The sequence below is a fragment of the Atlanticothrix silvestris CENA357 genome, from assembly GCF_016056295.1.
In the GTDB taxonomy this organism is placed as follows: Bacteria; Cyanobacteriota; Cyanobacteriia; order Cyanobacteriales; family Nostocaceae; genus Atlanticothrix; species Atlanticothrix silvestris.
The window spans coordinates 154,196-199,371 of record NZ_JAECZB010000002.1 but is presented as its reverse complement, the minus strand read 5'-3'; the positions used below and the strand labels follow the sequence as shown (position 1 = coordinate 199,371).

Annotated in this window: 44 protein-coding genes, 1 tRNA gene and 1 pseudogene (1 of these 46 cut by a window edge); 26 read left to right on the top strand and 20 right to left on the bottom strand. The window is 40.1% G+C overall.

From position 1 onward, the window contains the following. Positions 1–266 precede the first annotated feature (266 nt). Positions 267–1,049, top strand: a complete 783-nt coding sequence (gene cobM, locus I8751_RS02180; protein WP_214437516.1) for a precorrin-4 C(11)-methyltransferase — start codon at positions 267–269, stop codon at positions 1,047–1,049. A gap of 169 nt (positions 1,050–1,218) precedes the next feature. Here cobM and I8751_RS02175 read toward each other — a convergent pair whose 3' ends face one another. After that, positions 1,219–1,923 carry a P-loop NTPase family protein gene (locus I8751_RS02175; RefSeq protein ID WP_214437515.1) on the bottom strand — a complete coding sequence of 235 codons (705 nt, stop codon included), beginning with the start codon at positions 1,921–1,923 and terminating at the stop codon, positions 1,219–1,221. A 219-nt stretch (positions 1,924–2,142) separates the two neighbouring features. On the opposite strand from I8751_RS02175, the gene I8751_RS02170 reads away from it, so the two are divergent. Next, positions 2,143–3,129, top strand: coding sequence for a zinc-dependent alcohol dehydrogenase family protein (locus tag I8751_RS02170; RefSeq protein ID WP_214437514.1), 987 nt, complete (start codon positions 2,143–2,145; stop codon positions 3,127–3,129). Positions 3,130–3,279: 150 nt separating this feature from the next. Here the strand turns inward: I8751_RS02170 and I8751_RS02165 are convergent, their stop codons facing one another. Next, positions 3,280–4,035, bottom strand: coding sequence for a DUF4386 domain-containing protein (locus tag I8751_RS02165; protein ID WP_214437513.1), 756 nt, complete (start codon positions 4,033–4,035; stop codon positions 3,280–3,282). Positions 4,036–4,237: 202 nt separating this feature from the next. Then, positions 4,238–4,825: a cupin domain-containing protein gene (locus I8751_RS02160; protein WP_214437512.1), complete on the bottom strand. Its 588-nt coding sequence runs from the start codon at positions 4,823–4,825 to the stop codon at positions 4,238–4,240. A 147-nt stretch (positions 4,826–4,972) separates the two neighbouring features. Here I8751_RS02160 and I8751_RS02155 point away from each other — a divergent pair, with 147 nt between their 5' ends. Next, positions 4,973–5,968 (top strand): AraC family transcriptional regulator, encoded by a 996-nt coding sequence (locus I8751_RS02155; RefSeq protein ID WP_318780279.1) that lies wholly within the window; start codon positions 4,973–4,975, stop codon positions 5,966–5,968. Positions 5,969–5,971: 3 nt separating this feature from the next. Here I8751_RS02155 and I8751_RS02150 read toward each other — a convergent pair whose 3' ends face one another. Beyond that, on the bottom strand, positions 5,972–6,274 hold the full coding sequence (locus tag I8751_RS02150) for an acylphosphatase (protein WP_214437510.1): 303 nt from the start codon (positions 6,272–6,274) through the stop codon (positions 5,972–5,974). 255 nt (positions 6,275–6,529) lie between these two features. On the opposite strand from I8751_RS02150, the gene I8751_RS02145 reads away from it, so the two are divergent. Together I8751_RS02145 and I8751_RS02140 are read left to right on the top strand one after the other, a co-directional pair. Continuing rightward, complete coding sequence (locus I8751_RS02145; protein ID WP_214437509.1) at positions 6,530–6,907, top strand: DUF1823 family protein; 378 nt, start codon at positions 6,530–6,532, stop codon at positions 6,905–6,907. Between the two features lie 302 nt (positions 6,908–7,209). Next, complete coding sequence (locus I8751_RS02140; RefSeq protein ID WP_214437508.1) at positions 7,210–8,868, top strand: alpha-amylase family glycosyl hydrolase; 1,659 nt, start codon at positions 7,210–7,212, stop codon at positions 8,866–8,868. A 574-nt stretch (positions 8,869–9,442) separates the two neighbouring features. On the opposite strand, the gene I8751_RS02135 is transcribed toward I8751_RS02140, so the two are convergent. Then, a complete protein-coding gene (locus I8751_RS02135; protein WP_214437507.1) occupies positions 9,443–10,375 on the bottom strand; it encodes a serine hydrolase in 933 nt (310 codons plus the stop codon). 22 nt (positions 10,376–10,397) lie between these two features. Between I8751_RS02135 and I8751_RS02130 the strand changes: the two genes are divergently transcribed. From I8751_RS02130 to I8751_RS02120, 3 genes are all read left to right on the top strand, one after another. Next, entirely contained in the window at positions 10,398–11,111 is a 714-nt protein-coding gene (locus I8751_RS02130) for a C40 family peptidase (protein ID WP_214437506.1), read from the top strand. A gap of 6 nt (positions 11,112–11,117) precedes the next feature. Further along, positions 11,118–12,131, top strand: a complete 1,014-nt coding sequence (locus I8751_RS02125; protein ID WP_214437505.1) for a glycosyltransferase family 2 protein — start codon at positions 11,118–11,120, stop codon at positions 12,129–12,131. A gap of 124 nt (positions 12,132–12,255) precedes the next feature. Further along, positions 12,256–13,485, top strand: a complete 1,230-nt coding sequence (locus tag I8751_RS02120; protein ID WP_214437504.1) for an MFS transporter — start codon at positions 12,256–12,258, stop codon at positions 13,483–13,485. Positions 13,486–13,534: 49 nt separating this feature from the next. Here the strand turns inward: I8751_RS02120 and I8751_RS02115 are convergent. Next, a tRNA-Arg gene (locus I8751_RS02115) sits at positions 13,535–13,608 on the bottom strand. A gap of 37 nt (positions 13,609–13,645) precedes the next feature. Here I8751_RS02115 and moaC point away from each other — a divergent pair. Next, positions 13,646–14,152, top strand: coding sequence for a cyclic pyranopterin monophosphate synthase MoaC (gene moaC, locus I8751_RS02110; protein WP_214437528.1), 507 nt, complete (start codon positions 13,646–13,648; stop codon positions 14,150–14,152). 1 nt (position 14,153) lies between these two features. On the opposite strand, the gene I8751_RS02105 is transcribed toward moaC, so the two are convergent. Continuing rightward, the gene (locus I8751_RS02105; RefSeq protein WP_214437527.1) at positions 14,154–14,351 is read right to left on the bottom strand and encodes a DUF2795 domain-containing protein; all 198 of its coding nucleotides are present in this window, start codon (positions 14,349–14,351) and stop codon (positions 14,154–14,156) included. 283 nt (positions 14,352–14,634) lie between these two features. Beyond that, on the bottom strand, positions 14,635–14,826 hold the full coding sequence (locus I8751_RS02100; RefSeq protein WP_214437503.1) for a hypothetical protein: 192 nt from the start codon (positions 14,824–14,826) through the stop codon (positions 14,635–14,637). A 173-nt stretch (positions 14,827–14,999) separates the two neighbouring features. Between I8751_RS02100 and I8751_RS02095 the strand changes: the two genes are divergently transcribed. The 3 genes from I8751_RS02095 to I8751_RS02085 all read left to right on the top strand — a co-directional run bounded on the left by I8751_RS02095 (position 15,000) and on the right by I8751_RS02085 (position 16,113). After that, complete coding sequence (locus tag I8751_RS02095; RefSeq protein ID WP_214437502.1) at positions 15,000–15,257, top strand: hypothetical protein; 258 nt, start codon at positions 15,000–15,002, stop codon at positions 15,255–15,257. Between the two features lie 121 nt (positions 15,258–15,378). Continuing rightward, complete coding sequence (locus I8751_RS02090) at positions 15,379–15,687, top strand: DUF3181 family protein (protein ID WP_214437501.1); 309 nt, start codon at positions 15,379–15,381, stop codon at positions 15,685–15,687. Between the two features lie 207 nt (positions 15,688–15,894). After that, positions 15,895–16,113 carry an acetyltransferase gene (locus I8751_RS02085; protein WP_214437500.1) on the top strand — a complete coding sequence of 73 codons (219 nt, stop codon included), beginning with the start codon at positions 15,895–15,897 and terminating at the stop codon, positions 16,111–16,113. Between the two features lie 10 nt (positions 16,114–16,123). Here the strand turns inward: I8751_RS02085 and I8751_RS02080 are convergent. The 3 genes and pseudogenes from I8751_RS02080 to I8751_RS02070 all read right to left on the bottom strand — a co-directional run. After that, positions 16,124–16,231 (bottom strand): annotated as a pseudogene (locus tag I8751_RS02080) (abscisic acid-deficient protein Aba4 family protein); the annotation flags it as partial. A 53-nt stretch (positions 16,232–16,284) separates the two neighbouring features. After that, positions 16,285–17,331 carry a cobalamin biosynthesis protein CobW gene (gene cobW / locus I8751_RS02075; protein ID WP_214437499.1) on the bottom strand — a complete coding sequence of 349 codons (1,047 nt, stop codon included), beginning with the start codon at positions 17,329–17,331 and terminating at the stop codon, positions 16,285–16,287. 180 nt (positions 17,332–17,511) lie between these two features. Further along, a complete protein-coding gene (locus I8751_RS02070; protein WP_214437498.1) occupies positions 17,512–18,228 on the bottom strand; it encodes a biliverdin-producing heme oxygenase in 717 nt (238 codons plus the stop codon). 534 nt (positions 18,229–18,762) lie between these two features. On the opposite strand from I8751_RS02070, the gene glmM reads away from it, so the two are divergent. From glmM to hpsP, 6 genes are all read left to right on the top strand, one after another. Beyond that, entirely contained in the window at positions 18,763–20,226 is a 1,464-nt protein-coding gene (glmM, locus tag I8751_RS02065) for a phosphoglucosamine mutase (protein WP_214437497.1), read from the top strand. 256 nt (positions 20,227–20,482) lie between these two features. Then, the gene (locus I8751_RS02060; RefSeq protein WP_214437496.1) at positions 20,483–21,247 is read left to right on the top strand and encodes a glycosyltransferase family 2 protein; all 765 of its coding nucleotides are present in this window, start codon (positions 20,483–20,485) and stop codon (positions 21,245–21,247) included. Between the two features lie 20 nt (positions 21,248–21,267). Next, the gene (gene hpsL, locus I8751_RS02055) at positions 21,268–22,920 is read left to right on the top strand and encodes a hormogonium polysaccharide biosynthesis protein HpsL (RefSeq protein ID WP_214437495.1); all 1,653 of its coding nucleotides are present in this window, start codon (positions 21,268–21,270) and stop codon (positions 22,918–22,920) included. Positions 22,921–23,126: 206 nt separating this feature from the next. Further along, positions 23,127–24,116: a hormogonium polysaccharide biosynthesis glycosyltransferase HpsN gene (gene hpsN / locus I8751_RS02050; protein ID WP_214437494.1), complete on the top strand. Its 990-nt coding sequence runs from the start codon at positions 23,127–23,129 to the stop codon at positions 24,114–24,116. Between the two features lie 69 nt (positions 24,117–24,185). Further along, entirely contained in the window at positions 24,186–25,355 is a 1,170-nt protein-coding gene (hpsO, locus tag I8751_RS02045) for a hormogonium polysaccharide biosynthesis glycosyltransferase HpsO (RefSeq protein ID WP_214437526.1), read from the top strand. Between the two features lie 241 nt (positions 25,356–25,596). After that, the gene (hpsP, locus tag I8751_RS02040) at positions 25,597–26,775 is read left to right on the top strand and encodes a hormogonium polysaccharide biosynthesis glycosyltransferase HpsP (RefSeq protein WP_214437493.1); all 1,179 of its coding nucleotides are present in this window, start codon (positions 25,597–25,599) and stop codon (positions 26,773–26,775) included. A 150-nt stretch (positions 26,776–26,925) separates the two neighbouring features. Here the strand turns inward: hpsP and I8751_RS02035 are convergent, their stop codons facing one another. Next, positions 26,926–27,486, bottom strand: coding sequence for a DUF4126 domain-containing protein (locus I8751_RS02035; RefSeq protein ID WP_214437492.1), 561 nt, complete (start codon positions 27,484–27,486; stop codon positions 26,926–26,928). A gap of 220 nt (positions 27,487–27,706) precedes the next feature. Continuing rightward, positions 27,707–29,002, bottom strand: a complete 1,296-nt coding sequence (gene purB, locus I8751_RS02030) for an adenylosuccinate lyase (RefSeq protein WP_214437491.1) — start codon at positions 29,000–29,002, stop codon at positions 27,707–27,709. 322 nt (positions 29,003–29,324) lie between these two features. Here purB and I8751_RS02025 point away from each other — a divergent pair, with 322 nt between their 5' ends. Beyond that, a complete protein-coding gene (locus I8751_RS02025) occupies positions 29,325–29,861 on the top strand; it encodes a hypothetical protein (protein ID WP_214437490.1) in 537 nt (178 codons plus the stop codon). A gap of 37 nt (positions 29,862–29,898) precedes the next feature. Here the strand turns inward: I8751_RS02025 and I8751_RS02020 are convergent, their stop codons facing one another. From I8751_RS02020 to fba, 3 genes are all read right to left on the bottom strand, one after another. Next, the gene (locus tag I8751_RS02020; protein ID WP_214437489.1) at positions 29,899–31,053 is read right to left on the bottom strand and encodes an extracellular solute-binding protein; all 1,155 of its coding nucleotides are present in this window, start codon (positions 31,051–31,053) and stop codon (positions 29,899–29,901) included. A gap of 197 nt (positions 31,054–31,250) precedes the next feature. Beyond that, positions 31,251–32,585 carry a TMEM143 family protein gene (locus I8751_RS02015; RefSeq protein ID WP_214437488.1) on the bottom strand — a complete coding sequence of 445 codons (1,335 nt, stop codon included), beginning with the start codon at positions 32,583–32,585 and terminating at the stop codon, positions 31,251–31,253. A 244-nt stretch (positions 32,586–32,829) separates the two neighbouring features. Beyond that, a complete protein-coding gene (fba, locus tag I8751_RS02010) occupies positions 32,830–33,909 on the bottom strand; it encodes a class II fructose-bisphosphate aldolase (protein WP_214437487.1) in 1,080 nt (359 codons plus the stop codon). A 487-nt stretch (positions 33,910–34,396) separates the two neighbouring features. Between fba and gap the strand changes: the two genes are divergently transcribed. From gap to I8751_RS01990, 4 genes are all read left to right on the top strand, one after another. Continuing rightward, positions 34,397–35,428: a type I glyceraldehyde-3-phosphate dehydrogenase gene (gene gap, locus I8751_RS02005; protein ID WP_214437486.1), complete on the top strand. Its 1,032-nt coding sequence runs from the start codon at positions 34,397–34,399 to the stop codon at positions 35,426–35,428. A gap of 272 nt (positions 35,429–35,700) precedes the next feature. Next, positions 35,701–37,131 (top strand): pyruvate kinase, encoded by a 1,431-nt coding sequence (gene pyk, locus I8751_RS02000; RefSeq protein WP_214437485.1) that lies wholly within the window; start codon positions 35,701–35,703, stop codon positions 37,129–37,131. A 153-nt stretch (positions 37,132–37,284) separates the two neighbouring features. Continuing rightward, positions 37,285–38,286 (top strand): transaldolase, encoded by a 1,002-nt coding sequence (locus I8751_RS01995; protein WP_214437484.1) that lies wholly within the window; start codon positions 37,285–37,287, stop codon positions 38,284–38,286. A gap of 326 nt (positions 38,287–38,612) precedes the next feature. Beyond that, positions 38,613–39,245, top strand: a complete 633-nt coding sequence (locus tag I8751_RS01990) for a Uma2 family endonuclease (protein WP_214437483.1) — start codon at positions 38,613–38,615, stop codon at positions 39,243–39,245. A gap of 285 nt (positions 39,246–39,530) precedes the next feature. Here I8751_RS01990 and I8751_RS01985 read toward each other — a convergent pair whose 3' ends face one another. Continuing rightward, positions 39,531–39,917: a hypothetical protein gene (locus I8751_RS01985; protein ID WP_214437482.1), complete on the bottom strand. Its 387-nt coding sequence runs from the start codon at positions 39,915–39,917 to the stop codon at positions 39,531–39,533. 98 nt (positions 39,918–40,015) lie between these two features. Between I8751_RS01985 and I8751_RS01980 the strand changes: the two genes are divergently transcribed. Beyond that, positions 40,016–41,233, top strand: coding sequence for an acetate kinase (locus tag I8751_RS01980; protein ID WP_214437481.1), 1,218 nt, complete (start codon positions 40,016–40,018; stop codon positions 41,231–41,233). Positions 41,234–41,248: 15 nt separating this feature from the next. On the opposite strand, the gene I8751_RS01975 is transcribed toward I8751_RS01980, so the two are convergent. From I8751_RS01975 to I8751_RS01965, 3 genes are all read right to left on the bottom strand, one after another. Continuing rightward, positions 41,249–42,166 carry a hypothetical protein gene (locus I8751_RS01975; RefSeq protein ID WP_214437480.1) on the bottom strand — a complete coding sequence of 306 codons (918 nt, stop codon included), beginning with the start codon at positions 42,164–42,166 and terminating at the stop codon, positions 41,249–41,251. Then, positions 42,156–42,989, bottom strand: a complete 834-nt coding sequence (locus I8751_RS01970) for a hypothetical protein (protein WP_214437479.1) — start codon at positions 42,987–42,989, stop codon at positions 42,156–42,158. The genes I8751_RS01975 and I8751_RS01970 overlap by 11 nt, the downstream gene beginning before the upstream one ends. A 139-nt stretch (positions 42,990–43,128) precedes the next feature. Next, positions 43,129–43,611 carry a hypothetical protein gene (locus I8751_RS01965; RefSeq protein WP_214437478.1) on the bottom strand — a complete coding sequence of 161 codons (483 nt, stop codon included), beginning with the start codon at positions 43,609–43,611 and terminating at the stop codon, positions 43,129–43,131. Between the two features lie 607 nt (positions 43,612–44,218). Between I8751_RS01965 and I8751_RS01960 the strand changes: the two genes are divergently transcribed. Both I8751_RS01960 and I8751_RS01955 read left to right on the top strand, forming a co-directional pair. Beyond that, entirely contained in the window at positions 44,219–45,007 is a 789-nt protein-coding gene (locus tag I8751_RS01960; RefSeq protein WP_214437477.1) for a hypothetical protein, read from the top strand. 113 nt (positions 45,008–45,120) lie between these two features. After that, on the top strand, positions 45,121–45,176 hold the 5' portion of the coding sequence (locus I8751_RS01955) for an aminotransferase class IV (RefSeq protein ID WP_214437476.1). The gene runs 775 nt beyond the window's last position; 56 of the gene's 831 nt are visible here — the first part of the coding sequence; it begins with the start codon at positions 45,121–45,123; its stop codon lies beyond the right edge, outside the window.

The following is a 45,176-nucleotide window of genomic DNA, read 5'->3' as shown; positions in this document are numbered from 1 at the left end:
GAGCAGGGGAGCAGGGGAGCAGAGGAGCAGGGGAGGCAGGGGGAGAGAATAATAAACAACTGACCACTGACCACTGACCACTGACAACGAACTAAAAATAAAAAATGCCCCAGAGTATTCTCTAGGGCTTAACCAGGGTGCATCTACCATTTCTTTCTACTAGGGATAGAAGGTCAATCCGGAAAGACACTGAGAAAATGCTAAAAAAAATTTCTGGAGAATTTTTTGCCTGCTGGTAATTACGTAACTACACTAAAAACTTTTGTATGCAAGATCATATAAATTACATAGAATCAATAGTGTATATTGTGGGAGCAGGCCCTGGAGATCCAGAACTGTTAACGGTTAAAGCGCAAAAATTGCTAGTTGTCGCAGATGTAATTTTATGTGCTGATTCCTTAGTACCCGAACAAATTTTGCATCTTTGCCGAAAAGATGCGGAAATTATTCGGACTGCGGATAAGACTTTAGAAGAAATTGTAGCGTTGATGATTGAACGGGTGCGATCGCATAAATCTGTAGTTCGTCTTCATTCGGGTGATCCCAGTCTCTACAGTGCTATCCATGAGCAAATGCACCTCTTGGCAGAGGCAAAAATCCCTTTTGAAGTCATACCAGGTATTAGCGCCTTTCAAGCCGCAGCTGCCAAACTCAAAATAGAATTGACAGTCCCAGGTTTAGTCCAAACCATCATTTTGACGCGTATCAGTGGGCGTACAGAAGTCCCTGCTAACGAAGAATTAGCCACCCTAGCCGCCCATAAAGCTAGTCTCTGCCTTTATCTCAGTGCGCGTCACGTCGAAAATGCCCAAGCCAAGTTACTCGAACATTACTCTGCCGAAACCCCGATCGCAATTTGTTTTCGTTTAGGATGGCCAGATGAAAAAATCAAGGTTGTTCCCCTAAAGCAAATGGCAGACTGTACTCATGCAGAAAAGTTGATTCGTACCACACTTTATGTCATTAGTCCAGCACTATTGCCAGCGACAGGGCGATCGCGTTTATATGATCCTGAACATAGTCATCTATTTCGCTCCTCTCATCATTAAAAGCAGGAAAATGGGGTATGAGGGAGTGAAGAGAATGCCTTGAATTTGTACCATAATCCTACTTACCTGCTTCCCCTGCCTTTTAATTCCAGATATAATATATCTTTTATTGGCAAAGGGAGGCAGTAAATGATTCTATCGCTACCAATTCTTATTACCCAGTATTTTCCTATTTAACCTCTTCATGCCAAATGCCTACTGTCTCAAAAGTCGCATAAGCAAGTTTAAGAAAATTCACAACTCGCTGTTTACCGAGAACCCCAAACTCTTTATATTCTCGTGCTTCAGCAAAGGTTAGACGATGTTGGTCAATAATATTTCTCTCTCTATATGCCAGCTTCGGAAAATCTACAACCTGAATCTTATATTTGTTAACTAAATTTTGAATGGTAGCGTCAGACTCAACATGCTCCCAATCGTCGCACAGCCCTAAATTCCTCACCAAAATATGAGGGATTCTGATGCCGTAACTATTTACTGATTGCACAAATAAGTTCAGGCTGTCATATCCTCCTGTAGACACAAACCACTTGCAAAAACTCACTCCCTCAGAACTTCCTAAATCAATTAAGTGATTTCTCTCAATCCAGCCTTTGACAGCTCTATGAGATTGAGCAGCTAAATTCACAATTACTGGCTTAGACATCGCCATTTCAAAGATTCTATCTGCTTTATCAGCTTGCCGTTCATCTTCAGTAAACACAGCATACTGACATATTCCCTTATAGACACCAGCCACATCAGGATTAGACCTATCAGTTTCCACTGGTACAAACGGTATTTTTTTATCCAGACAATACTGAATCATCGTCCTGGTTAGCAGAGATTTCCCTACGCCACCTTTTTCCCCATCCACCAAATGAATCGTCGGCATAAAAACTAACCCTAATACTGATTGATGTCATCTGATAATATCTGCATTTAGCTTAAGAGTTTTTGGATTTGAGGCCTAGCCGTTTTAATAACTTTCTTTGATGGTTTGATATTCTAAGTAGTATAGAGGTAGAGCATATAGGACTAGTATTTGGTTTTTGCGAAGCTAGGTACACATTGCCTATTGCCTATTGCCTATTGCCTAAATTTCTAACTGCTTATGCGTGCAATGATTTTGTCAGCACCGCGTCAACCCCTACGCTTGGTTGAGTTGCCGATGCCAAAACCCAACTTTGGGCAAGTATTGATTCGCGTTCATGCTTGCGCTATTTGCCGCACAGATTTGCATATAGTTGATGGAGAATTGACACACCCAAAACTACCTCTAGTACTGGGGCATCAAATTGTAGGTACGATAGAGGCGATCGCGGATGGTGTTGATAAATTTAGTGTAGGACAACGGGTGGGTGTACCTTGGCTAGGTCATACTTGCGATCGTTGCCGTTATTGTCTCTCTGGTCGGGAAAATCTTTGTGATTATGCCGAGTTTACAGGTTATAACCTGGATGGCGGCTATGCTGAGTACACCGTTGCTGACCATCGCTTTTGCTTTCCCTTAGATCCGAGTTATCCTGATTTACAAGCTGCACCTCTATTATGTGGTGGTTTAATTGGCTATCGCGCTTACAGTATGACTGGTGATGCCCAAACATTGGGCTTTTATGGTTTTGGTTCATCGGCTCATATATTGATTCAACTAGCTTGCCATCAAAAGCGTCAAGTTTTTGCTTTTACCCGTTCTGGTGATGTCCAGGGACAAGAGTTTGCCCGTCAATTGGGTGCAGTTTGGGCAGGTGATTCAGATGTGTTACCCCCAGAACCTTTAGATGCAGCAATTATTTTTGCTCCTGTAGGAAAACTAGTACCGACTGCTTTACGTGCAGTTGCCAAAGGTGGTGTAGTGGTGTGTGCAGGTATTCACATGAGCGAGATTCCCGCTTTTCCTTATGAAATCCTTTGGGAAGAAAGAGTTTTGCGGTCTGTTGCTAATCTAACTCGCCAAGATGGAGAAGAGTTTCTGGCTTTAGCTCCCCAAATTCCCATTCATACAGAAATTAATGCTTTTCCTTTAACTCAAGCAAATGAAGCTTTAGATGCATTGCGTAGTGGCAAAATTGAAGGCTCAGCCGTGTTGGTTGTGGATTAAAAGTTTGTAGTGTTCGCGTAGCGTCTCGTAGACAGACGCTACGCAAACAAAAAGGGCTAAAGCCCTTACTACGAAATTATTTCAATACTTTTACCTTACTCAACATAGTTTGATTGATTCCCAGCAACTTGCTTAGTTCACATAGCTGCTTCATTCCGACGCAATGATTGGCATCTTGGAATTGTTTACCCAACGAGAACTACTTTTACTAGCAAACCTCAGCAGATGCACTCCAATTACCAGTAGCCAAACTTCCCAAATCATAAAACCTATCGGAGTAACTTCCCATACAGGCATTGATGGAATAACTGTTGCGAGTAGTTCACTTTGTCCAATTAGCCAAAAGGGTATTGTTATTAAACCAAGCCAGCCAATCCAAGGTTTGAACAAAGGAGACTTCAGCATTGCCATACCTACACCTAATGTCCAGAAGGTGAGTAAAAATTGCCCTATTTGTTCGCCAAGTGCCACACCACCATATTGATGAACTGCTTGATAGACAACTACTACAGCCTCACGGGTGGCTGGACTAGCAGATTCAACATATAAGTTTGCTAACACGGGAATCACAAACACCCAACGCATTAGCCCTACAGACTGTAGTACACCAGAAAGCACTCCCATAATAGTAGCGGCGGACAGATAAGGAGTATCTTCGCGCCCCAAAACCTTTTGCAATAAAACACTAGCTGGGATAAATAACAATGCCATCACAGCAAAGGCAAACCAAGTAAGAATTAATCCAGCACCGCCTGCATGAAACTGAGTCAGGACGTAACCAGTCGGCTTGCGTAAGATGTCATCATACTCAAAATTCTGAGTTAGTAAATAATAAGGTACATTCAGCAGAATAGAAAACAAAATAAATAAGACACCAGTTGTTTTGATAATTTGTAAGCGGTTCATTAATTTTTGCCTCCAATTAAATTTGACTAAATATTGATTTATGGCGCTGCTGAATCAAGGGATGAAATTTATGTATTGAAATCTAAAACTCCTTATTCTCTCTGCGCGCCACTCTCCTCAACGGGGGGAACCCCCGCACAGAGGTGGCTTGCCTCTGCGCCTCTGCGTGAAGTAATTCATCCTACATTTATGCAACCCCTGATTATTTATATTTGGCTAATGATTTTTCCACTCGCAAAAGCCGAGCAACTGTAGCTAAAACTTTAATCATCAGCTTTTGTAAAAATACTGGTAGTCCAACAACAATGGTGTCTGCTTTTTCGATTAATAAAGCAAATTGCAAAAGATTAGTTGGGGCTCCTTCTTTGTTAACTTTGCCATTGATCGCTAATCCATAAAGCGATCGCAGAAAATGTTCAAAATCACCCGCTGGTCGAACTACTGAGATAAAAGTTACCCAATCTTCAGATGCATTGCGGAAGCTATGCTGCAACCCAGGCGGAACTTGTAAGATTTCTCCGGGTCGCAAGACTTTGATATTTCCTGACTCTCCAAATTGCATTTCCAGAGAACCACTCAAAACCTCAAATGTTTCTGTGATGGTATCGTGATAATGGAGAGGACTGCCTTGTGAACCTGGTGGTAGTTCAAACTGAAACTTTACATATTCTCCATTACTATCATGAGTTGAGCAAAGAATCGTCATGCGATCGCCTGTCACTGGGTTCTCAATCTGTTCTGTAGTGAAGGATGCATGAGTTAAATTTGAGTGTAGTTGTACAGATGTCATGGTCAGTAAATTCCTTTCGTGTGTTGCGCTCAACTTCAAGATATGCCTTCTGCCGCATCTGCAATTGACATCCCGCGCCAAAGAATTGACTGAACACGCCGATTTAGAAATTACGCCTGAAACTCTATGAAAGAGGCAACTTTCTCTGTGTCCATCGTTAGAGACATAGTTCAATATGCAGCCACCTACGGCGTTGATGCCAAGAGCTTGTGTAAAGCAGCGGGAATTGAACCGGCACTCATGGAAATGCCCGACCAACAAATTACCGGAGCGCCTTTGAGAGATTTGTGGCGTGAGGCGGTGAAGTTAACAGGTGATGAAAACTTTGGTCTGCATTTAGGGGAAGCCTTTAATGTTGCTGCGATCGGTATCGTCGGCTATGTACTATTAAATTGCAATACATTTAACCAAGTTCTCGAAAAACTCTCTCGCTACACTCATTTATTTAGCCAAGGTGTTTATATTAATTTCTCAGTATTTGAAGGACAAGTATTATGTGACTGTGAAATTGTAGACCACTTAAAAAACTATTTGTTAGAAGAACCCAGACATCCAATTGAGAGTACTTTTGCTGCTTTAATCACAGCTACAAAAATGTTGACTGGTCAACAACTTTACCCTCACGCAATTTGGTTTCAACACTCACAACCCAATAATATTTCTGAACATGAGCGCATATTTCGCACAGGTATACGCTTTAAAGCATCAACTAATCGCATGATTTTGGATGTCGATTGCTTGAATTGGCCCGTTTTGTCAGCCAATCCCAGCCTCTTATCTTTATTTGAACAACATGCAACAGCAATGTTAAATGAATTGAGCCAAGAAGATACCCATAGTAAACTTGTGGTGCAAGCGATTTCTCACCACTTAAAAGGAGAAGTCCCTTCGTTGAAAACTATTGCTCATAGTTTAGCGATTAGTGTTCGTAACTTGCAGCGCGAATTACAAACAGAAGGTACTTCTTATCAACAACTCTTGGATGCTACACGCAAAGAATTAGCACTACGACACCTCAAAACAACCGATACACCCATACATGATGTAGCTTTTTTGCTAGGCTTTTCGGAACCGAGTGCCTTTCACCGTGCCTTTAAACGATGGACAGGAAAAACCCCACGGGCTTATCAAGCACTCCAGTAAAATCTACTCAGTCCGCTTCACTTCAAATCCCCGCAACCCTTCCGGCTTTTCATACTCAACCACAACATCTTTGACTACAGCCGCAGGTGGCCCAGAGTGACACCAGCGAATCATATCTTCCACAATCTCCCGCGCCCCTTCAAAAACTGCTTCTACACGGTTATCGGGAAGGTTCCGCACCCAACCTGTTAATCCCAATTGGCTGGCTGTATCGACAGTAGCATAGCGATAGCCTACCCCTTGGACTCGACCGGAAATGAATACATGGGCACGAATGATTTTTGGCAGTAGAGTGGGATTCTGCATTGACTGCTCTATTCTTTACGATTTCCAGTCTACCTGCTTTGTGGATACACGAACGACTTTTTCAGCCAAACACTTTTGGTTTTGACGGATAACTCTTCTAGCAGGCGTAAATAAGGATAGATTCATCCCAATCTTTAGGAGTTTTTAAGATAGTGGTAAATTGTTTTTACTGCCTATTAGTTGTTGTCTATTGGATGAATGTATCTCTAACTCTCGATTCTTGATTACACGCAAATTGTAGATTTTTAATTGCTTATGTCTAATTTACCATCACTCAACACAGAAACAATTTGGGCGATTCTCAACGATAAAATTGATGATGCTACAGTTAATCAATTGGTATGGTATTATCTCGGATATCGTTATAATACGTCCACAGAAACATGGGATACTAGTGAAGTCGTAAAAGAATGGCGAGATGAATATCCGCAACCGCCAGATTTTATTGATAGTCGTCCTGCAACAGTCAAGCTAACACGCTCTATTCCTCAAGAAAACAAACAAATAGCGAAAGAGAAATTGGGCTTTAAAGGTTATAAAATTGGTGAATTTGGGCCTCGGCAAACTCGTAGAGCAACAGCAGCCAATTGGTTACTAAGTTATTTGCAACAAAATAGCGGCCAATTTGAGTAATTACTTTTAGCAAATATTCGGTAATTAACCCATTATTTTGCTGGGTATTTGCTTTTTTAAGCTTGAAATAGAAATTATTTAATTATTTTATTATTTATACCTTATGGCAGTATAAACTTAAATATCATCTGCTAAAGGATAATTTTAACAGTTATTACTCAATAAATAGCTTATTTATTGAGTAAAATTTCCTCCTCCAGATAGAGGAAGTACTTATATAATTATTTCTAGAGACTGATTGGCAAATTGATTAATAATTAAGAGAATAACCAATACCAACATTATCTCTTAGAAATAATTTTATGGCAGAACCGATTGAATTTAATTTATTTGCACCTTATAACAAAGGAGCCGCATTAATTGCTTCTTTCTCTGAGTGGGAAGAAATTCCCATGAAAAAAGGCGAAGATGGTTATTTTCGGACAACTGTTGAACTAGAAGATGGCACTTATAAATATAAATTCCGTGTGCAGTCAAATTCATGGTTTTTTGAACCAGAACAATGGGTTGATGTCACAGATCCTTATGCAACTGATATTGATGAGATAGGCGGAAAAGATAATGGTGTTGTACGAGTAAAAGATGGTGAAAGGATTGTTGATACTTATGTTTGGAAGCATGATGATAAACCTTTACCAGCTGATCATGAATTAGTAATTTATGAATTACATGTGGGAGACTTTTCTGGTGGTGAAGATGATCCTTATGCACGAGGTAAGTATAAACATGTCATTGAAAAGTTAGATTATTTGTGTGAGTTAGGAATCAACGCTATTGAGTTGATGCCACTCAAAGAATATCCTGGTGATTATAGCTGGGGTTACAACCCCCGGCATTTTTTTGCCAGTGAGTCTAGTTATGGTTCTACAGAAGGATTAAAGAACCTAATTGATGAGTGTCACAATCGTGGTATCCGCGTTATTATTGATGGTATTTATAACCATTCAGAAGCATCCGCCCCATTAACCCAAATTGATCATGATTATTGGTATCACCACTCTCCCCGTGACCCTGATAATAACTGGGGGCCTGAGTTCAATTATGAACATTATGATGAAAAATTAGAGACTTATCCCGCACGAAAATTTATTGGTGAAACCATCCGTTTTTGGATTGAAGAATATCATATAGATGGTATTCGCTTTGATGCCGCAAGGCAAATTGCCAACTACGATTTTATGCATTGGATTGTTCAGGAAGCGAAAAAAGCTGCTGGTACAAAGCCTTTTTATAGTGTTGCAGAACACATTCCTGAAACTACCAGCATCACCAATGTAGATGGCCCAATGGATGGTTGTTGGCATGATAGTTTCTATCACTGTATTTTAGAACATATCTGCGGTGATACCTTTGATTTAGAACGCCTTAAAGATGTCATTGACTGCAAGCGTCAAGGCTTTTTAGGTACGACGAATGTGGTGAACTACCTCACTAACCATGACCATAATCATCTTATGGTCGAGTTAGGCGATCGCGAGATTTTTGACGAAGAAGCTTTTAAGCGGGCTAGATTGGGCGCAGCTATTCTCATGACAGCCGTTGGTGTACCTTTGATTTGGATGGGTGAAGAATTTGGTGAATATAAACCCAAACAACAAGAATCAGCCAAAATCGATTGGACACTGCTAGGTCATGACCTCAATCGTGGCTTGTCTGAGTACTACTCAGGGTTAATAAATCTGCGTAAAAATAATCATGCCCTTTACACAGAAAAGATTGATTTTATTCATGAAAATCCTGAAGCTAAGGTGTTAGCCTATAGCCGTTGGAATGATGAAGGTTCTCGTGTCGTTGTAGTAGCCAATTTCTCCGAAAACTTCCTAGCTGGTTATCACGTTCCCAACTTCCCTAGTAGTGGTACATGGCATGAATGGACAGGCGATTATGATGTTGAATCTGGTGATGATGGGATTATAACCGACATCGGGTCTTACGAAGCAAAAGTATTTGTATGGCAGTAATATAGGGGTTTCATCAGGATGGAATACACCACTCTAACCTTCAGTTGTTGAGCAACAAGAAATAAATCACTCAAGTTTGATTGCAGGTGAAGGAAGCATCAGGTGCAATTGAGTGAACCAGTAGCGGTTTATTAAGTTCTACTTAGGACTGAATAAACCGCTTTCAATTAAGTAAGTGAGCATAAATAAACATAACTATGTTACGAAATGTCAATATACCTGAAACTCTTACTACTGACCACTGACAACTAACAACTGACGACCCTCACTAGTTAACTTTATTTGTACCGACTTACTTATCAATTACACCTTTTCTTAAAAATGTAAAATTGGGGAGACAAAGGCGCAATCTGTTGTAGTCCTGGCATAAATAACGAGCGCTCTGTTTTATCTACCCAAGGATGTTTGATTCCCTGTCTATGGAATATAGTGCAAGCCTTGAGGGGAGTTTACTATTTGAAATATTAACTATGGAAAAAATCCAGGCAAAGAGCCTCTTAATTTTTGCTTAGTTGTGTCCAAAACAATAAAGAATGCCCTCGGAGAATTTATGAGGGCATTCATTTATAAACTACTAACTGCTTGCTTCGGCGAATAGCTTCGAGATGAAGGGTAAAATAGCGCGGCTCTTAGCGTGTGCTTTGCCTTCTGTAAATACTACTACTATGTAGGGGCGCTGCTCTGGCAATTCAATATACGCTGCATCATGACGAACTTGACTTGTCCAACCTGCTTTTGACCAAATTTGAGCATTTTGGGGAAGACCTCCACCTAAAAAACCTGTCACCTGATCTTCTTCTACGTCAGTAGGCAAATCATCTGGGTTGAGACTGCGTTTGAGCAAAGCCATCATTGCTTGCGATCGCCCACTTGAAACCGCGACCCCACCAACAATACTATGGAGCAACCGAGCGATCGCATTTGTTGTCACCATATTGCGGTTATCCAGCATCTCTCCATAAAATGCCCGTTCTCTGCCATAAGGGCCATCACCCCAAGTTTTTTGGCAGACGTTGATCGTCTGCATTTCTTCCCAGCCTAAAGATTGATAATAGCGATTAACAATATTACGCTGATATTTCCAAGTTTCAAAGGGGCCGGCTGGTAACTCTGGGCCTGAAGTCGTACCACTGAGAATATCTACAATTAAGCTAGTAGCATCATTGCTAGAATCCACAATCATATCGCGTAAGGCTCGCTCTAACTCCTTAGAAGTTTGGCTCATACCTTTTTCCAGCCATTCATTGACTGCTACTAGGTAAAACAGCTTGACTACACTCGCGGGGTAAATACGCTCAACACCGCGATAAGTAAAACCACGGACTGGATGGTTCCAAAAAGCGTCAGGAGTCAGAGCGCCACCAGTATTTACTGGGACTGGCGGATCGTAAACAATCCAAGTTAGAGCAATTTGATTGCGAGCTAAATTTGGAAATGCTGCCCAAGTTGCATCTAAAATGCCATTACCCAGATTTTCGAGTTGTTCGTCTTTTCTAAAGAAAATCATTATTAGCTATTCACCTTGAAGAATGCTTTCTAATTTAAAATCCCAAATCCCAAATCCCCAATTGGGAGAATACCAATGTCTTGCTGATCTGAATTTATATGATTCTCCTGCATGTACGCGCCTAGCAACTCAAGCCGCTTCTGGGCGACATTTACAGGTAACATCAAATCATCCAAATTCAGCATTTGAGGTGTATTTGTGTGAGGATGACTATCCAGGGTGGGTATCCCTTGACGATTTGGGTTTATTACAACCTGCTACTGTACTTTATCAGGCTAAATCATTTTCTGAGTCTGACATCAAAAAACTGCTACCAGAGGTTATCGCTTTCACACAAACAGCGATGCAACAGCCAAATTATTACCTTTGGGGTGGTACGGTCGGCCCAAATTACGACTGTTCTGGGTTAATGCAGGCGGCATTTGTTTCTGTGGGTATTTGGTTGCCTAGAGATGCCTATCAACAAGAAGATTTTACCCAGGCAATTGCCATTACCAACTTAGAACCAGGAGATTTAGTCTTTTTTGGTACTCCCGAAAAAACCACTCATGTTGGACTTTATTTGGGAGATGGATCTTACATCCATAGCTCTGGACAAAACCAAGGACGAAATGGTATTGGAATTGACATACTCTCGGAACAGGGAGATGCGGTGAGTCAGTCATACTATCAGCAGCTGCGAGGCGCTGGCAGAGTTATTCAGAGTTACAAACCACACAGAGCCAGAGGACGCTGAAGAATTATGAGGAGTGGGTTAATTTCGGAAGGGATTACTGGGGATAATGGAGCGATTTTAGCCATTGTTCCAGATGTTTCGGTGGTAGTGCCAGTGCGTGATGAAGTGGAAAGTTTGCCACTTTTATTAGAGGCGATCGCATCTACATTATCTGCTAGTCAGTTAAGTTATGAAATCATCTGTGTGGATGATGGTTCTAGCGATGGTTCAGGAGAATTTCTTAAAACCCAAGCACAAATACGTTCTGATTTAAAAGCGGTAATTCTGCGACGCAATTACGGTCAAACTGCGGCCATGTCGGCTGGGTTTAACCATGCACGAGGCAAAGCGATTGTCACTTTGGATGCTGATTTGCAAAATGACCCGGCTGATATCCCCATGTTGTTGGCAAAGCTGGATGAAGGTTACGATTTGGTGAGTGGTTGGCGGCAAAAACGACAAGATGGAGCCGTCAAGCGATTACTTCCTTCCAAAATTGCCAATTGGCTAATTCGGCGTACCACTAGCGTGGATATTCATGACTACGGCTGTTCGCTAAAAGCTTATCGTGCAGAATTGGTGGCAGATATGAACCTCTACGGGGAATTACACCGATTTTTACCTGCTTTAGCATATATCGAAGGGGCAAGAATTACAGAAATGCCCGTGCGCCATCACGCCCGTCGCTTTGGTCGCAGTAAGTATGGGCTATCGCGGACATTCCGGGTATTGATGGATTTGTTAACTATTTTGTTTATGAAGAAGTTTTTGACACGCCCGATGCATGTTTTTGGGCTATTGGGTTTAACTTCAATATTTGCCGGAGTGCTAATTGGAATTTATTTAACTTTTGTCAAGTTAGCTTTTCAAGAAGATATTGGCAATCGCCCCTTGCTAATCTTGGCAGTTCTCTTACTAGTGACGGGAGTACAGCTATTTTGCTTTGGTCTTTTGGCAGAGCTGCTGATGCGTACATACCATGAATCCCAAGGTCGCCCCATCTATCGCGTGCGGGAGGTAGTAGCAAAAAGTGTTAACTAAATCAGATCCCCGACTTCTTGAAGAAGTCGGAGATCTCGAAGCCCCGCAAGTAGCAAAAAATGTTAACTAACGTAACAATAATAAAGATTAGTTATTTAGTCATTTGACTTACATAGCATCTACTGTGAAAACTTTTCATACCTTTGATGCTCCTTTACGGCTAAACCTGCTAATTTTGTTTACAGCAGGTTTAGCATTCTGGTCGAGTATAGCTGCGTTTTTGCCCACATTACCGCTTTATATCGATGATTTGGGCGCAAATAAGCAAGAAATCGGCATGGTCATGGGTAGTTTTGCTATTGGACTATTGTTGTTTCGTCCTATGTTGGGACGGTTAGCAGATCAATATGGTCGAAAACTGCTGTTATTGATTGGCACAATAGTAGCTGCGATCGCCCCCTTTGGCTATTTGACCTTTAGATCAATTCCTCTGTTGATCCTGGTGCGTGTCTTTCATGGCGTTAGTCTCGCCGCTTTTACAACTGGATATAGTGCTTTAGTGGCAGATTTAGCTCCACTTAAAAGTCGTGGTGAAATCATTAGTTATATGAGTTTGGCGGCTCCTGTTGGTTTAGCAATTGGGCCTGCCTTGGGAGGCTATTTACAAGCTACAACTGGTTATGGAATCTTATTTTTGTTATCCGCAGAATTAGCTTTTGTTGCGTTTTTAGGTGCTATACAAATTATTAACCCACCAGTGGAGACACAGGAATTAACACAGAGCAATAATAGTAAATTTTGGCAAATTTTAATCAGTCCTCGCGTGAGAGTACCAGCTGCGGTGATGTTCCTAGTTGGTTTTGCACTTGGTGCTGTACATACTTTTGTGCCATTATTCATCAAATCAACTCAGGTTAATTTGAATATTGGGCTATTTTTTACAGTTGCCGCAATTTCTAGTTTTTGTCTGAGGATATTCGTCGGTCAAGCCAGCGATCGCTTAGGTCGTGGTTTATTTATCAGCTTTGGTATACTTGCTTATACTGTGGCTTTGCTGCTGTTGTGGCAAGCTAACAGTACCAGCATTTTTTTGTTAGCTGGAATAGTCGAAGGACTTGGTGGAGGAACAGTGATCTCTATGATCACTACTATGATGACAGACCGTTCATTACCACAAGAACGGGGGCGAATTTTTGCCATCTGTATAGCAGGATTTGACCTTGGCCTAGCGATCGCAGCTCCTATTCTTGGCTATGTTGCCGAACAAGTAGGCTATGGCAATATGTTTGGCTATGGTGCTGGTTTAACTTTTCTAGCACTTTTGATCTTTCTCACCCAATCGAACAAGGACTTATCTAATTCTTTAAGCTTTGCTCTGGGTCGAGGTGAAGATAATTACTCTTTAAATAAATAATTAGTTAAAAGTTAGGAGTTTAGAGAATAAAAACTCCTAACTTTTAAAACGGGCGAGGAGGGATTCGAACCCCCGACACCGTGGTCCGTAGCCACGTGCTCTAGTCCACTGAGCTACACGCCCCTGCCAGAAAATTATATTAACACGTTATTTCAAAATGATGCAAGATAATTTTTCCCAAAATTCTGCAAACTTAACTCATTTAGATCAGCAGGGACAGGCACAGATGGTGGATGTGTCTGACAAAGCACCAACTTTTCGCCAAGCCGTAGCCGCTGCTAAGGTGCGGATGTTACCAGAAACCTTTGCCGCTATTGAAGCTGGTAATACTCCCAAAGGAGATGTGTTGGCAACTGCCAGGTTGGCTGGAATTATGGCAGCCAAACAAACAGCGGCTTTGATTCCCCTATGTCACCCCTTACCCTTACAAAAAATTGCAGTCGAGGTCACACCTGATCCTCAACTCCCTGGTTATCAAATTTATGCCACAGTTAAAACCAAAGCCGAAACTGGTGTGGAAATGGAAGCTTTAACAGCCGTTTCTATTGCGGCGCTGACTTTATACGATATGGCAAAAGCTTTAGAGAAGTCGATTCAAATAGAATCGATTCGCTTGCTAAGTAAAACTGGCGGAAAATCAGGAAATTATTTTCCGCCAGAACCATAACTTACTCAATATTGCCTAAAGCTTTGTTGAGATCAGCTGGGTTTTTATATTCTTCGTCTTCTGGTAATTGCTCTAATAATGAGATTACTTTCTGATCGGCTCCCTGCTTTTTAGCATGTTTAATCAATTCTTTTCTACCAGCAGGATAGTCAACACCTTTCAAGTTTTTTTGTATTTCAACTGGGTTCGCCTTAGCCATTGTCATCCACCTCTAAAGGGTATTTACATCTTCATTGGTAAATTTATTAGCTTCCTCTATCCAACAGATGAATCATTTTTAACTTAGATTAATTAAAAGCTCACCCAATTGATTGATGTATAATTAGTTTTTATTCTTTGAGATTTTTTTGCTTGGCAATAGTAGCTTCTAGCTGATAACATTTAGTGCATAATTGCTAGCAACAGACTTATTTTCAAGCTACTAAACTATTGCCAAATATTACTATTACCTAACTTAGGAAAAATAGCTGAATCAAGTTCATTTACAGGAGATTATCAGGGTCAACCCCAAGACTACGCAAATACGCTGCTAGTTGCTCTACTAGTTGATATTCTTGCTCTACCAATAACTCAGCTTGTTTAGATGGCGTTGCATAAATGCAGGATGATTTTACGGATTTTCCTTTGCGTCTACCCTGCGGGAACGCCTGACGGCGAATGCGCCTACTCTTCAAGAACGACTAGCCTGCGGCAACGCCAGGGGCGAACGCCGAATTCGTGAGACATTCATTCCTAGATTCAGCAACGCCATTCAGATAGTTAATTGAGTTCCAAGGAATTCACTAGCAACTACACTCCCAGAAACCTTAGAATAAGTACAGTGTATTTAAGTTTGTAACAAATATTTATGCCTCCTCGCTGGCCTCGTAAACCCGATCGCAAAGACCCAGATTTCCGTAAATTAGATGACCGGATGAATTTCGCAGTGCATGTGGCAGCTGCCTCTGCGATTAATTCTGGTTTATGGTTTGCCCAAAACTTGCAAGCTACTACCTGGGAGTGGCTGCCTTGGTTAACGGCAAGTTGGATAATAGTATTGTTGGTGCATCTGATTTATATTACTGCGATCGCCAACTACTCACAGACACCACCCAAATCCACCTGAAGATGGACTGCTGAAGCTAGGGCAATTGTAACCTGAGGTAGTTGAGTCGGTCTGATAAATTGAGCAATAATATTAAGTAACTTGAAAGTTAGCGCTCTTTACTTGATAGAGGGTTGTTTTGATGGCTAAAACTAACACCGCAGAACTGCTAGAAGCCCTAGCAGGTGAGATTGGCGAAAACGTTTATATAGACATTGCCAAATGGCATCTTTATTTGTCTGATGCCAAGCTACATACTGTTGTCGCTGAACAACTATATCCCTTAATCACTTCTAATGCTATCAATGAAGATCGGGTCATCCAAGTCTTGGAATCTATTCCTGTGAAAATTGGTGGTGGTAGAAGAGAATTACCTTTAATAGACTTACTACCGCTGCAATGTCAGGTCAATTTAGTAGATATTTTAGAGAAATATCAGCGCGAGATATGATTTCTGTCTGCTCAAATTAAATGAAACCACAGTGCAACACAAATCCACATTAATTAATCTAGTGTGGTGTCTCATAATTATTAAAAGTTATAGCTACTTTTAATAAATATAAAGTTTTAGCGTTCTGAACTAAACAAGTTTAAATGGGGGCGAGTTTATCTTGGCACCCATGCTAGATTTTGATGCACATTTATGGAGCTTAGAAATATGTTTCTACAACTTAAAGGTACTGAAGATTTGGTAAAAGTTCTTGATATTCAAGAATTGCTTGATCCAAATAATGATATTGTACACGCACAAGATCAAGAAGGGCAAGAAGAACAGGAATCTGATACTTTTAAAAAAGAAAATCTAGTTTTCCCTTCTGGTGAAGGCTTACCACGTTGTTGGTTAGATGCCAATTATAAAAAGTCTAAAGTTTCTTAATTTGTAATTATGATTCCATAATTCGCCGTGTCACTTTCCAGTTAGGTAGGAGAATCATCAATGCCCAAAATGGTAAAACGAAAAGATTGGCAATGTTAAACAGTTGAGTGATATTCATAGTTTTGTCTAGTTAGGAGTAAGAGTTGCTTTATGATTTATAATTCATCATTCCTAACTTAATAAAGCCACAAGTTGTGATTTTATTTCCGAGAATTTCAAATCACGGCCTATGAAAACTAAGCGGGTTTGCCTTGGTTCTTCTGGTTGCCAAGGGCGATCATAAAATTTATCAAATCGAGTTCCTACCCCTTGCATCACCAAACGCATAGGTTTGTTAGGCACTGCTACAAAGCCTTTAATGCGGTAAATTTCTTGTTGATTTACTAGTGTCTGCAATTGTTGTTGTAGTTGTTCTGGGTCAAAAGCCCGGTCTAAAATAACGTGAGTTGAGGTAATTTCTTCATCGTGGTCGTGTTCTTCTTCAGTGTCGTGATGACTAGGACGACTATCTAAGTCATCTTCGACTGCGGCTTGTAATCCTAATAATATAGACGGATCGAGTCTGCCTTGATCGCTCTCAACAATCTTCACAACTCTAGGTAACTCTTTTTTGATCAATTCTTCAACTTGGGCTAGTGTCTCGGCATCAATTAAATCAGTTTTATTCAACACCACTAAGTCTGCACAAGCAAGTTGGTCTTCAAATAATTCTTGCAAAGGTGTCTCGTGTTCTAGACTATCATCTGCTTGCCGTTGGGCGGCGATCGCTTCTAAATCACTGGCGAATGTTCCTGTTGCTACCGCTGCACAATCGACTACGGTAATCACAGCATCTACTGTGGCACCATTACGAATTTCTTGCCAGCGAAAAGCTTTTACCAGTGGTTTTGGTAAAGCCAACCCAGAAGTTTCAATGACAATGCAATCAATACTATCTCGCCGCTTAAGTAACTGTTGCATCGTCGGATAAAATTCTTCCTGCACGGTACAGCACAAGCAACCGTTGGTTAATTCAAAAATATTATTTTCTGATTCACTATCTTCGGGACAAATTTGGCAGGATTGCAAAAGTTCGCCATCAATACCCAGTTCGCCAAATTCGTTGACCAAAACTGCAATGCGTCGTCCTTGGTTGTTTTGTAGCAGGTGGCGAATTAGACTGGTTTTACCACTGCCTAAGAAGCCTGTAATTACTGTGACAGGAATTTTTGTAGCCATTTTTTAGTTGGAATTTTGCCCAGAGGCCATGATTTGCACCTCTTTGCATTTTGCCTTAATTGGGATATTAAAAAAACAGTAGGGGCAACTTCTCCGCGATCGCCTAATTTTATCTCAGACGAACCCAGGGAAATTGCCCCTATATATAATTTACAAAAACTAACTTGTGAAAATGAAAATTTACTCAGCGGTGACAAGTTCGGTGCTGCCGCGGGCGCGACGACGTGTGAGGCTGTTATATACCATTACGCCGATCGCTTTGATTAAATTGCCTTCTAATTCTTTGAACAACTTCATGTTCGTTCCAAAGGCAGCGTTAGCTTCATCGACAATGCGATCGCCTGTAGCATCATCTAAAGGCAGTTCATCCAATGTCTGACGGTACTTGGCTTTGAATCCCTTTTCGTCGGTGATATCTGCAAATTCATAGAAAGCTGTACCTTGTCCATCAGACAAATTCATAGCCGTGACAGCAATATTTTTGAGAATTTGTCCCCCTGATAAATCACCCAAATAACGAGTGTAAGAATGGGCAATTAGTAGTTCCGGTTCTGTTGCAGATATTTCTCGGATGCGTTGCACATAAGCTTCACCCGCTGATGATAATTTGATTTGTTCGCGCCAGTTAGCACCAAAATAATAATTCAGATCTTGCTCTAGAGACTGCTTGCGGTTAAGTTGAGGAAAGTAAATTTTAGAAACAATCGGATGCTGACGGTGCTTTTCCATCTCCTCTTCCATTGCCGAGTAGACGAAGTAAAAGTTAGCAACTAGCTTCCGGTAAGAGTTTTTCTCTACCACTCCTTTTAAAAAACACTTGACGAAACCGACATTTTCTGCCATCGTGTGTGCTTTTTTAGTGCCTACACGCAACTTGTTTGCTAAATTGCTGCTCATACTAAATTTCTCAACTTTAAAGGGTCAACTACCAAAGCTTTGATTTACTAATGGCTAAAACAGGCCATTAAAACGTTACCTTAAAACTATTTGATGAGAATTTATATTAAAATTTTTTAAGTACAGGGAGTTTTGTATCGTTGCTACCTTGTCAAGAAGCAAGAGTTGAGAAACTCTGTGTCCGCGATCGCGCTTCTTGCCATCTTATCTTTGATACTTCCTGCAAATCTTCAATTTTTATTTTAAAAAGTAACAATTTTTAAATTTTACCAATTTTGAATTGTGTACCAACTAATTATCACAATCGAAAGTTAAAGCTAGGAATATCAAAGCAGAAAAAATATTTTTTATATAAAAAATTGACAATAACTTAGTAAAAAGTTTCAGTATTTTTACTTAAAGATTTTATTGAGTATAAGTTGCTTAACAGAAAAATGAGTATATAGTACAGATAAACAGTTATCTGAGTTGGAATTGTCGAATTAAAGTGTAAAGTGATATTTTCCCGTGTGAGTGTGTGGAGTATTTAAACTTATGGTTTCATCTATAACTCGAACTCAAGGGCATTCAGCTTCCAGATATGATGGATCTGAAAAAGGCCTACCAAGCAATTTTGCGCTTAACTTAATATCTCTACCGGCAACTCCTCTGTTTGGCACAGATGGTATTCGTGGCAGAGTAGGAGAATTACTGAGTGCGCCCTTAGCGTTGCAAGTGGGTTTTTGGACAGGTGTTATCTTGCGTACCCATGCTGATAAATTAGGGCCAGTAATTCTGGGACAGGATTCTAGAACCTCCGGCGATATGTTGGCAATGGCCTTGAGTGCAGGCTTAACAGCAGCGGGTCTAGAAGTTTGGCATTTAGGATTATGTCCTACTCCTTGCGTCGCCCATCTTACTAGTGTTAGTGAAGCTATAGGCGGAGTGATGATTTCTGCCAGTCATAATCCCCCAGAAGACAACGGTATTAAAATTTTTGGTGCAAATGGTGCTAAGTTACCTCAAGCATTGCAGGCAAAAATAGAAGCGGGATTGCGTGGCAAAATATCAGATGCAGGTGGGATGAGTAATTGCGGACGGCATTACTCGCGTTTGGAGTTAATTGAACATTACGGCGAGGCATTGCAACAACCCTTCCAAAATCAAGTTAATCTTCAGGGATTGAAGATAGTTTTGGACTTAGCATGGGGTGCAGCAGTTGGTTTAGCACCAACAGTTTTTACAAAAATGGGAGCAGAAGTAATTTGCTTACATAATGAAGCAGATGGCGATCGCATTAACGTCAACTGCGGTTCTACTCACCTGGATATTTTGCAAGCAACAGTAAAAGAACATAACGCCGATTTGGGCTTTGCCTTTGATGGTGATGCCGATCGCGTGTTAGCTGTAGACAATACCGGACGACAAGTTAATGGCGATTACATTCTCTATTTGTGGGGACGCTATCTCCAACAACGGCAACAATTGCCAGATAATTTGATTGTTTCCACTGTCATGGCCAATTTAGGCTTTGAGAGGGCTTGGCAACAACAAGGCGGTACTTTGATTCGCACCGCAGTCGGTGATCAATACGTGCAAGCAGAAATGCTGCGGACTGGAGGAATGTTAGGCGGCGAACAATCTGGGCATATTCTTTGCCGTCATTATGCCATTACCGGAGATGGCTTGTTAACAGCATTACATATAGCAGCATTGGTCAAACAAGCGGGTGTTTCTCTGGGTGAAATGGTAGATCAAAGCTTCCAGACTTATCCCCAATTATTACAGAACGTGCGGGTAGTAGACCGCGATCGCCGTTTAGGATGGCAAGATTGTCAACCTTTACAACAAGCGATCGCCCTTGCCGAAGCAGCAATGGGTGATGCTGGTAGAATTTTAGTCCGGGCTTCTGGTACAGAACCATTGATTAGAGTGATGGTAGAAGCTGCTGATGCTGAACTTGCTAATCATTGGACAAATGAATTGGTATCCAAAGTCCAACAATATTTGGCAATTTGAGTTAGTTAATATCTCAGTTTTTAATCAAAACTAATTTTTCATCGCCCTCGCTGCATATTAACTAAAGCGATACCATTTTCAAACATTTTTGCCATCAATAAAGCTATTTTAAGGGTGTACATCTGTACGCCCTTAATCGTGTGGCTATAGCAGTTATTTCAAGAAGCTAAAACTGCCTCTAAACCTAGAATCTAAACTAAATTTAAGTTATGATTTAACTTTGGTTTTTTAGTTACTTTACATCAACTAATTTAGGATGCTTGTTTTTGTTATCCCACTCAAAAGCCCGCAAGTCTCCAAATCTTGGGAGCGCGTGACAAAATTATTTGAAAGATGCATCAAATCGGTTTGCAACCAAACTTCACCTGATTTTCGCGCTATTGTTGTTTGTCATGAAAAGCCAAGAATAGATTTTGCTCATCCCCACATTACATACCTGACAGTTGATTTTCCGCCTGCAAACGAAACAAACCCTGTAGCTCAAGGCAATACAGACAAGGGACGGAAAATCTTGAAAGGATTAATATATGCCCAGCAATTTTATCCTACACACACTATGGCAGTTGATGCTGATGATTGTGTCAGTAAAAAATTAGCCGAATTTGTTAATCAAAATCCTAATTGTCATGGATGGTTTATCAATAAAGGTTATAAATATCAAGAAGGTAGTAAATATATTTATCTCAAAAGAAGCAATTTTTATAAAATGTGCGGAACTTGTAATATTATCCGATACGATTTGAACAATATTCCCGAAACAGCAGAATATAATCGTGGATATGGGTACTATAAATATTATATAGATCATGCCCAAGTTAGAGATATTTTAAAACGCGAATCAAAAAATATTAACCCATTACCATTTGCAGGTGCAGTTTATGTTGTAGAAACAGGAGAACACCTGTTTTATGATTCAAATAGGCTCAAATTTAATATTTTCAATCGTAGGTTACTCAATGAATCACTGAGAAATGAATTTGGATTACATAATTCATCAAACTCTATATTAACTACTGTTTAAACATCCTTTAAGACGCTGCTATGCCAAAATTAAAATTCCAGAAATCTAAAAACTCAAAAAAGCAGGCTAAAAAGGAAGTTCCTACCCTTAGCCTCAAAGAAAGGTTAGCCCAAAAACGTAAAGCAAACCAAGCACGTAAAGAACTCACTAGTTTGCTCACCACCGCCACCTTTGGCGGTATATTTTTTGGCATTTTACTTGCTTTCGTAGGTGGAATTAAAGCCGCAATTCCAGGTATCTTGTCAATATTTGTCTTCTCTCTTTCCTACAAATATCCCCGTCAAGCTCTTTTCGCTTTTCTGATTTATGTGCCTTTTGGGGGTACTATTACTTATTACATTGGCAACAGTCCTATTCTGCAATTGACCAAAGATGCTTTCTACATTCCAGCTCTAATTGCAATTTGGCAAAGTTGTCGTAAGCAAGGAATACCCCTAATTATTCCCAAAGCAATTAAAACTCCACTATTTATTTTATTGGGCTTATGTCTATTAACATTACTATTTATCAATGGTGGACAACAACTAAATCCGCCACCCGTCGGACTTTTAGAAAAAGCACCAAATGAAATACCAATAGGTATGGGGATTTTAGGATTAAAAGTATTTTTGGGTTATGTCCCCTTGATTGGTTGTGCTTACTACCTCATCCGTAATAAACGGGATTTTCTGTTTTTGTCACGCCTACAGGTTTCTCTAATATTTATTTGCTGTGTGCTAGGTTTTCTGCAATATCTGTTATTACTAACTGGGGTATGTGAAGGCACTAGAGATGCCGAAGGTAGTGCCTTATTTAAAGCAACACTAGAAGCCCGATGTTATTTTGGTGGTTCCCTAGTTTATAGTCCTAGTCAAGGAGTAATTCGCTTACCAGGAACCTTTGTTGCACCTTGGCAATGGGCATGGTTTTTAATTTCTAGTACCTTTTTTGCCTTCGCTACAGGTTTTACCGACCCTTCAATATTTTGGCGACTAACAGGTTTAGGTTCCTTGGTCTTGGTCTTTATCAATGCAGTAGTTTCTGGGCAGAGAATTGCTTTAGGTTTAGTACCCGCCTGTTTTGTAATTTTACTATTGCTGACTGGTCAAATTAAGAACCTTAAACGTTTTATTCCGATGGGGGTGGGTCTGGCTTTACTGCTAGGAATTGCTATGGCGGCTAATCCTGCCGTCGTCCAAGAAAGACTAGATAGTTTTAGCAGCCGTTGGGAAGCTTCGCCACCCCAAGAATTTATCGTGCAGCAATTTGAGGAAAATTGGAAAAGCGTAGCTGGCCCTCTAGGAAGTGGCTTAGGTCGGGCGACTAATTCTGCCCGTGCATTAGGTGAAACAAAACTTGTCGAAACCTACTACCCAAAAGTACTATACGAGGTAGGCATTTTGGGATTGCTGGGTTTTGTCGGTTTAGTTACTACACTCACAATCACTGCCTTCAAGACTTATCGTTCCATAAAAAACCGTAATTTCCGCAGTTACGCAGCTGCTTTATGGGTGTTTATATTGTTTATTAGCTACAACACCTACTACTACCCTTTAGATGTTGATCCGGTAGCTGTTTATTATTGGTTTTTTGCAGGAGTGCTATTTAAATTACCAGCCTTAGATAAACAAGAGAGGGAAAATACCAGTCCTCAAGAAGCGACGCAGAAAAAACCTCTAAGTAGTACAGCGTAAATGATCAAAAGTTTGTATTGTATAAAAACTTTACCCGCAAAGATCAGTAGGGGAGCAGCACTTTTCTGCCTTGAGGCTGCGCCCTAAGCTTAGCTATTATGCCGCAGGCTTTACGACTAAGCTCAGGAGAGGCTCAGTATAAGTCAGTACATCGCTGACAACTAACAACTAACAAAAACAGCAAATTTATATGAGTATAAAAGCACATGATTGATTTGCCTTTAATTTCTGTAATCATCCCAACTTATGGGCGAGAAGAAACGCTAAGGGATAGTGTTGTGGATGTTCTCAATCAGGACTATCCAAATTTTGAGGTATTAGTAGTAGATCAATCTCCCAAACACAAACCAGAAGTTCAAGCGTACCTAGAAGAAATGGCAGCACTAGGTAAAATTAAATGGTTTCATCTCGATTGGGCAAGTTTGCCAGGGGCGCGTAATTATGGTGTACGGCGCTCAAATGGTGAAATAATTTTATTTATTGACGATGATGTTAAATTAACCCCAGAATTTTTAGCAGCCCACGCGAAAAACTATCAGCAAAATCCAGAAGTGGGGGCTGTGGCTGGGCGAGTTTTTGACAGAATGAAATTAGGTGATTCTGGGGGAGAATTACAAATTGAATATCTGCCTCCCCAAGCTATGGATCCAGGAATTGCTTGGTATCATATTGATTTAGTACATACAACTAAACCCCAGCAAGTACTAACTGCGAGGGGTTGTAACATGTCTTTTCGACGTGAAATTTTTACTAACCACAAACTGAAGTTTGATGAAAGGTTTCGTGGTAGTGCAGTCCGCGAAGAGTCAGATTTTTGTTTGCGGCTGCGGCAGACGGGATATAAAATTTGGTATGATCCAGAAGCTTATTTAATCCACTTAGGGGAAGAAACGGGTGGTTGTCATGATATTAGTATGCGATCGCTCACGTATCAACTCACCTTCTATCACAATCATTTCTTGCTGGGACTAAAAAACCTCACCGCTACCCAAGCTTTACGCTTATACGCCCGTTTATTTGACTGTCATGTTCTAGGAAGACCCCCGTGTCATAAAAGCGGTTCTCCGATTAAAATTTTGACTCGTGCCCTTTTCTACACTTTAGGTTTTTTCAAAGCCTTGGGTACAGTTATGCAATCATCATGGAATGATGGTCAAGTTTATAGTCGCCTTGATCAACAAGTCAAGAGTGTTTGAATAAAAATTTAAAGGAGGATGAACATTTTCATCCTCCTCATATTTAATATTAGTAACAACCAAATAATGATGAAAATTTTAGTTGCCAGTCATACTTATATTGTAGACCTTAATTGTGAGAAACTCCGTGCTTTATCTCAACTAGAATCCAATATTGAAGTGACGGTTGTAGTCCCCAAAAGCTGGAAACCTGGGGGTGTACAAAATATAACTATTGAAACTCAATATCGAGATGAAGGCACATTTAGAATAGTTCCAGTTACTAATTTTAGCCAAAATCATCAGGGGCTTCTCACCTTTGGTAGTGATTTAATATCTTTAATGCGGCAATTTCGCCCCCAAATCATCCAGGTAGAACAGGGTTCTAGAAGCTTGGCATACGCTCAGATGGTTGCTTTAAATCAGCTATTACGACTGAAAGCAAAAAATGTATTTTTTACGTGGTGGAATTTACCATACAAACTAAAATTACCAATTGCTTTATTAGAAAAGTATAACCTTAATCATAGTCACGGAATTATTTCTGGTAATCAAGACGGGGCAGAAGTTTTACGGCAACGAGGATATGAAGGATCAATTAAAGTTATGCCTCAACTTGGTGTAGATGAAAGTTTATTTACGCCAAAACATCAACCAGAATTAGCAGCTAAATTAGGTATTAATTCAAATGATTTTGTAGTAGGTTTCGTAGGACGCTTCGTACAGGAAAAAGGACTGTTAACTTTGTTAAAAGCCTTAGTAAGTTTACAAAATAAGCCCTGGAAATTATTACTACTAGGACGTGGGCCTCTGCAAGAAGAATTAATTAAAATAGCAACGGAAAACAATATTAAAGAAAGGTTGCTAATAGTAGAAAGCGTCCCTCATCACGAAGTTGCGAATTATATAAATCTAATGAGTACTTTGGTGTTACCTTCAGAAACAACTTACAATTTTAAAACCTTAACTTCTGTGGGTTGGAAAGAACAATTTGGTCATGTAATCATTGAAGCAATGGCTTGCCAAGTTCCTGTGATTGGTTCCGATTCTGGTGAAATTCCTCATGTAATTGGTGATGCTGGTTTAGTTTTTCCTGAAGGTGATGCTAGTGCATTGGCGAATTGCTTAGTGCAATTAATAGATAAGCCAGATTTTGCCCAATCTCTCGGTAAAATGGGTTATCAAAAGGCAATGGTTAAATATACAAATAAAGCTTTGGCAAAACAGCAATTTGAGTTTTATCAAGAATTAATGAATTAAGGCAGGAGGCAGAAATTAAGAATGTTAATAGCATTAGCTTTCTAACCTTTTTTTACTGGATAGTTATTTCTGCACAACTGCACTAATAAGTAGTCATTAGTCAGCGGCAAATAACAACTAGGACTTACGCACAGGCAACGGAAAATCTAACCGCAGGAGACGCTGAGAACACAGATAAATAGGAGTTTCAGAGAGTTCTTGCCTAAGTCCTAACAACCAACAACTGACAACTGACAAAGCAATGAAAATTTTACAAATTGTTCCCTCAATTTCCCTAATTTACGGCGGCCCTAGCCAAATGGTACTAGGACTCGCCCCCGCATTAGCAAAAGAGGGAGTGAAAGTTACAATCCTGACGACTGATAGTAATGGGGATAGTGGTCAGAAACCTTTAGATGTTCCTTTAAATCGTCCCATTAAACAAGATGGGTATGAAATAATTTATTTTCGTTGCGCGCCATTTCGTCGTTACAAATTTTCTCTTGATTTATTACAATGGCTAAAACTTCATGCAGATGAATTTGATTTAGCCCATATTCATGCTCTTTTTTCTCCTATCAGTAGTGCTGCTGCTACTGTGTGCCGTCAACAAAAGTTACCTTATATTTTGCGTCCTTTAGGAACTCTTGATCCGGCTGATTTACGTAAGAAAAAACAATTAAAACGGCTTTATGTAGCAATTTTAGAACGTCAAAATTTAGCTGGTGCAGCAGCAATTCATTTTACTAGTGAGCAAGAAGCAAAAATCTCAGAAAGATTTGGAATAGCTACGCAAGATTTGGTAATTCCTTTGGGTGTTATACCCGCCCTAAGTAATGGAAAGACGGTGAGTGTAGTACGCAGTAAATTAGCAATACCTGAAGATGTGCCTTTGGTGCTGTTCATGTCGCGGATTGACCCGAAAAAGGGTTTAAATCTTCTGATTCCAGCCTTAGAAAAACTGCTAGCAGTCGGCTACAATTTTCATTTTGTTTTGGCTGGAACAAATCCCCAAGACCCAGATTATGAACAAAAGATAAGATTTGAAATTGAAAATTCACTTCTGCGATCGCACACTACGATTACTGGTTTTGTTAGTGGTGACTTAAAAGCTAGTTTATTGCAAGCTGCCGATTTATTTGTCTTACCTTCATACTATGAAAATTTTGGTATTGCCGTAGCTGAAGCTATGGTAGCAGGAGTACCTGTAGTCATCTCCGACCAAGTGCATATTTATCAACAGGTAATTGATAGTAATTCCGGGTGGGTGGGCGCAACAGATATACAAGAACTTGTAGAGTTAATCAAAGAAGCTTTGCAAAATCCTCAAGAACGCCAGCGGCGGGGATTAAATGCTCACAACTATGCATTGCAGCATTTTAGTTGGGATGCGATCGCTCGGCAAATAATTCAAGCTTATCAAAAAATTCTGGCAACCTAGTACCGCAAAGCGGAATTAAAAATTAAAAATGAATACAGCGAAAAGTTGCGGCTTGGGGTTTCCCCCAAGAGCAAACTTTTCAAGACAACGTAAACTTTTTATTGATTTGGAATGGGTAGTTTATTTACGCCGTCCTGTACTATTAAGAGTTCAATTATTTTTACTTATATACCTCTTTCCTTGGTGATACCAGTTATACCACTGCTTCACACTCAGTAGTGCCAACCAAAGAAGAATTAAAGCAAGTAATCCTCCTTGTCTAGGTGCATCGAAGGCAAAAAACACTAAAGCAATGCACAATGTATCTTGAAGAAAAACTGCCCACAATGGCAGGCCACGCAAGCGATAAAACCAGCCAACTTGAACTAGTTGAAGTACTAGAGCAAATAAACCCCCAATTAAGGCAATTAGCCAGTTTGGTGCAGTTGTTGCTGTGGCTACTGCTAACCCCATAATTGCTCCCACAAGGGGAGATAGTGATAACTGAATTAGTTGTAGTATTCTTTGCCCCCATAGCTTTTTTGAAGCCAATAATTCAACTAACGACCAACTGGTGAGGCAGCCTAATAAGAGTGACGGGGAAAGGTGAGATAAAATTGGGACTTGTGACCATAAATTACTGCCTTGTAACAGTCCAATGATCAATAGAGGTATGCCTATTCTCATTCCTGCTGCGGCAGATGCAGAAAGCGTGGCCAAGATTTCAATCATCACGGCACTGAGAGGGTTAATAAATAAGCCAATATTTGTTATTTATACTACCCACGACTTTTGAGAATAGCAGCACCAAACCATTGTTTTTGAACAAGACAATACTAAAAACATTTAGTCTCTTTATCTTTTTTTGACAATACACACTGATTTTGGAAAATTGAGCATAGGGAATTGGGAATTATTATCCTCCTCTGCTGCTGCCCAATCCCCAATTAATTTAAATACCCAACCTTTGATAGACATCTTCTAAATGCCGGAGATGTTGCTGAGGGTCAAAACATGCCTCAATATCTGCTGGCGATAACCTTTGGGCAACACGCGGATCTTTAGCGATCAAGTTGTGGAAGTCGCCTTCTGGTTTGTTCCAAGCGGCGTGCGCGTTTTCTTGGACGATCGCATAAGCTTCTTCTCGGCTGCTTCCCTTTTCTACTAAAGCGAGTAGCACTTTTTGGCTAAATACTACACCGCCATAGCAATTGAGATTTCTGACCATGTTATCTGGATAAACCAATAGGTTTTTCACCAATTCGGTTATTTCGATCAACATAAAGTGCGTCAAAATACAGGCATCCGGCAAGATTACCCGTTCTACAGAACTGTGAGAAATATCGCGCTCATGCCAAAGAGCAACATTTTCTAAGGCTGCACCTGCATGACTTCTCACCAATCGCGCCATTCCTGTCAGCCGTTCTGAACGGATGGGGTTCCGCTTGTGCGGCATTGCCGAGGAGCCTTTTTGACCTTTAGCAAAAAATTCTTCAACTTCTAAAACGTCTGTTTTTTGCAGATTGCGAATTTCCACAGCAAAGCGCTCAATAGATGCTGCTATTAAAGCTAATTGCTGTACATAGTCGGCGTGGCGATCGCGGGAAATCACTTGTGTTGAAGCCGTATCCGGTTGGAGTCCGAGTTTTTGGCAAGCGATCGCTTCTACACGGGGTTCAATATTGGCGTAGGTTCCCACCGCACCAGAAATTTTACCAACAGCAATAGTTTCGCGGAGAATTTTTAGGCGTTCTTGATGTCGCAACACTTCTGCCAACCACCCAGCCAGCTTAAAACCAAAGGTGATCGGTTCAGCGTGGATACCATGCGATCGACCAGCCATGACTGTATATCGATGTTCATGCGCCTTTTGGCGAATTGCCGAAATCAAATCTTCTAGGCGCTTTGATAACACATCGAGACTAGTGACCAATTGCAGCGCTAAAGCCGTATCTAGCACATCTGAACTAGTTAAACCCAAGTGAATATAGCGTCCGGCATCACCAACATATTCGTTAACATTCGTTAGGAATGCGATGACATCATGACGGACTTCAGCCTCAATTTCTAGTACCCGTTTGGGGTCAAAATTTGCCTTGGTCTTAATTTCCTCAACTGCATCAGATGGGATATAACCCAGTTGAGCTTGGGCTTCACAGACTGCAATCTCTACCTGTAGCCAGGTTTTTAATTTGTAAGATTCAGTCCACAGGTCGCCCATTTCGGGCAAAGTATAACGCTCAATCAACGTTCGCTGCTGAATACAACTGTCATATTCTACAGTTTAATTAGCTCAATATACGTGGCATCTTCCATACACCCTCATCAAAGTAACGATTCAACTGCTCTATAACCGCCTTCTATCCCGCCATTGTTTAAAGTACCCAATTCAGTGAGTGACTAAATGTGAGTTAGTTAAAGTTGATGGGGTGGACTACTAGTCGATGATTTAGAGATAATGATACTAATGTTACCGTCCGCTTCCATATTCAAAAGATTATTTATGGATTGCACTTGAAGGGTTCAGTCTACGGAGCTTTTTCAAAAACTAACTAATATTTTTATAGATTATGCTTAAACACAAACTGTTTGGTCGTAAAACATCACTTTCACTATTAATAACTATTAGTTTGAATACAATTTCTCTTTTACCAATCTCATCTTCATTAGCAGAAACATCCTCGGTTCCGCAGCCTTCAAAGGCTCCACTACAATTAGACTTATTAACTCAGCCAAATGGTGCTGTAATTACAGCTAACACTATTGATCTCAAAGGATTAACCACTCCTAGTTTATGGTGGGCACAACAAAACTCCGAGAACAAGCTGTTGGATAATTGGATAGCATATCCAGCTTCTGAGCAAGAACCTGGCCGAGTAGACCTGATCGTGAATCAGCAAATTTGGAGTTTATTAAACTACTTGGAGCGCTACAGTTTTGTAAATCGCTTAGGCAACCAAGTCAGAAAGGAAGGTTATAACGTTCGAGTTTTCAATTATCAGCAAGATATGTTGGCAACTTACACTTGTAACTTTAATACAAGTCCAACCTTATGCAATATTCAAATGAATGCTCAGAATATGGTAAGACTATTGCGACCCCTCTAAAAAATTGTCTGGGGCACGGGCTTTTCTCCAATGCTCACTAAGTCTTGATTTTAGCGAATAAAGACTCGTACTGCTTTGCCACTAATGGATTTAAGGGAAGCAAAAATTCACTTTTGGCAAAAATTTCATTATTATTTTGTAACAAATTTCGTAAAGGCTCCTGGATATCGGCAGCGACAATATTGGTAGAAATTGGTGAATTACTTTTAGTCAAAAGAGCAATTTGTTTAGCGATGTCTGGTTGCCAACAAAAATCAATCCATTGGGATGATAAATCACTTTTGGTAACACTTGTGGGACGAACCCACAAGTCTGCCCAGATTGCTGTTCCTGATTTAGGCACAAAGGCAGCAAGTTGCGGATAACGTCCTAAAACTGGTATTACATCGGATGACCAACCAACCGCCAGCCAAGTGTCACCAATAATTAGAGGTTCTAGGTAGGTATTGGAACTGTAGAACTTTACTTGTTGATTTAATGTTTTTAGTTCCTTTTCCAAGTCTGGTACTGTGTCCAGATTTTCTGTATTGTATGATTTTCCTAGTTTCTTTAAAACTAGACCAATTACTTCTCTTGGTTGATCTAACAATGAAATCCGCGATCGCAGTTCATCTCGCCATAAATCACCCCAATCCTGCGGTTTCCATCCTAACTTTTTAAATTTTTCACGGTCATAAATAATTACCGTACTACCCCAACGGTAAGGAGCAGCCCAAATTTTTCCCTGAGTATCTAGGTTGCCTTGCTCATTGCGCGTTACTAGTTTTTGCCATCTTTCATCCAAAGCAGACCAATGTTTTAACTGTTTGATCTCTGTTTCTTCTAGTGGCTGAATCAACTTCTGTTCAATTGCAGTTTTGAGCCAGTAATCTCCTAATGTTGCCAAATCAGCTATGGGAGTTTGAGATTGCCTAAATGGCACAAAACGACTCCAAACAGGTTCATTAGTGGTTTGTGGTTGCTTTTGCCAACTTTGCAATTGCTGAAATAAATTTTGTATTTGTTCAACTGGAGCAAACTTTAACTGCGCTTTTTGCTGTAAACTTTGGCGAAATTCATTAACCACCTGACCGGGAATAGAACCTTTTAATAGCTGTACATTCAGTTTTGTTTGGTTTTGACCACCACACCCAATCAGCAGTTGTGAAAGTACAAGTCCACCTGTAAATCGTAAAAAAGACCGTCGATCCATTAATTTGGGAATTGTAATTTTAGATTTGTGACTATACATCAGTTATGTGAACAATGATAATATTGGCTCTGTGTCCCCTGCGTCTCTGTAGTTAAATAAATTACTTCTAAACCACAGAGGCGCTGAGAACGCTGAGAAATAAACAAGAGATTTTATGAGTTAACTTTAAATAGCTGGAGAAATATATTAAAACTTGATTACAAATCTATCCCATTATATAAAAAAGCATTATCCCAAACATAATCAATTACTGTCCTGGCATCCTTTAAAGGAAGAACATGACAACATCCCTGGTCATCATGACTTAATAAAGGAATTTCAGGTGCTGTTTTGTCATTTGTGTTTACCTTGCCACAAATATCTTCTAAATTATTTAATGGCCCTTGGATATCAAAATTGATTGTCGTGCCCAGTTTATTCTCCATCCAAGTTTCTATGCAAGCATCTAATTGTTGAGGATTGAGTGGAATCGGGCTAGTGAGTAAGTGATAATACACAAGAATGATTTCTTTACACTCCTCTTCTTCAGCTAAATTGATGAACATTTGAAACACACTAACGTTATTAGCTAAATTTTTAAAAAATAGAGTTTCTGTGACATCTTTTTGAAATTTTATTTTTTTGTTTTTGTAATTAGTATATTGCTTAAAGGCAAATCCACCCAATGCGATCGTTAACGATAGAGTTGCGACTAGAACGGGCATCACATTGCGGACTTTATCTGGCTCTACATCTAATGATTCGATAAAAAATGGCACATTTAGTACCAATAAAATTGCAGCAAGCAGTAATAATAAGTTTGGTAACGCTCTTAATATGAGGGGAATTGCCGCACCAATGGCAGGAATCCCAAATAGTAACCGATCTTTCCAGGTCATACTCGTTACTACATTAGGAAAGAGCAAGTCAATATCTAGTTTAGGAATGTTTTTGTAGAAATAAACATACATTTTACCGGGAATAAATTTTAATGCGTTGATTTTAGCTTTCTTATTCCTAAAATAATCTGCTTCTTTAAATTTGACTAGCAATACAATTCGCTCAAAAATATCAATAATTTTTTCTTCCTGCCAAAAAAAGAATTTCTTGATCGAAATTTTCTTATTAGTGTCGCCCCGATAGTAGCAGATGAATCGATCAAATTCATCAAAATCAACTTGCGTTTTTAAATCAATCAGAGATTTTGTATCTAATGCTCGTTGTACAAGTGTTTGAGGTAAACAAATATAATTAGCTCTTTCTACAATATTGTTAAATGCATCAACCACTTTTAACTCCATTTCATCATATTGATCAAATGTTGGTGGAGTTATTGGTTGGATATCTGCGTTGGGGTTGAAGGGTATGTAGTTTTCCTTGATAGTTTCTAAAGTCTGATGGAAGCGAAAGTGGTAATATGCAGATAAAATTTGACAAAAATCTTTAAATGTTTCTGCCTCAACTCTATCTAACTTACCATCTTGTAGACAAAGTTTGATAATATCGGTGCGATTGTAAGGAATGAATGCTTCTCGGTTTTCGTGAACAGTCATGTTATGAGATCAATCAAAATCCAACTAATGAGTTTGCTAACAAATATAATGCACTCTTTCGTTTCTGAGCTACTAGTATCTTGAATTGTAATTCAAACAATCTTTAATTTATAATTAGCGATCGCTCTCATACAATAAAACAAAAAACCGGGAAACTTCAATGTCACCCGGTTTGTTTAAGCAATATCAAAACCTTCAGTTTTTAAGGAGCATTGCTATGCTTTGCCCCTATTTTTTGGCTAAATTAAACTTTAGCAGCTGCCTTGGTGATCATATCGAGTTCACCTTTAGCATACTTAGCTGCAAAATCTTCTAGAGAAACTTGCTTAATTTTGCTAGCATTGCCAGCGGTGCCAAATTGCTGATAGCGTTCAGCACATACCTTCTGCATGTATTTGATAGAAGGCTTGAGGAAGTGACGAGGGTCAAATTCCTTGGGATTAGCTGCCAAAGCTTCACGTACCGCAGCGGTGATTGCCAAACGGTTGTCGGTGTCAATATTTACTTTACGTACACCGCTCTTGATACCTTTTTGAATTTCTTCTACAGGTACACCGTAGGTTTCAGGAATAGCACCACCATATTGGTTAATTAGTGCCAACAAATCTTCAGGTACGGAAGAAGAACCGTGCATTACCAAGTGGGTGTTAGGCAAACGGCGGTGAATTTCTTCAATACGGCTGATTGCCAAAATTTCGCCAGTTGGCTTACGGGTAAACTTGTAAGCGCCGTGGCTGGTGCCAATAGCTACAGCCAAAGCATCTACTTGGGTTGCTTCGACGAAATCAACTGCTTGGTCGGGGTCAGTTAGTAGTTGAGAATGGTCGAGTGTACCTTCAAATCCGTGACCATCTTCAGCTTCACCAGCACCGGTTTCTAAAGAACCCAAGCAACCTAGCTCACCTTCAACACTGACACCCAAGGAGTGAGCTACGTTTACTACTTCACGAGTAACATTGACGTTATATTCAAAGCTGGCAGGTGTTTTAGCGTCAGCTTCCAATGAACCATCCATCATGACGCTGGTAAAGTTATTCTTAATTGCTGAGTAGCAAGTAGAAGGAGCATTACCATGATCTTGGTGCATGACAATGGGAATTTGAGGATAGGTTTCTACCGCTGCCAAAATTAGGTGGCGGAGAAAGTTTTCTCCTGCATAATTACGAGCGCCACGAGAAGCCTGCAAAATTACGGGGCTATCTGTTTCTGCCGCCGCCTTCATGATCGCCTGAATTTGCTCTAAATTGTTAACGTTGAAAGCTGGGATGCCGTAACCGTTTTCAGCAGCATGATCCAGAAGCAGCCGCATTGGTACAAGCGCCATAGATAGTCCTCCTAATGTTGTTGTCAGCTAATCGGTGTGAGAGAAGCGTAATAATTACGCTAAATCTTAAGAGTTTTTTCAACTTATAGGAAATTATAACTAGAGTAGTGTGCTTATGTTGAAAAAGTTTGCGCCATCACTAATCAAGATGCCTTATGCTTGAACTAAACTACTGTCAAGTGTGCTACGTCACACTGATCGGGTTTAGTAGCGTTTTTTGGTAACGTATTGTTGTAAATAGTCTACCATAAGCGATCGCTCTCCTCATCGTAAGCAAAATCAAAACAACTTTGACTAACTGCGATCGCATTTCTACGATTGTGAGTCTCAACTCAAATCAGGGTTATGGAAACCTTAAAAGATGCCTAGTAAATAGGCTTTAGCCAACTTAAGACTGTCAGGATCAGAAAGTAAAGAGTAAAAGGCAATTTCTTTTGACTTTTAACTTTCTGTTTTTGTTCAACTTCCCACAACAGGAGGTTTAATCTTGAGTAAATTGAAAGTTGGCATCAATGGATTTGGTCGGATTGGGCGACTTGTGTTGCGTGCTGGCATTGATAACCCCAATATCGAATTTGTAGGAATTAACGACTTAGTACCACCAGATAACCTCGCTTATTTATTTAAATACGATTCAACCCACGGTAAGCTGAAAAGCAAGGTTGAAGCGAAGGAAGATGGTATCGTTATTGATGGATATTTTATTCCTTGCATGTCAGTGAGGAATCCTGCGGAATTGCCTTGGGGACAGTTGGGTGTAGATTATGTCGTAGAATCTACGGGACTCTTCACTGGATATGAAGGGGCGGCAAACCACCTCAAAGCAGGTGCAAAGCGAGTTGTGATTTCTGCTCCTACTAAAGATCCAGATCGTATTCCGACTTTATTGATGGGTGTCAATCATGACTTATTCGACCCTAGCAAGGATCTAATCGTCTCTAATGCTAGCTGCACCACAAACTGTCTAGCTCCCATTGCTAAGGTCATCAATGATCACTTTGGGTTGACTGAAGGGTTGATGACTACAGTTCACGCCATGACTGCTACCCAGCCAACTGTAGACGGCCCCAGCAAGAAAGACTGGCGGGGTGGTCGAGGTGCAGCCCAGAATATTATTCCCTCCTCCACAGGTGCAGCTAAAGCCGTGGCGCTGGTTTTACCTGAGTTGAAGGGCAAATTAACTGGGATGGCATTTAGAGTTCCCACCCCTGATGTCTCTGTAGTTGATTTAACTTTCAAAACTGCCAAAGCTACAAGTTATCAAGAAATTTGTGCTGCGATGAAGCGGGCAGCGTCAGGAGCATTAGCAGGTATCTTGGGATACACAGATGAAGAAGTAGTTTCGACTGATTTTCAAGGCGATACCCACTCTAGTATCTTCGATGCGGGTGCTGGAATTGAATTGAACTCGAACTTCTTCAAGATAGTTGCTTGGTATGACAACGAATGGGGCTACTCAAATCGTGTAGTTGACTTGATGTTGTCGATGGCACAAAAAGAACAACTTGCAGTGGTTTGATCTATCAGAAAGTCAGGAGTAGAGACGCGATTAATCGCGTCTGTACAAGATTTAGGAGAAATAACACTTCGACAAGCTCAGTGCATCGCTGACGACTGACTGGGAATTTTGGGATTTGGGTAAATACCTTAAAAGTAGGATTGGATAAAGTATTTTTGCTTAACAAATTAGTGATATTAAACACATGTGATTTTGGATGTTTGAAGCTTCCAAATCGCAGGTTATGGGGGTAAAACCCCAGGCTTTTCCTCAAACCCTAAACCCCTAATCCTATGCGTCGAACCAAAATTATTTGTACTGTTGGGCCGGCTACATCTGCACCTGAACGCCTGCAAGCTTTGGTAGAAGCAGGCATGAATGTAGCGCGATTGAACTTTTCTCACGGAGCTTATGAATTTCACGCCCAAACTGCTCGGCATCTCAGACAAATTAGTGCTGAGCAGCAAAAGCCGATCGCGATTATGCAAGACTTGTGTGGCCCGAAGATTCGGTTGGGAACCTTACCACCGTCAGGGCTAACAGTCGAAGCTGGGGAGGAAGTCACTTTTGTGTTGCAAGAAAAGGGTGATAGCATCGACGAACTACCTCTACCCTTGCCGACTTTATTTGCAATGGTGCGACCAGGGGAACCGATTTTGATTAACGATGGTCGTGTCAAGTTGATTGTCACCGATCGCGATGCTGATAAAATTCGGGCCCTAGTCAAAATTGGTGGCGTAATTTCTACTCACAAAGGAGTGAATTTACCAGAAACTCCTTTACCTGTGAGTTCCATTACCGAAAAAGATTTGATGGATTTGCGTTTTGGCATTCAATTGGGTGTAGATTGGGTAGCGGTTTCATTTGTGCGATCGCCACAAGATTTAGAACCAGCCCAACGGATGATTGAAGCTGCTGGGGCTTCAATTCGCTTAATTGCCAAAATCGAAAGAGCAGAGGCGGTAGAGCAGTTTGACTCTATTCTCAATGTTGCCGACGCTATTATGATTGCCCGTGGCGATTTAGGGGTAGAAATGCCGATTCATGAAGTCCCTTTGATTCAAAAGGACATTATTCGCCGTTGTAATCAGGCTGGTAAGCCAGTAATTACAGCTACCCAAATGCTAGAGTCAATGATTGGCGCTCCTGATCCCACCCGTGCCGAGGCCACTGATGTAGCTAACTCAATTTTGGATGGTACAGATGCAGTCATGCTCTCTGGTGAAACTGCTGTGGGACAATATCCTACCGCCGCCGTCCAAGTCATGCACAATATTGCTGTGAGAACAGAACAGTCTTTAAATGAAGGCAGTAGACATGCGTGGTGTCATGATGCAGGCAGCCTCAGTGTCACAGAATCTGTAGCCGAAGCAGTATGCCGCATCGCTTATGAAACAGGCGCGCGAGCAATTCTATGTAACACTTCTTCAGGAAGTACAGCGAAAATGGTGTCTAAGTATCGTCCGACTACACCGATTATTGCCCTCACCCCTGATGAAACTGCTTACCGTCAACTTGCTCTGTCTTGGGGTGTTGAACCCTTGCTGATTCCGCCAGTCTACAATGCCGAAGAGATGTTTATGAATGTGGTAGACACAGTTGTAGAAATGGGTCTAGCGAATAACGGTGATAAAGTAGTCATTACCTCTGGTGTGCCAATTGGTAAATCGGGAACAACTAGTTTAATTAAAGTGCATTCAATTGGACAGCCAATTTTAGCGTGACGCATCTAGAATGAGGCTGTAACTCTGGACAGCAAGCAAAATTGGGCAATGATTAAGAAAAATTGCCAGAATCAGAATTGTAGGCACAAAAACGAGTTTCAAGAACAGGGAAATCAGTAAATTCTCAACCAACAAAAAATCCCGGAGTATTTTATGTCTAAAAATTTACTAGAACAATTGCGCCAAATGACTGTTGTGGTTGCAGATACGGGGGATATCCAAGCGATTGAGAAGTTCAAACCCCAAGATGCCACTACCAATCCTTCTCTGATTACCGCTGCGGCACAAATGCCAGAATATCAGGAGATTGTTGATCAAACTTTACTCCAAGCCAAAAAAGATGCGGGAGCCGGCGCAAGCCAAGCACAGATAGTTTCTTTGGCTTTTGACCGTTTGGCAGTTGCCTTTGGTTTGAAAATTTTGCAAATTATTCCCGGCCGCGTCTCTACAGAAGTAGATGCGCGTTTGTCTTTCGATACAGACGCTACCGTTACTAAGGCTAGAGAATTAATTGCCCAATACAAAGCCGCTGGAATTGGCCGCGATCGCGTGCTAATTAAAATTGCTACCACCTGGGAAGGCATTAAGGCTGCGGAAATCTTGGAGAAAGAAGGTATTCATTGTAACTTGACCTTATTGTTTGGTCTTCACCAAGCGATCGCCTGTGCCGAAGCTGGCGTTACCCTAATTTCTCCTTTTGTCGGACGGATTCTTGACTGGTACAAGAAAGACACCGGACGAGATAGCTATCCTTCTGCTGAAGATCCTGGTGTATTGTCCGTCACCACAATCTACAACTACTACAAAAAATTCGGCCATAAAACCGAAGTTATGGGAGCCAGTTTCCGCAACATTGGTGAAATTACTGAACTTGCAGGTTGTGATTTACTGACGATTTCTCCTGCGCTGTTGGCTGAATTACAAGCAACTATTGGCGAACTACCACGTAAACTCGATCCCGCCAAGGTAGCAAACTTGGAAATTGAAAAGATGTCTATTGACAAAGCTACCTTTGACAAGATGCACGCTGCTGACCGCATGGCATCTGACAAACTAGCAGAAGGCATCGACGGCTTCACCAAAGCATTAGTTTCTCTAGAGAAACTATTGGCAGAAAGGCTAAGTCGCCTAGAAGAAGCAGTAACCAGCCATTAAAATTTAGATTGCGATATTCATTGGTTAGTGGCCTAGTGGTTAGTAAAACAACTGGTCACTGACCACTAATAGGGATACATAAAGCTAATGGTGGATCAGTGGATCAGATCCCCGACTTCTTAAACAAGTCGAGGATCTCGCAACTCCTTAAAACTGAAAACTAATGACACAATGACACAGACTACAGTGAGTAATAAAACGACCGGCCACTGACCACTAAAGCGGCCAAGTTGGAGGCAAAGATTCATTAGGGGATCAAGAACTTAGAAGAGATATTGCGATAATAGATCAAGCTCATAATGTTTTGACAAAAAAGTAAGGTGATTATGGCAATCACATTAGATAAAGCTGCATCTAGGAAGATGACTCTTGAAGAGTTCTTCAATTATGACGATGGTACAGATGCAATATATGAGTTTGAAGATGGGGAATTGCTTCTGATGACAGCGGAGAGTGAGATAAATCGACGAATTGCCATGTTTATCCTTGTTTGCCTTGTGCAACTGGGTATTCCATCTTCTCAACTGTCGATGAAAACGGAAATTGTGACTACTGGTTTACGGGTGCGCGTTCCTGATTTGGTGGTGTTTTCTGAGGAGTTGGTGACTGTGATGGAGGGGGCTAAACGATCTACGGTGATGCCAGAGATGCCACCCCCATTATTGGTGGTTGAGGTGGTGAGTCAGTGCGTTGCGCGGTTTCCGCGCGTTGAAGCAACTGACGAACCCGTAAGGGTGAGTCCAAATCAGAGCAGTCGTGATTATCGCTATAAGCGATCTGAGTATGGAGCGCGGGGTATTGCTGAGTATTGGATCGTTGATCCGATACAAGAGCGAGTGACGGTTCTGGAATGGATAGAGGGTTTTTATGAGGAGAAGGTGTATGTAGGAGATAATGCGATCGTTTCGCCTGTATTTGCTGATCTCAAGTTGACTGCTGCTCAAGTTTTGCAAGGGTAAGATACTATAAAAACTTTCATAATTTATTTATATATAAAACAAAGCTATACAGATTTTTTACAGGATATTCTAAATGCAATTTAGTGAAGTTGAGTCTTTTATCAACGGTATCAATTTTATAAAGGACAACTTTTCTAAGACTAGATAAAAGTTAAAAAATAGGGAAGTTTTTTACTTTGTAGCAAGTAACATGGAAACTTCCCTTCAAGACGGTGGTAGCTTTAAAACCTATGCTAATCATAGTTTTCAGCTTGATTTTAACCGTATTTAATTAAACATCAATCATTAAAACCGCTGCCAATTATACATTAATCTTCCATGACGATCGCGCACAAGTTCCCATTGTCCATGACGATAGCGTTGTCCAGAATAATTTATAGAACGATAGCGTCTTCGATAATAATGTTGTCGATTCCGCCCCCGTCTATAATAATTGCGTCGAGTTCCCCGTCTATAATGTTGTCGATTCCGCCCCCGTCTGTGTCTATAATGATGTCGTCTATTCCGTCGTTGAGTTAGTAAAAGCTCGCCATTTGTACCCTCAACTAAATTTGTTTCTGACTCATTAGGAACATTATTCAGACTACTATCCTTGGCTTGAGCTAAAGCAGGCGGATAGGTAAAGGCTAATAGTAGCAACACGATTGAGGATAGCTTTTTGAAACCTTTCACGTTTTTGCTTTTCCTAGACTATTGGTAATAAGTTTATTAATTACTTGAAACTGGTAATTATGTAGTTCAGAGTTTACAAACGTAAGTAATACAAAAGTATGAAAGTACTCATATTGAATGCCGGATCAAGCAGCCAAAAAAGTTGTTTGTATGAAATTGCCGATGATGCTCTTCCTAACGAAGCACTACAACCTCTTTGGGAAGGAAAAGTTAACTGGACTCAAGATCGGGGTGTGGCAGAAATTAAAGTAAAAACAGCCACAGGTGAAACACTGCAAGAATCAATTTATGGTGATTCTCGCCGCGCCCATGTCGCTTATATGCTTTATACTCTCAGTCGCGGCGCTACCAAGGTCATTGGTCAATTATCAGAAATCGATGTGGTAGGACATCGTGTGGTTCACGGTGGATTGGATTATCGAAATAGTGTGATAGTTAATGAGGATGTGAAAAAAGCGATCGCTCGTTTGTCTAATCTGGCTCCGGCTCATAATCCAGCCGCATTAGAAGGGATAGAAGCGATTGAACAAAGCTTAGGAGAAGTCACCCAAGTAGCAGTCTTTGACACAGGATTTCATGCCAGTCTACCTGATGCCGCAGCCATTTATCCCGGCCCCTATGAATGGGTAGAGCAAGGTATTCGCCGCTACGGATTTCATGGTATTAGTCACCAATATTGTTCTAGTCGTGCTGCTGACATTCTTGGTAGAGATTTAACATCTCTGCGATTAATCACTTGTCATCTAGGTAATGGTTGCTCTTTGGCAGCAATTAAAAACGGTCGCAGCATTGATACAACTATGGGATTCACACCCTTAGATGGATTGATGATGGGCAGTCGTTGTGGTTCTATCGATCCAGGTATTTTAATTTACTTATTGCGGCAATCTAATTATTCTGCCGAAAGTCTTGATTATTTACTAAATAAAGCTTCTGGGTTACGGGGAATTTCTGGAGTCTCTAGCGATTTGCCTCAAGTCATGGAAGCGATCGCCCAAGGTAATTATCGCGCTCAACTGGCTTGGGATATTTTCGTACATCGCTTGCGTTCTGGCATTGGTGCTATGCTGACCAGTCTGGGGGGATTAGATGCTTTGGTATTTACCGCTGGGATTGGTGAAAAATCTCCAGGAATTCGCCAAGCCGCCTGTGAAGCTTTAGGATTTTTGAATCTGAAAATTGACCCGGAAAAAAATCAGCACCATCCTGTGGATGAGGATATAACTACGCCAGATTCAGCAGTGCGGGTATTGGTAATTCGTACTCAAGAAGATTGGGCGATCGCTCAACAATGTTGGCAACTTTTGAAAAGATAAATTTGATATTTATCTTTAAGCAAACAGTAACCACCGCATTGTAAATTTTCCAATTCGTGGCAAAATAAAACGTAAAACCCACTTTACAAGTAGCGGTACAAAAACTGACAACAACACAAAAAACAAAACGTTCATAGCAGAACTAAGAATGACACTAGGAATTAAACAAGTTATTCCCCACGCAATCCAATTTACATACTTAGAATCGATAGAAGTAAATCTCTGAAGTTTATTAGCAATTACATAACGGATAATAGCAAATACTATAGTTGCTACAAACCAAGCAAATATAGAGAGTAGTATCCCAGCTTTTGCTTGATAAAGTTTATCGGCTACAAAACTAGTAGGTGCAAAAGAAGCTAATTCCCAAGCTAAAAGATTTAATTTTTTCCGCAAGTAACTTAATAATTGTTCTGTTAGCCAATAATGAGCAGAGACAATTATTAAGCAGTTTGGATCTTGGAGAAAGTCTCTGCGAATTTTATAAAATATATCACCACTTAAAAACACAGTACTTTGTAAAAGTATGTCTGATTTATCACAAACAGATGCAGCAATTTGGAGTTCTTGATAGTAACAATTAAAAGTAAATCCAGATTGTAAATTTGTTTTCTTACTTAAAGGTTTACTCAGAAGTAATCTAAAAATATTAATGATTAAAACAATGTAAGAATTTTGAGACTTATTGCTCAAATTTTCTGGATTATTGAAAAAGCTATAGTACCACAAGGTAACTAGTAGTCTTGGTGGAATATACAAAGAACAACCAGTTTTTTGTGCTTGCTGAATCTGTGCGACAACTATGGCATTGAGATAAAAATTATACTGTCCTTGCTCAAACTTGAGTTCAAAAGCAGCGCCTTGAGGAATTTGCAAGTAACAAGAGAATGTAACGCCAGCTTGCTTATCAGCAATTGTATTATCAACGGCCATTTCGAGATAGAGATGAATTAGCGATACCCTGTACTAAAGTAATCAAAAAATCTAGCATTCCACGCCACTGTTTTTCACCCGCAACTACTCCTTCTGTATGTATTTTGAGGATTAAATCTTTCTCGTAATCAGGCAATTGAAACAGTTCTTTATGGTAACGGCTGATAATATCGCCATCTAACTGCATAACAGTTTGGGCATAAATAATATCAATTGTAGATTTTGTGGCATCACCGCTGTCAAGAGCAGCTTTAAGCTCTGCTACTTTCCGCAAGGTACGCACAAACTTATCATTACTCAATATTTCTTGGATTTCCAGGCAATTTTCTTCCCAATCTTTGTGCCAATCTACTTGGTTTTCTCCTTCAATTACAGGAGTTGGAGGAGGTAATATTGGTCGAGCTAGCTTCACATATTTTGGATCAGTTTCAACTATCTCTCCATGTTTTTGTTTTTTTAAAATTGCCAAACGTTGTTGATATCTTTCTACTTTTTCATTGGGTAATTTATAAAGCTTGGAGTTAGGATCAATTAGAAGATAAAAATACTCTCTTTCAACTTGTGCAAACAAACTTCGATAGCGGTCACGTAAGTTTTGATCTTGAGGACTATCGCCAGGAATTCCTCTTTCATCAAAATATTCGGGGTCATTGATAGAATAAATTGTTTGATATGCCTGCCAAGCATTAAACTTGGCCCCACTAATTTGCTCGACAACCATCGTATTTACTTCTAAGGCTGTAATATCGTCTACTAGTCCTTGTACAGACTTCACCAAGTTGTCTAACAAACATCGAGCTTGAGTTTGAATCTCATTAGGCATACTGAAAACCTCTAAAATACTCTTGACTAAATTTAGTTATAGTGCTGAGTTTATTAATCAATACCAATACTATGTAACCTACAGCTTGCACTAGATTGCTGTAGGTATTTGATTTTAAATATAAATTTATCAATGATACTTAAGAACGAGAGATTGATTGTTGTGAACTTTTGCGTGTTCTCAGCATTTCCATCAAAATGCCATAAATTTTATGCACAGATTCTATATTTTTTTGCATAATTTCACGACTTTCTTTAACTTGACTTAAATGAAATTCGCGTAGTTCTGTATAAGGGCCACTACCAACAAATTGACTTCCCACCTCATTTTTGATATCACCATTAACAAGATTGACAATAGTATGTATGCGATTACCTGCTTTAGGTAATTCTTGCCCATTTTGTAATTCACTACCTGAATTAGTAGATGGTTCTGAAACCCAAGTAGTAATTTCTAATTCCACAACTTGAACTATTGCTTTTTTAATAGCATCAGTAATGTCGTCAAAATTAAATCCATTTCTATCAGCATTGAGATTAGTAATTATTGTCTCAAAATCACTCACTTTTGTGGTAATAGCTTGATCATTACTTTCAATGGTTTCTGTAACATTATTGTCCATAATATTGCGATAGTTGCAGTTGTAAGTACAAACAAAATTTAATTCTAGTATTCTAGTGTAAGCTTCAGTAATTTTACTTAAAAAAAGCAAGTAAACTCAAAACAACTTAATGATTTAAGAATTGTTTCTAAAGAAAAGTGAAGTTGCGACTTCTAAAAAATATAGCGCTTATCGGTTTTATACAGTAGATTCTGGTGGGGGAAGAAGGACTAGGAACTAGAGATTAGGGGCTAGATTTGAAACACACTTAAAGGAGCCAGTATCATAGTTGTAGTGAGCATTACTCCTCCTAAAAATATAAGACTTACGCAATAACTCTCTGAAACCTTCTTAAGTTTGTGTCCTTTGTCTTGAAAAGTTTGTTACGGAGGGAAACCCTCCTGACAACTTTTCGCTGTGTCCTACACTGCGGGTACTCCTTCGGAGAACTCGTACCCCTATGGGGAAGCAAGCTACGCGTAGCGTCTCCGTCAGGAGAAGAGTAGCTGCTGGCGCGTCTATGTGGTAGCCTGCGGCAAGCCGAAGAAAGTGTGTCTACGTTTTATCATAATTTTGCGTAAGTCTTGAGATACTTATATTTTTTCACTAATCAAATCGGATTCCTATTATGTGGTTGTTATCTCGTCAAGCTGTCATCACGCCTTTTGTAGCTTGTTTGTGCATGTTAGGAGTTGGCTTAATTCAATTTCCCAAACTGCAAAAACTCCTATATAACCAACAAGCTATTTCCATAGAAGCTTTAGAAAAAGATATTCAATTAGAAAAATTGCGGCTGAGTTTCTTGAAGAGAATACCTAGTTTTGGTTATGACAATTTTATTGCAGATTGGGTATATCTCAATTTTTTACCATATTTTGGTGATGATGAAGCACGTGCTAAAACAGGTTACAGCTTGAGTCCAGAATATTTTGAAGTAGTTCTTAAACATGACCCCCGTTTTTTAGCAGCTTATTTGAGTCTTTCTGCTAGTACTTCTATTTATGCTGCTATGCCAGAACGAACTATAAATTTAATGGAGAAAGGTTTAAAGTCATTATCTCCTCAAGTTCCTGAAAAATCTTATTATGTGTGGCGTTATAAAGCAATTGATGAATTACTATTTATGGGCAATTCCCAAGCTGCTCAATATTCTTTCAAAATGGCAGCAGACTGGGCCAATAGTTATTCAGATGAAGAAAGTAAATATGTCGCTGCAATTTCTCAAAAAACAGCGGAATTTTTGAGTCAAAATCCTAATAGTAAATACGCTCAAATCGCTACTTGGTCGATGGTGTTAAGTAATGAGGTAGATGAAAAAACTCGTAAAATAGCAATTAAGAGAATTGAGGCTTTGGGTGGAAAGGTAATTACTACTCCTGAAGGCACTCAAAAAATTATGTTTCCCCCAAAAGATTGAATTATGAGTCAGTGGTCAGTGGTCAGTGGTTGGTGGTCAGTGGTCAGTGGTCAGTGGTCAGTGGTCACAAAAAAATAACTAACAACTAACAACTAACAACTAACAACTAACAAATGACAAATCAAATTTTTTGGTATGGTGGCAAGTTGATTCAATCCCAAACCTTAGA

Excerpts from the sequence above, each read along its gene's own strand:
- I8751_RS02140 (WP_214437508.1), top strand. The coding sequence starts at position 7,210 with ATGGCAGAACCGATTGAATTTAATTTATTTGCACCTTATAACAAAGGA.
- moaC (WP_214437528.1), top strand. The coding sequence starts at position 13,646 with ATGCAAGATAATTTTTCCCAAAATTCTGCAAACTTAACTCATTTAGAT.
- I8751_RS02060 (WP_214437496.1), top strand. The coding sequence starts at position 20,483 with ATGCTTGTTTTTGTTATCCCACTCAAAAGCCCGCAAGTCTCCAAATCT.
- hpsO (WP_214437526.1), top strand. The coding sequence starts at position 24,186 with ATGAAAATTTTAGTTGCCAGTCATACTTATATTGTAGACCTTAATTGT.
- I8751_RS01970 (WP_214437479.1), bottom strand. The coding sequence starts at position 42,989 with ATGCCTAATGAGATTCAAACTCAAGCTCGATGTTTGTTAGACAACTTG.
- cobW (WP_214437499.1), bottom strand. The coding sequence starts at position 17,331 with ATGGCTACAAAAATTCCTGTCACAGTAATTACAGGCTTCTTAGGCAGT.
- I8751_RS01975 (WP_214437480.1), bottom strand. The coding sequence starts at position 42,166 with ATGGCCGTTGATAATACAATTGCTGATAAGCAAGCTGGCGTTACATTC.
- I8751_RS02025 (WP_214437490.1), top strand. The coding sequence starts at position 29,325 with ATGCTTAAACACAAACTGTTTGGTCGTAAAACATCACTTTCACTATTA.
- I8751_RS02125 (WP_214437505.1), top strand. The coding sequence starts at position 11,118 with ATGAGGAGTGGGTTAATTTCGGAAGGGATTACTGGGGATAATGGAGCG.
- hpsL (WP_214437495.1), top strand. The coding sequence starts at position 21,268 with ATGCCAAAATTAAAATTCCAGAAATCTAAAAACTCAAAAAAGCAGGCT.
- I8751_RS02020 (WP_214437489.1), bottom strand. The coding sequence starts at position 31,053 with ATGGATCGACGGTCTTTTTTACGATTTACAGGTGGACTTGTACTTTCA.
- I8751_RS02165 (WP_214437513.1), bottom strand. The coding sequence starts at position 4,035 with ATGAACCGCTTACAAATTATCAAAACAACTGGTGTCTTATTTATTTTG.
- I8751_RS01965 (WP_214437478.1), bottom strand. The coding sequence starts at position 43,611 with ATGGACAATAATGTTACAGAAACCATTGAAAGTAATGATCAAGCTATT.
- I8751_RS02170 (WP_214437514.1), top strand. The coding sequence starts at position 2,143 with ATGCGTGCAATGATTTTGTCAGCACCGCGTCAACCCCTACGCTTGGTT.
- I8751_RS02130 (WP_214437506.1), top strand. The coding sequence starts at position 10,398 with ATGCTTTCTAATTTAAAATCCCAAATCCCAAATCCCCAATTGGGAGAA.
- cobM (WP_214437516.1), top strand. The coding sequence starts at position 267 with ATGCAAGATCATATAAATTACATAGAATCAATAGTGTATATTGTGGGA.
- I8751_RS02160 (WP_214437512.1), bottom strand. The coding sequence starts at position 4,825 with ATGACATCTGTACAACTACACTCAAATTTAACTCATGCATCCTTCACT.
- pyk (WP_214437485.1), top strand. The coding sequence starts at position 35,701 with ATGCGTCGAACCAAAATTATTTGTACTGTTGGGCCGGCTACATCTGCA.
- fba (WP_214437487.1), bottom strand. The coding sequence starts at position 33,909 with ATGGCGCTTGTACCAATGCGGCTGCTTCTGGATCATGCTGCTGAAAAC.
- glmM (WP_214437497.1), top strand. The coding sequence starts at position 18,763 with ATGGTTTCATCTATAACTCGAACTCAAGGGCATTCAGCTTCCAGATAT.
- I8751_RS02070 (WP_214437498.1), bottom strand. The coding sequence starts at position 18,228 with ATGAGCAGCAATTTAGCAAACAAGTTGCGTGTAGGCACTAAAAAAGCA.
- hpsN (WP_214437494.1), top strand. The coding sequence starts at position 23,127 with ATGATTGATTTGCCTTTAATTTCTGTAATCATCCCAACTTATGGGCGA.
- I8751_RS01960 (WP_214437477.1), top strand. The coding sequence starts at position 44,219 with ATGTGGTTGTTATCTCGTCAAGCTGTCATCACGCCTTTTGTAGCTTGT.
- I8751_RS02175 (WP_214437515.1), bottom strand. The coding sequence starts at position 1,923 with ATGCCGACGATTCATTTGGTGGATGGGGAAAAAGGTGGCGTAGGGAAA.
- I8751_RS02035 (WP_214437492.1), bottom strand. The coding sequence starts at position 27,486 with ATGATTGAAATCTTGGCCACGCTTTCTGCATCTGCCGCAGCAGGAATG.
- I8751_RS02145 (WP_214437509.1), top strand. The coding sequence starts at position 6,530 with ATGTCTAATTTACCATCACTCAACACAGAAACAATTTGGGCGATTCTC.
- I8751_RS01995 (WP_214437484.1), top strand. The coding sequence starts at position 37,285 with ATGTCTAAAAATTTACTAGAACAATTGCGCCAAATGACTGTTGTGGTT.
- I8751_RS02135 (WP_214437507.1), bottom strand. The coding sequence starts at position 10,375 with ATGATTTTCTTTAGAAAAGACGAACAACTCGAAAATCTGGGTAATGGC.
- I8751_RS02015 (WP_214437488.1), bottom strand. The coding sequence starts at position 32,585 with ATGACTGTTCACGAAAACCGAGAAGCATTCATTCCTTACAATCGCACC.
- I8751_RS02150 (WP_214437510.1), bottom strand. The coding sequence starts at position 6,274 with ATGCAGAATCCCACTCTACTGCCAAAAATCATTCGTGCCCATGTATTC.
- I8751_RS02085 (WP_214437500.1), top strand. The coding sequence starts at position 15,895 with ATGTTTCTACAACTTAAAGGTACTGAAGATTTGGTAAAAGTTCTTGAT.
- I8751_RS02095 (WP_214437502.1), top strand. The coding sequence starts at position 15,000 with ATGCCTCCTCGCTGGCCTCGTAAACCCGATCGCAAAGACCCAGATTTC.
- I8751_RS02090 (WP_214437501.1), top strand. The coding sequence starts at position 15,379 with ATGGCTAAAACTAACACCGCAGAACTGCTAGAAGCCCTAGCAGGTGAG.
- hpsP (WP_214437493.1), top strand. The coding sequence starts at position 25,597 with ATGAAAATTTTACAAATTGTTCCCTCAATTTCCCTAATTTACGGCGGC.
- I8751_RS01980 (WP_214437481.1), top strand. The coding sequence starts at position 40,016 with ATGAAAGTACTCATATTGAATGCCGGATCAAGCAGCCAAAAAAGTTGT.
- I8751_RS02105 (WP_214437527.1), bottom strand. The coding sequence starts at position 14,351 with ATGGCTAAGGCGAACCCAGTTGAAATACAAAAAAACTTGAAAGGTGTT.
- I8751_RS01990 (WP_214437483.1), top strand. The coding sequence starts at position 38,613 with ATGGCAATCACATTAGATAAAGCTGCATCTAGGAAGATGACTCTTGAA.